48 protein-coding genes and 1 tRNA gene (1 of these 49 running past the window's edge) are annotated in these 57,671 nt (G+C 60.5%); 15 read left to right on the top strand and 34 right to left on the bottom strand.

Annotated elements, in window-relative coordinates; all coding sequences use genetic code 11:
- The 4 genes from JJD66_RS18950 to JJD66_RS18940 form a co-directional block, all read right to left on the bottom strand.
- On the bottom strand, positions 1 to 139 hold the 5' end (the start) of the coding sequence (locus tag JJD66_RS18950; protein WP_200648751.1) for a dermonecrotic toxin domain-containing protein. It extends 5,033 nt beyond the left edge of the window; 139 of the gene's 5,172 nt are visible here — the first part of the coding sequence; it begins with the start codon at positions 137 to 139; the stop codon falls past the left edge of the window.
- A gap of 84 nt (positions 140 to 223) precedes the next feature.
- A complete protein-coding gene (locus tag JJD66_RS18945) occupies positions 224 to 1,162 on the bottom strand; it encodes a DnaJ C-terminal domain-containing protein (RefSeq protein WP_034126393.1) in 939 nt (312 codons plus the stop codon).
- A 230-nt stretch (positions 1,163 to 1,392) separates the two neighbouring features.
- Positions 1,393 to 1,644, bottom strand: a complete 252-nt coding sequence (locus tag JJD66_RS28125) for a hypothetical protein (protein WP_198721684.1) — start codon at positions 1,642 to 1,644, stop codon at positions 1,393 to 1,395.
- Positions 1,619 to 7,783 (bottom strand): dermonecrotic toxin domain-containing protein, encoded by a 6,165-nt coding sequence (locus JJD66_RS18940; RefSeq protein WP_234452272.1) that lies wholly within the window; start codon positions 7,781 to 7,783, stop codon positions 1,619 to 1,621. The genes JJD66_RS28125 and JJD66_RS18940 overlap by 26 nt, the downstream gene beginning before the upstream one ends.
- Positions 7,784 to 7,941: 158 nt before the next feature.
- Between JJD66_RS18940 and JJD66_RS18935 the strand changes: the two genes are divergently transcribed.
- On the top strand, positions 7,942 to 9,210 hold the full coding sequence (locus tag JJD66_RS18935) for an Hsp70 family protein (protein ID WP_034126391.1): 1,269 nt from the start codon (positions 7,942 to 7,944) through the stop codon (positions 9,208 to 9,210).
- A 184-nt stretch (positions 9,211 to 9,394) separates the two neighbouring features.
- Here the strand turns inward: JJD66_RS18935 and JJD66_RS18930 are convergent, their stop codons facing one another.
- From JJD66_RS18930 to JJD66_RS18920, 3 genes are all read right to left on the bottom strand, one after another.
- Positions 9,395 to 10,408 carry an AI-2E family transporter gene (locus JJD66_RS18930; protein WP_200648750.1) on the bottom strand — a complete coding sequence of 338 codons (1,014 nt, stop codon included), beginning with the start codon at positions 10,406 to 10,408 and terminating at the stop codon, positions 9,395 to 9,397.
- Between the two features lie 205 nt (positions 10,409 to 10,613).
- Positions 10,614 to 10,913, bottom strand: coding sequence for a PsiF family protein (locus JJD66_RS18925; protein WP_014716700.1), 300 nt, complete (start codon positions 10,911 to 10,913; stop codon positions 10,614 to 10,616).
- A gap of 71 nt (positions 10,914 to 10,984) precedes the next feature.
- The gene (locus JJD66_RS18920) at positions 10,985 to 11,773 is read right to left on the bottom strand and encodes an AraC family transcriptional regulator (protein ID WP_034125676.1); all 789 of its coding nucleotides are present in this window, start codon (positions 11,771 to 11,773) and stop codon (positions 10,985 to 10,987) included.
- Positions 11,774 to 11,871: 98 nt separating this feature from the next.
- Between JJD66_RS18920 and JJD66_RS18915 the strand changes: the two genes are divergently transcribed.
- Together JJD66_RS18915 and JJD66_RS18910 are read left to right on the top strand one after the other, a co-directional pair.
- Entirely contained in the window at positions 11,872 to 12,762 is an 891-nt protein-coding gene (locus JJD66_RS18915; RefSeq protein ID WP_034125675.1) for a DMT family transporter, read from the top strand.
- 97 nt (positions 12,763 to 12,859) lie between these two features.
- Positions 12,860 to 13,390, top strand: a complete 531-nt coding sequence (locus JJD66_RS18910; RefSeq protein WP_034125674.1) for a ferritin-like domain-containing protein — start codon at positions 12,860 to 12,862, stop codon at positions 13,388 to 13,390.
- Between the two features lie 113 nt (positions 13,391 to 13,503).
- Here the strand turns inward: JJD66_RS18910 and JJD66_RS18905 are convergent, their stop codons facing one another.
- The gene (locus JJD66_RS18905) at positions 13,504 to 15,570 is read right to left on the bottom strand and encodes an AsmA family protein (RefSeq protein ID WP_200648749.1); all 2,067 of its coding nucleotides are present in this window, start codon (positions 15,568 to 15,570) and stop codon (positions 13,504 to 13,506) included.
- Between the two features lie 357 nt (positions 15,571 to 15,927).
- On the opposite strand from JJD66_RS18905, the gene JJD66_RS18900 reads away from it, so the two are divergent.
- Together JJD66_RS18900 and JJD66_RS18895 are read left to right on the top strand one after the other, a co-directional pair.
- Complete coding sequence (locus tag JJD66_RS18900) at positions 15,928 to 16,248, top strand: hypothetical protein (protein ID WP_003188116.1); 321 nt, start codon at positions 15,928 to 15,930, stop codon at positions 16,246 to 16,248.
- Between the two features lie 151 nt (positions 16,249 to 16,399).
- Positions 16,400 to 17,032 (top strand): TetR family transcriptional regulator, encoded by a 633-nt coding sequence (locus JJD66_RS18895; RefSeq protein WP_003188114.1) that lies wholly within the window; start codon positions 16,400 to 16,402, stop codon positions 17,030 to 17,032.
- Positions 17,033 to 17,037: 5 nt separating this feature from the next.
- Here the strand turns inward: JJD66_RS18895 and JJD66_RS18890 are convergent, their stop codons facing one another.
- A complete protein-coding gene (locus JJD66_RS18890; protein WP_198714705.1) occupies positions 17,038 to 17,544 on the bottom strand; it encodes a C40 family peptidase in 507 nt (168 codons plus the stop codon).
- 340 nt (positions 17,545 to 17,884) lie between these two features.
- Between JJD66_RS18890 and ureE the strand changes: the two genes are divergently transcribed.
- From ureE to JJD66_RS18865, 5 genes are all read left to right on the top strand, one after another.
- Positions 17,885 to 18,385 (top strand): urease accessory protein UreE, encoded by a 501-nt coding sequence (gene ureE, locus JJD66_RS18885; protein WP_054896372.1) that lies wholly within the window; start codon positions 17,885 to 17,887, stop codon positions 18,383 to 18,385.
- Positions 18,382 to 19,056, top strand: a complete 675-nt coding sequence (locus JJD66_RS18880; RefSeq protein ID WP_105225574.1) for an urease accessory protein UreF — start codon at positions 18,382 to 18,384, stop codon at positions 19,054 to 19,056. The genes ureE and JJD66_RS18880 overlap by 4 nt, the downstream gene beginning before the upstream one ends.
- A gap of 14 nt (positions 19,057 to 19,070) precedes the next feature.
- A complete protein-coding gene (gene ureG / locus JJD66_RS18875; RefSeq protein WP_105225573.1) occupies positions 19,071 to 19,685 on the top strand; it encodes an urease accessory protein UreG in 615 nt (204 codons plus the stop codon).
- A gap of 22 nt (positions 19,686 to 19,707) precedes the next feature.
- Entirely contained in the window at positions 19,708 to 20,280 is a 573-nt protein-coding gene (locus JJD66_RS18870; protein WP_200648748.1) for a HupE/UreJ family protein, read from the top strand.
- 173 nt (positions 20,281 to 20,453) lie between these two features.
- Positions 20,454 to 21,563 carry an AGE family epimerase/isomerase gene (locus JJD66_RS18865; protein ID WP_200648747.1) on the top strand — a complete coding sequence of 370 codons (1,110 nt, stop codon included), beginning with the start codon at positions 20,454 to 20,456 and terminating at the stop codon, positions 21,561 to 21,563.
- 109 nt (positions 21,564 to 21,672) lie between these two features.
- Here JJD66_RS18865 and JJD66_RS18860 read toward each other — a convergent pair whose 3' ends face one another.
- The 9 genes from JJD66_RS18860 to amaB form a co-directional block, all read right to left on the bottom strand.
- Entirely contained in the window at positions 21,673 to 22,578 is a 906-nt protein-coding gene (locus JJD66_RS18860; protein WP_003188105.1) for a cation diffusion facilitator family transporter, read from the bottom strand.
- A gap of 214 nt (positions 22,579 to 22,792) precedes the next feature.
- On the bottom strand, positions 22,793 to 23,560 hold the full coding sequence (locus JJD66_RS18855) for an SDR family oxidoreductase (RefSeq protein ID WP_034125868.1): 768 nt from the start codon (positions 23,558 to 23,560) through the stop codon (positions 22,793 to 22,795).
- An 822-nt stretch (positions 23,561 to 24,382) separates the two neighbouring features.
- Positions 24,383 to 25,099, bottom strand: a complete 717-nt coding sequence (locus tag JJD66_RS18850) for an ABC transporter ATP-binding protein (RefSeq protein ID WP_005784287.1) — start codon at positions 25,097 to 25,099, stop codon at positions 24,383 to 24,385.
- Positions 25,096 to 25,971: an ABC transporter ATP-binding protein gene (locus tag JJD66_RS18845; protein ID WP_005784285.1), complete on the bottom strand. Its 876-nt coding sequence runs from the start codon at positions 25,969 to 25,971 to the stop codon at positions 25,096 to 25,098. Before JJD66_RS18845 ends, JJD66_RS18850 begins: the two co-directional genes overlap by 4 nt.
- Positions 25,968 to 27,245 carry a high-affinity branched-chain amino acid ABC transporter permease LivM gene (gene livM / locus JJD66_RS18840; protein WP_003188100.1) on the bottom strand — a complete coding sequence of 426 codons (1,278 nt, stop codon included), beginning with the start codon at positions 27,243 to 27,245 and terminating at the stop codon, positions 25,968 to 25,970. Before livM ends, JJD66_RS18845 begins: the two co-directional genes overlap by 4 nt.
- Before the next feature lie 2 nt (positions 27,246 to 27,247).
- Entirely contained in the window at positions 27,248 to 28,162 is a 915-nt protein-coding gene (locus JJD66_RS18835; RefSeq protein ID WP_198714708.1) for an ABC transporter permease subunit, read from the bottom strand.
- Between the two features lie 284 nt (positions 28,163 to 28,446).
- A complete protein-coding gene (locus JJD66_RS18830) occupies positions 28,447 to 29,583 on the bottom strand; it encodes a branched-chain amino acid ABC transporter substrate-binding protein (protein ID WP_105225570.1) in 1,137 nt (378 codons plus the stop codon).
- Positions 29,584 to 29,957: 374 nt separating this feature from the next.
- Positions 29,958 to 31,241, bottom strand: coding sequence for an L-pipecolate oxidase (amaA, locus tag JJD66_RS18825; protein WP_105225569.1), 1,284 nt, complete (start codon positions 31,239 to 31,241; stop codon positions 29,958 to 29,960).
- 164 nt (positions 31,242 to 31,405) lie between these two features.
- A complete protein-coding gene (amaB, locus tag JJD66_RS18820) occupies positions 31,406 to 32,896 on the bottom strand; it encodes an L-piperidine-6-carboxylate dehydrogenase (protein ID WP_200648746.1) in 1,491 nt (496 codons plus the stop codon).
- A gap of 153 nt (positions 32,897 to 33,049) precedes the next feature.
- On the opposite strand from amaB, the gene JJD66_RS18815 reads away from it, so the two are divergent.
- The 3 genes from JJD66_RS18815 (at position 33,050) to nadE (ending at position 36,193) form a co-directional block, all read left to right on the top strand.
- Entirely contained in the window at positions 33,050 to 33,940 is an 891-nt protein-coding gene (locus tag JJD66_RS18815; protein WP_014716686.1) for a LysR family transcriptional regulator, read from the top strand.
- Positions 33,941 to 34,147: 207 nt separating this feature from the next.
- Positions 34,148 to 35,362 carry a nicotinate phosphoribosyltransferase gene (gene pncB / locus JJD66_RS18810; RefSeq protein ID WP_003188094.1) on the top strand — a complete coding sequence of 405 codons (1,215 nt, stop codon included), beginning with the start codon at positions 34,148 to 34,150 and terminating at the stop codon, positions 35,360 to 35,362.
- A gap of 3 nt (positions 35,363 to 35,365) precedes the next feature.
- Complete coding sequence (gene nadE, locus JJD66_RS18805) at positions 35,366 to 36,193, top strand: ammonia-dependent NAD(+) synthetase (RefSeq protein ID WP_198714710.1); 828 nt, start codon at positions 35,366 to 35,368, stop codon at positions 36,191 to 36,193.
- Positions 36,194 to 36,314: 121 nt separating this feature from the next.
- Here the strand turns inward: nadE and azu are convergent, their stop codons facing one another.
- Positions 36,315 to 36,761: an azurin gene (azu, locus tag JJD66_RS18800; protein WP_200648745.1), complete on the bottom strand. Its 447-nt coding sequence runs from the start codon at positions 36,759 to 36,761 to the stop codon at positions 36,315 to 36,317.
- 333 nt (positions 36,762 to 37,094) lie between these two features.
- On the opposite strand from azu, the gene JJD66_RS18795 reads away from it, so the two are divergent.
- Positions 37,095 to 37,280: a hypothetical protein gene (locus JJD66_RS18795; protein ID WP_105225566.1), complete on the top strand. Its 186-nt coding sequence runs from the start codon at positions 37,095 to 37,097 to the stop codon at positions 37,278 to 37,280.
- Positions 37,281 to 37,407: 127 nt separating this feature from the next.
- Here the strand turns inward: JJD66_RS18795 and JJD66_RS18790 are convergent, their stop codons facing one another.
- From JJD66_RS18790 to rnr, 15 genes are all read right to left on the bottom strand, one after another.
- Positions 37,408 to 38,298 carry a transglutaminase family protein gene (locus JJD66_RS18790; RefSeq protein ID WP_020301622.1) on the bottom strand — a complete coding sequence of 297 codons (891 nt, stop codon included), beginning with the start codon at positions 38,296 to 38,298 and terminating at the stop codon, positions 37,408 to 37,410.
- Complete coding sequence (locus JJD66_RS18785) at positions 38,298 to 40,784, bottom strand: circularly permuted type 2 ATP-grasp protein (RefSeq protein WP_200648744.1); 2,487 nt, start codon at positions 40,782 to 40,784, stop codon at positions 38,298 to 38,300. Before JJD66_RS18785 ends, JJD66_RS18790 begins: the two co-directional genes overlap by 1 nt.
- A 193-nt stretch (positions 40,785 to 40,977) precedes the next feature.
- A complete protein-coding gene (locus tag JJD66_RS18780; RefSeq protein ID WP_200648743.1) occupies positions 40,978 to 44,268 on the bottom strand; it encodes a transglutaminase family protein in 3,291 nt (1,096 codons plus the stop codon).
- Positions 44,269 to 44,455: 187 nt separating this feature from the next.
- Complete coding sequence (locus tag JJD66_RS18775) at positions 44,456 to 44,905, bottom strand: hypothetical protein (protein ID WP_105225563.1); 450 nt, start codon at positions 44,903 to 44,905, stop codon at positions 44,456 to 44,458.
- Positions 44,902 to 45,822 (bottom strand): hypothetical protein, encoded by a 921-nt coding sequence (locus JJD66_RS18770; protein WP_034125657.1) that lies wholly within the window; start codon positions 45,820 to 45,822, stop codon positions 44,902 to 44,904. The genes JJD66_RS18775 and JJD66_RS18770 overlap by 4 nt, the downstream gene beginning before the upstream one ends.
- A 166-nt stretch (positions 45,823 to 45,988) precedes the next feature.
- The gene (locus JJD66_RS18765) at positions 45,989 to 46,438 is read right to left on the bottom strand and encodes a hypothetical protein (protein ID WP_200648742.1); all 450 of its coding nucleotides are present in this window, start codon (positions 46,436 to 46,438) and stop codon (positions 45,989 to 45,991) included.
- Positions 46,435 to 47,367, bottom strand: coding sequence for a hypothetical protein (locus JJD66_RS18760; protein WP_014716676.1), 933 nt, complete (start codon positions 47,365 to 47,367; stop codon positions 46,435 to 46,437). The genes JJD66_RS18765 and JJD66_RS18760 overlap by 4 nt, the downstream gene beginning before the upstream one ends.
- A 201-nt stretch (positions 47,368 to 47,568) precedes the next feature.
- Positions 47,569 to 49,872, bottom strand: coding sequence for a YgiQ family radical SAM protein (locus tag JJD66_RS18755; RefSeq protein ID WP_200648741.1), 2,304 nt, complete (start codon positions 49,870 to 49,872; stop codon positions 47,569 to 47,571).
- 184 nt (positions 49,873 to 50,056) lie between these two features.
- A complete protein-coding gene (gene dnaB, locus JJD66_RS18750; RefSeq protein ID WP_003188079.1) occupies positions 50,057 to 51,454 on the bottom strand; it encodes a replicative DNA helicase in 1,398 nt (465 codons plus the stop codon).
- A gap of 110 nt (positions 51,455 to 51,564) precedes the next feature.
- On the bottom strand, positions 51,565 to 52,011 hold the full coding sequence (gene rplI, locus JJD66_RS18745) for a 50S ribosomal protein L9 (RefSeq protein WP_003171376.1): 447 nt from the start codon (positions 52,009 to 52,011) through the stop codon (positions 51,565 to 51,567).
- 18 nt (positions 52,012 to 52,029) lie between these two features.
- Positions 52,030 to 52,923 carry a hypothetical protein gene (locus JJD66_RS18740; protein WP_200648740.1) on the bottom strand — a complete coding sequence of 298 codons (894 nt, stop codon included), beginning with the start codon at positions 52,921 to 52,923 and terminating at the stop codon, positions 52,030 to 52,032.
- 36 nt (positions 52,924 to 52,959) lie between these two features.
- Complete coding sequence (rpsR, locus tag JJD66_RS18735) at positions 52,960 to 53,190, bottom strand: 30S ribosomal protein S18 (RefSeq protein WP_002551829.1); 231 nt, start codon at positions 53,188 to 53,190, stop codon at positions 52,960 to 52,962.
- A 28-nt stretch (positions 53,191 to 53,218) separates the two neighbouring features.
- Positions 53,219 to 53,641: a 30S ribosomal protein S6 gene (rpsF, locus tag JJD66_RS18730; protein ID WP_003236224.1), complete on the bottom strand. Its 423-nt coding sequence runs from the start codon at positions 53,639 to 53,641 to the stop codon at positions 53,219 to 53,221.
- 294 nt (positions 53,642 to 53,935) lie between these two features.
- The gene (rlmB, locus tag JJD66_RS18725; protein WP_003188074.1) at positions 53,936 to 54,697 is read right to left on the bottom strand and encodes a 23S rRNA (guanosine(2251)-2'-O)-methyltransferase RlmB; all 762 of its coding nucleotides are present in this window, start codon (positions 54,695 to 54,697) and stop codon (positions 53,936 to 53,938) included.
- Positions 54,694 to 57,321 (bottom strand): ribonuclease R, encoded by a 2,628-nt coding sequence (gene rnr, locus JJD66_RS18720; protein WP_105225558.1) that lies wholly within the window; start codon positions 57,319 to 57,321, stop codon positions 54,694 to 54,696. The genes rlmB and rnr overlap by 4 nt, the downstream gene beginning before the upstream one ends.
- A gap of 224 nt (positions 57,322 to 57,545) precedes the next feature.
- On the opposite strand from rnr, the gene JJD66_RS18715 reads away from it, so the two are divergent.
- Positions 57,546 to 57,632 (top strand) — tRNA-Leu (locus JJD66_RS18715).
- Positions 57,633 to 57,671 lie beyond the last annotated feature (39 nt).

The following is a 57,671-nucleotide window of genomic DNA, read 5'->3' as shown; positions in this document are numbered from 1 at the left end:
GCGTGTCTTTGAGGGCCTTGCGACGGGAGGGCGAACTGTTGACCAGGCAAGTGGGGATCGCCTGTTTGATCAGCTCGTAATGTTGGCCCTGCTCACCGGGAAGCGGAGTGGCGGGGTCGGTGACCTGAAAGTCCGGCATGGGATGACAACCTTTTTCTTGGAAGAGGTTGTCATCCTAGGCACGCCGTTTTTGCGGCTGGCGCTAACTAAATCAATGACCCGTTCAGAACTGCTCGCGCGGGTTGAACGCAGCCTTTTGCGCCAGGGCCTCCCACAATGCCTTGACCTCATCATCCGCCGCCTTGGGCATGACGGCCTTGAGCTGGATGAACAGATAGCCGCGTTGCCCGGCCTTGTTCAGCAAACCATGGCCCTTGGCACGCATGCGCTGGCCGTTCTGGCTACCGGCAGGCACCTTGAGGTTGATCTTGCCGGTGAGGGTCGGCACGGCCACTTCCGTGCCCAGTGCCAACTCCCAGGGTGCCAGCGGCAGGTTGATGATCAGGTTTTCGCCGTCCACCTCGAACCTGGGGTGGGGCGCAAACTTGATGATCAGGTACAAATCACCATTGGCCCCGCCGCCAATGCCCGGCGCGCCCTGGGCCTTGAGGCGAATGCGCTCGCCATCGGCCACACCGGCCGGGATCTTCACGTTCAGGCTTTTGGTGGTGTTGCTCACATGCCGACCGGAGGCATCGTATTGCGGCACCTGGAAGCTGATCTGCTTGGACTCGGTGGACAGGGTTTCCTCCAGGGAGACCGTGAGCTGCATCTCCACATCCTGGCCCTTGCGCCCGGTAGGACGGCGCTGGCCGCCACCGAAAGCATCACCACGCGAGCCGAAGATCGAACTGAAAAAGTCCGAAAAGTCGCCCGCGTCCTGGCCACCACCAAAGCCGCCACGGCTCTGCCAGCCCGGCGGGCCCTGGAACGGCTGACCATGCTGGCCGTACTTGCGCAGTTCGTCGTATTCGGCGCGCTTGTCGGCGCTTTTCAGCGCTTCATAGGCCTCGGACGCATCCTTGAACTTGGCTTCGGCGTCCTTTTCCTTGCTGACGTCCGGGTGATATTTGCGCGCCAGCTTGCGATAAGCCGACTTGATCTCTTTGTCATCAGCCGTGGGCTCGACACCGAGAATCTTGTAGTAGTCTTTGAAGTCCATGGGGGCATCACCATCCGTTATCGATATCGCGCGGCCCGCCACACGGCACGCCATGGCTGGCAGCCTGGGAATTGATGTCAGGGCGCGTCATAAGTTAATCGGCGGCACACAGGGTCAGTGCAATCACTGTGTACCGCCTGGATATGCCCACAAGATTGGGGCAAAACCCGCCCTTTCAAGATGGGATATGGCTATTTACGACGACAGACCCGTTACTTACTCGGGTAGGATCAAGCGAACAGGTTTTTTATTGCTCCCTCAGTGTACTGATAATCCATGCGCAGCTCGGCGCCCACGGCAATGTCTTCAGTGGCAAATACCGCCGTCAGTATCAAATTCTCGCGTTTGGTTCGCGCACCTTCCCCTACCCCCATCCAACTGTCTGCCTCGACGTTGAAGCCCACCGCTTCAACGTTGTAGCCACTCGGGGCCTGGCGCAAAGGTTTGCCCTGGGCGTCATACTCGAAGGTCGAAAAACTCATCGTCGGAGCCCTGCGGCTTCATCCCACCCGCCAACCCCCTGCGCTTCCAGACCCCATGGATATCGGGCTTGGCTACCACCCCGCTGCTGACCAGCGCCAACGGGTTCTGGGGTGCCTGCACCCGCAAAATGTAATGCTCGCCATCGCCCGCATCCGGCATGCTCGCGACAAAATACTGTTTGCCGTTGAATTCGATGGTTTGAGCCTCGGAGAGTTGCAGCTCCTGACCTACAGCCTCCACCAACACTTCAAGGTTTGCGGTCGGCATCAACGCCTGCGCCACTTCATCGCGGGACAGGGTTTGAATCAGCTGTGCTTCTTCGATTGCAAACTGCCCCTGCAGTGCTTCGGCCTCACTGTCGAACACCGCCCTGGAGATTGCACCGGACTCGAAATCGCGCAACAACGCATTCATTTGTTCGTGATGGGGTTGGTTCTGCGCCTCGAATCGCGAGCGGTATTTGTTCGCTATGTAGTCTTGCCAGAATTCCCTGGCGAGCATGGCTTGAAACTCATGCACCGAATTATTCAGGCCGATCACCTTATCGTACGCAGCATCCAGCATCGCCTGGCTGACGTTGCCGAAATGGATGAACCTGGTCTGCTGCGCCTGGCCCGGCAAGTCAAGCCGCTCTTTAAGGCCGTAACGATAGGCCAGCCTGATTTCCACTTCTTCCAGAGCCCTTAGAGCGTCGGCCTTCTGCGTCGCCGTCAGATCTTCGCGGCTATTGATCGCAGTCCGGCGCTGGTCGATATCCGTAAGGGCGATCTTTTCCACTTCCTCCAGGCGGAACAAGCCCCTGGACAGCTTCACCAGCGCGGCGCCCTGAGTCGAATCCAACGCCTGGGCCTTGGCATTGCTGGTCATCAGCAGGATTTCCAGGTTACCGAAGGTCAGGGCGGCACGGTCGCAACACGTCGCCTGGCCCGCCCACTCGAACATTTCCTTGCGCAGTTGCTCCGACTCGGCGCTGTGGCTGGCAATCGCGTCGATCACCTCCCACACCCGCCGCTGCACATCTTCATATTCAGCAGACGCCACTTTCAGATCTCTGAGCATGTCGAAAAAACCGTCCGCGCCTGGCAGTGCACGCAGGGTGGACCATTGGCTTCGGCGTTGGGCAAGCAGCTGCGTTGACAACCCTCTGGCCCAGCGCTGAAACGGCGCTGAGTCGCCAGTAACGGCCTGCGGCACAGCCACCTCCAGAGTGCTGCGCACCAACCTGTTGGCCGCTCGCTCCGGGTCGGTAAGCCGACGGTTGTAATCGGCGATTCGCGCCTGAGTTTCGGCGGACAAGGGGTTCAGGCCCAGGTCAGTGACGCTGGTTACCCGCAGGGATTGCGCCAACGCCTCGTCCGAGGGGGCAATCAGCGCATCGGGCAGCGTTGAAATCCGACTGCCCCTCAGGTACACCGCATCCAGGCTGGGTTGCGCCCCCAGCCCAGTGGGAAAGGTTTCAATATGGGTATTGCCCATCCCCAGCGAACGCAAATCCGTCATCTGGCTGAAATCCGGCGCGATATCAAGGGGGTTTGAATTGAGGATCAAGGCTCTGAGGGTGCTGCGTGACGCCAGCATCGCAGCCGACTCCGGGTTCAGGCGAATCTGGTTATTTTGCAACGACAGCCGGGTCAGGCCATGCATCTGCCCCAGCGCCGGCGGCAACTCGCGCAACTGGTTGCGCGACATGTCCAGCCAGCGTACGCCCTGATGGCGAGCGAGGAACCCCTCAGGCGAAGTACTGAGGTTCATGTTGCTCAGCTTGAGTGAGCCTACGTGGCTGAAGTCCGCATCCAGGTCGGGCAGGCTTGGCAGCGTCAGGCCGCTGAGGTCCAGCTCCAGGCCGAAGGGCTCGCCGTCGTTGGTGAGCTGTTGCGGGGTTTCACGGCGCCAGCAGCGCATGATGCGGTTGTGCGCCAGGTTGCGATCACGCAGTGACGCAGCATCGGTGGCGCGCGCCCCCACGCGCACATAGCGCTGGCGCTCGCCGCCGCCTGAAAATGCCCACGCGTTCAACTGCCTGAGCAGCACAGAAAACTCCTGCCAGCGCCGGTCCAGCTCGGTATCGGCGCCTTCGCCCCAGCTCCAGACAAGCTCCCGGGCCTTTTGCAGGGAATACTCGGGGTACATGTGCTGCACCATTTCCAGGCGTGGGTTTCTGCTGTCAAAGGCTCCATCGAGAGCGCCTGACACAAGGTCGGGGCGTGACTGGTTCACGTCCTGCCAATACTTATCGAATGTTTCCCAGTAATCGTGCGGGAAGCGATTGCCATCAAGCAAGGTGACGTTATTGATCCGCACGATCGTTTCCAGTTGATCGGCCGGCGGAACAAGATTGTCCTGCGGTACCTGTTGCAGTCGATTGTGACGTAAGTCGACGCGCTCCAGCCCAGTCTGCGTCCTCAACCCCGAAGGCCAACGCTCGATTCGGGTGAACGATAGATTCAGCTCTCTTAAATGCGGCATACCGCCGAAATCAGGCAATGTACCCAGCGGATTTTCCGAAAGATCCAGCACTTGCAAGGCATCCAGAGCGCTCAAGCTTGCCGCGCTACGCTCGCTCAGTTTCAGTTCATTGGAGGGCAGTTTCAACGACGTGAGCTGCTTCATATCGCCGATCACCGCCGGCAGTTCGGTCAACCCGGCGTCAGTCATGCTCAGGCTCTTGATATGCGTGAAATTTTCGAGAAACAACGAGCTGGAATGCCCTTTCCATGTGAGCCCCGATAACGCCACGTCCTGGACATGACTGAAGTCGGCCTTTAGCGGCGGCAAATCCACCCAACGAATTTCGTCTTTTGAACGACGGATATTCAACTGGCTTCCGGTCTCGCGACGCCAGCAGCGTTTGATTGCATCACTCACACGCCATTCGGCGCTGTAGTACGCCAGGGCATGTGGCCCTCTGGAGCGAGCCCACGCTTTCAAGGATTTTTTCAGGTGGTGGTATTCCAGCTCACGACTGGCCAACCCGCCTGGGACATCTTCGCCCAGCGACTGAATAAACGCCGTGACTTGCTCCTCAGTGAACGATGGATACAACCGGCGTACCCGCTCTGCCGGAGAGCGAAGCACGTTAGCCGCCACCCTTGCCATATGCCGAAAGCCCGGAGCGCCGCCCATCAAGCGGACCATCGGATCGTACTCGGGCTTGCGCAGCGGTTGGTCCTCCAGCACCGTGCGCAACGCCTGGCGCGAAAGAGGGCTGCGTTGAATCGCCTGCTTCAATTCGACCGCGCTGCCCAACCCGAGACGCTGACGCTCATCGGGCGCGAGTTGCTCCCAAATGGCGCTATAGAAATCGCCGGGCATGGCTGCCTGGAACTCACCGCTGTCCAGCAGTATCAGGCTGCGCTTGTGCGGGAAGTCGGGGGAGCCGATGGCGTCCATCAGCGTGCCCTCGGCCGAATACTGACGCAACTCCACCCGCGAGCCACGGTGCCAGCCCGGCAGGGTTTCCAGGGTGCGCAAGGCCAGGCGCTGACTGTCGAGGTGGGTCTGAGTGTCCAGGTGCAGCCCTTCGTAGGCGCGCGCCACGCGGGTTTCCTGCGCGCACCATTGAGCCTGCGTGGCCAACCGGTCAGGCAGGCGCCCGCTGCTGCGAAAAGCGGTCAGTTCATCTACTGCGGCGCCTTGCAGCAAGCGCTCGGCGGCCAGCGTCGGCAAGGCCGGGTAGGTATCCAGCACGCGTTGCACATCGGCGTCTGGCGTTGGGTTCAACGCACGGTAACGCTCCTCCAGCAGCGGTCCTTTGAGGCTATCAACGGCATCGCCAAGGTACTGGCGCAGCTTGGCGGCGCGAACGTCCAGTGACTCTTCGGGGCTGCCGGGGAATTCCTTGAGCTGCGGGTCGACGCCTTGCAAGGTGTACAGCAACTCCCTGAGTAAACGGCCCTGGGCCATGGCGGCCTCGGTCAACACCATCACGCGCTTGGGCAATAAGTTCGACGAATCGGCGCTTTCCCACACGACCTCGCCCGTTGGGCCGATGACTTTCAGCGCTACGCCATCAGGCAGCAGGCCGCGGCGTTGAAGCAGGTCAAACTGCAGTGCCGGTTCGGCCTTCTGGTAGACCAGCGGGTCACTGCTTTTGATTTGCTCGACAAAGGTAGTCAGTTGCTGATGCAGCTCGAAGCGCTTGATGGTGTCGTCAAGCAACAGCGGCAAGGGTTCATGATCGACCGCAACCTGGCGCAGAGCGTCAGTTTCGACGCCGCTGATACGCAACGGATCCGCCTGCTCGACCAGCCCGAGGCGCTTGATCAAGGTGGGCTCGTCCCAGGTCAGCGGTTCTTCCAGCTCATGGGTCCACACCCCGTTATGGTTGTGTTCCAACTCCGGCGCATAGGCGTCGGGGCGAGTCGGGTGCTGAATACGGTACTGGCCGCTCGGGTCTTGCTTGACCTGGTAATGCGTATCCTCGAACGACACCCATTGCTGACCGGCATGATCGTACAGGCCCAACGCATTGGGCTTGACCTCTGGTGCCGGCTTGACGGCAGATGCATAGGGCCTGAGGTCGGGGTTCCACAGCACCTGCTTGCCCGTGGGCAGCGTCACCGGTTTGAGGTGATCCACTGCGCTTTGCCATTTGACGGCGGGCAGCACCTTGGACCCCGTGGCAATGAACGCTACGTTCAGGGCTACCGATGCAAAATGCGCCCACATCTGCCGGGGCTCGCCTTGATCGTAGGCCTCGATGCCTTCAAACACTTCGTAGCACATCTGCGATGCGCCCACGGCCAACATGATCGGGCCGAGCCCCGGCACCACGAACGCGGCGAGATTGAATACGCTGACGGCCGCCTCGAAAAAGCCTTCCAGGCGTTCGAGCCGGGCCTTGCGGTCCTCGTCCTCGGTGGGCACGGCCACTGCGCGTGCATCGCTCAAGATCTTGCTGATATGCGCTTGGCGACTGCGCTGCCACAGCTCACCGGCAAGGGCGAACTCTTGCATAGGCAAGCGCGCCAACGGCGTGCGCAATGGGTAGTCCGCACCGCCATTGCCGTTATTGGCAGGCTGGTACAGACGGTTGAACCGGGTGAAGAACCCGCCTTGTTCGCGCACCGGCACAAAGCGGCTGAAGAAGCGCCGGTACGATGCGCTGTGCAGACGGGTACGCAAGTCGGCCATGAATTCGCCACTGGACGCATACTCCTTGAGGGGCTGTTGCGGGTCACCGGGGATGTACACCACCAAAGGCTCGGGGCGGTTGGTGTTTTGCCGATCAGGCCCGATCAGCAGCGGCCCCACCAATACGCAGTCGAACACGTTGAGCGCGGTGTATGTCACAGGCTTCCCGGCCAGTTTCGGCGTGGCGGAGCCCGTGACCACATTCTGGAGCATCTGGCAGGCGTCGGCACTGAGCGGTCCGGTGCTTTGCAACCGGGCAATATCGATGCACAGTGCCAACTGCTGGCGTTGATGCTCTTCCAACAGCTGTTCAAGGGCCTGGCGTTCATCCGTGTCCTGGGGTTCTACAATGGCCTTGATATGCGCCTGATAAAGCGCGCCAAGGTCCAATGTGCGGCAAAGCCTGGCGAAAGCATGGGGCGTGATCGCCACGGCCTGTGCATGGACGGCCGCGAAGGTCGCAATGATGTGGGGGTTTTCTAGGTTGAAGGTGGTGATCAGTTGGCAATCGGTGCACGACGACGGCTGCTCTTCATCGGCCTCGAAATTGGCCAAGGCCGCTTCCAACAGGGAAATGCCGCGATACCTGTAGCTCAGTGACGGGTCGTTTTGCTGCTCGAAAACAAAGGCACCGTAGAAGTCATCGCGAGCACCTTTTGAGCCGTATTTGCGCACGAAAAACACATTGCGCACATCCAGTTCCAGGTTGAACTCTTTCTTGATCGCCTCTTTGAGCGGCTGTTCGGCGAAGGCCAGGACGTCTTCGATCTGGCCCAGGTGCTCTTCAATCGCATTGAGCGTTTCGCGAAAGCGCGTGTGCCGGGCAGCCAGAGTGGTTTTGTCTTGGTGAGTGGCGGCCAGGTACCAGGCAGGAATATCCATCTCGTGCGTGCCTAGCTCTTGCTGGCGTTGCGGCGAGCCTTCCATGAACCAGTTCGGCACGCGTTGTTTGAGAAAGTCGTAATGCACGCCGCGCAGGTCGGCGTTGAAGGTTGCATCAGGCATAGCGATTCGTCCGTGAGGGTAGTAAAACCCGAGCCTAACCAAGCCCCTGCCGGTTCAAGACGTAGCTATATAGCGCGAATTTACGGATCGCCGGTCTACGCATCCGCTCGCGAGTGACATACACTGCGCGGCCGTTTTTTGCCCGGAACCTGTAAGACATGAAAAACGAATCTCCAGCCCGTGCCTGCGGCATCGACTTCGGCACGTCCAACTCCACCGTCGGCTGGATCCGCCCCGGCGAGGAGACGCTGATCGCGCTGGAGGACGACAAGATCACCCTGCCGTCAGTGGTGTTCTTCAACTTCGAGGAGCGCCGCCCGGTATATGGTCGCCTGGCGCTGCACGAATACCTGGAGAACTACGAAGGCCGCCTGATGCGCTCGCTCAAGAGCCTGCTGGGTTCCAAGCTGATCAAGCACGACACCAGCGTGCTCGGCACTGCCATGCCCTTCACCGATCTGCTGGCACTGTTTATCGGCCAACTCAAGAGCCGTGCCGAAGCCAACGCCGGTCGTGAATTCGAAGAAGTGGTACTGGGCCGCCCGGTATTCTTCGTCGATGACGACCCAATGGCCGACCAGGAAGCGGAAAACACCCTGGTGGATGTGGCGCGCAAGATCGGCTTCAAGGACATCTCGTTCCAGTACGAACCGATTGCAGCGGCGTTCGACTACGAGTCGACCATCGAGAAAGAAGAGCTGGTGCTGATCGTCGACATCGGCGGTGGTACCTCCGACTTCTCCCTGGTGCGCCTGTCGCCGGATCGTCGTCACAACGACAATCGCCAGAGCGACATCCTCGCCACCGGCGGCGTGCACATCGGCGGTACCGACTTCGACAAACAGCTCAGCCTGCAAGGCATGATGCCGCTGTTCGGCTACGGCAGCCGCATGAAGAGCGGCGCCTACATGCCCACCAGCCACCACATGAACCTGGCCACCTGGCACACCATCAACTCGGTGTACTCGCAAAAATCCCAGCTGGCCCTGGGCAGCATGCGCTACGACATCGAAGACACTGGCGGCATCGACCGCCTGTTCAAGCTGATCGAACAGCGTGCCGGGCACTGGCTGGCCATGGAAGTGGAAGAAACCAAGATCCAGCTCACCCATCAAGACAGCCGCCACGTGCCGCTGGACCGCATCGAAGCGGGCCTGAGCGTAGACCTGAGCCGCGCACTGTTCGAGTCGTCCATCGACAGCTTGCTGGAACGTGTACGCGGCAGCGTCACGCAGTTGCTCAACGACGCCTCGGTGAGCGTGGCGCAGGTGGACACGGTGTTCTTTACCGGCGGCTCCAGCGGCATCCCGGCGCTGCGCCACAGCATCTCGGCAATGCTGCCGAATGCGCGGCATGTGGAAGGCAATATCTTCGGCAGTATTGGCAGTGGTTTGGCGATTGAGGCGAGCAAGCGCTACGGCAGCTGAGTTTCAGTTGAAACCGTGGCGCGCCCTTCGCGAGCAAGCCCACACAGTTGGATCGTTGGGGTTTCAGGTAGATAGGCTTCGGCTGGCAGGCCGTCATCGCAGGCAAGCCAGCTCCCACAGGTGATCGCATTTCAATGTGGGAGCGGGCTTGCCCGCGATGGCGTCAGCCCAGGCGACACAAGGCTTAAACCATCCCACCCAGCTTCAGCTCGCTTTTCAGATAGGCATAGTAAATCGGCCCCGCCACCACCCCCGGCAGGCCGAACGCTGCCTCAAACACCAGCATCGCCAACAACAACTCCCATGACTTGGCACTGATCTGCCCGCCGACGATTCGCGCGTTGAGGAAGTACTCGACCTTGTGGATCACGATCAAATACCCCAGCGCCGCCACCGCCACCCAGATCGACAGCGACAGCGCCACGATGGTGATCAGCGTGTTGGAGATCAGGTTGCCGATCACTGGCAGCAGGCCGAGCAGGAAGGTCAGCACGATCAGGGTCTTGGTCAACGGCAGGTGAATGCCACATAACGGCAGCACCACTGCCAGGAACACCGCAGTGAAGGCGGTGTTGAGCGCGGCGATCTTGATCTGGGCGAACACGATATTGCGAAACGCCTGGACCAGCAGGTGCAGGCGGTCGAACAGCGCGGCGGCCAAGGGTCTGCGCTTGGTCAGGTCGGGCACGCGCTGCAAGGCGATGATCGCACCCAGCACCATGCCGATCAGCAAGGTGACGAACATGTGGGCGGCGTCTTTGCCGACCAGTTGCAGTTCGCTCAGGTGCTTGCTCAGCCAATCGCCAATGGCCACGCGAAACTCCGCGGCGCTGGCGGGCAAATAGGCGTCGATGAACGGCGGCAACTGGCCGCGCGCGCGGTCGACCACGCCCATGAATTTGTCCAGGGAAGCCCCGGGGTTTTCCGCTTCGTGGAGCAGGAAGCTGATGGCGCCGGCGAAGATCAAGGCCAACACGCTGACGATCAGGGTGCCCAGCAAGGCCACCGCCAGCCAACGCGCGCGCCGGCCTTCGATCAGGCGTTGCAGTTGAGGGGTGAGCATGTTGACCAGTTCATAGACCAACAGGCCGGCCAGCAGGCTGGGCAGCAATTTCAGCGGCAGTACCAGCAGCAACCCGCCGAAAATGATGATGTAGCTGGACAGCAACAACACATGACGCTGAGAAAACGTTGGCATACAGCCTCAAAACAAACGGCGTTGAAGGATGGGCAGTCTGCCAGCCTTGGAAGAATCAAGCGAGAGCGGGTGTTGTGAATACGATCAAGTGTGGGAGCTGGCTTGCCTGCGATGCGGGCACCTCGGTGTATCCGTCATACCGAGGCGACGCAATCGCAGGCAAGCCAGCTCCCACAGGGGTTCTGCAGCATTCGTGAACTCGCGATCAGCCCTTGAGGCAGGTGCTCATGAATGTCTTACGCGCATCACCGGTCAACGCCTTGGTTTTCGCCGACGCATTGCAGTCTTTCATCTTCTGCTGCTGCGGGGTCAGGGTCTTGGCGTCATTGGCGGCAGGTGCCGACAGGCAGGTCTTCATGAAGGCCTTACGGTCATCGCCCTTGAGCGTCTTGGTGGTGGCCTCGGCATTGCAGGTGGTCATTTTGTTCTGCTGGGCAGTGGCGGCAAAACCCTGGGCACACATCAGCAGGCCCATCATCAACAACGGAATACGCAGCATCTTCATGGAGTTTTCTCCCTGTTACCGTGCCGACGGGCACGACCTACAGCGCAGTGTAGTCAAAACCTGTTACAACTTCACCGGCCACGAATATTCGCCCGCCGGTATTGCTCCGGCGTGCAGCCGGCGTGGCGTTGGAACATGGCGATAAACGCCGAGGCGGTGCTGTAGCCCAGATCAAACGCCACGTGTTGCACACTGCGGTCGCTGTCCAGTGCCTCGATGGCCGCCAGGTAGCGCAGGCGCTGGCGCCATTCGCCAAAGCTCATGCCCAGCTCGCGCACAAACTGGCGCGCCAGGGTGCGCTCGCTCACATGCACCTGCTCGGCCCATTGCGCCAGAGGCCGGTTGTCTCCCGGCTCTGCCTGCATGCCCTCCAAGACCCCAAGCAATCCCGGGTGGCGGGCGTAGGGCAGGAAGCAGTCGTGGACCGGCGCCTGCCTGAGCTGGTCCACCAGCACCTGGGCCAGGCGGATGTCGGCGTCGGTGCGCGGTGCATTGACATCGCGCAGAGCGAAATCCTTGAGGATCGCCTTGAGAATGTCGCTGATCGCCAGGGTGCAAGGCTGCTGCGGCAACTGCTCGCACAGCTGCGGCGCCAGCCCTACGGAGTGGTAGACAATCGCCTCGGCATTGTAGGAGCTGTGCTCGGTATGCGGCGGCACCCACACCGCGTATTGCGGTGGCGACATGAAGCGATTGCCAGCCACTTCCATGCGCATCACACCGCTGGCCGAGTAATCCAGCGAGCCCCAGGTGTGCTGGTGCGGGGTGCATTCGGTGTCCGGGGCAAAATCGGAATACCGAAAGTACACCGGGCTTGGCAGGCGGGCGAAATCGGGCAGGCGTACGGTGTGTCGGGACATATTGTCTGGATTCAACGCTCAGTTGTCTGGATCGCAGTATAAGCTTCGATCCAGACAGAGGATAATCCCGCCTCGTCAACACACTGGGTTTCTTTTCAATGCAATACGCGTATCCGCTGCTGGCTATCTTTATCTGGGCCGGCAACACCGTGGTCAACAAATTGGCCGTGGGCTCTATCTTCCCGGCTGAAATCGGCTTTTACCGCTGGCTGTTCGCTGCGTTGCTGTTCACGCCGTTCATGCTCAAGCCGGTGATCGCCCACTGGCCGCAGATCCGCCCCAACCTGGGCAAGATCTTTATCCTCGGCGTACTCGGCATGGCGGTGTATCAAAGCCTGGCCTACTACGCCGCAACGCTGACCAGTGCCACCAACATGGGCATCATCCTCTCGCTGATGCCACTGATGGCGTTGACCGCCGCGATTATCAGCCTCGGCCAACGCCTGACCTTTGGCGCGCTGACCGGCGCGGTGCTGTCGTTCGCAGGCGTGGTAGTGGTCGTGTCGGCCGGCAGCCTGGGCGCGTTGCTGCAACATGGAGTCAACCTGGGCGACGGCATGATGCTGGTGGCGACCCTGGCTTATGCGGTCTACAGCACCCTGCTGAAAAAATGGCAACTGCGCCTGCCGCCGTTGGTGCTGCTGTATTTGCAGGTGCTGGTCGCGGTGGTGGTGCTGCTGCCGCTGTATCTGTTCTCGGCCAAGGCCGGTTTGGGCTGGGCGAATATTCCGCTGGTGCTATATGCCTGCCTGCTGGCTTCGATGCTGGCACCGCTGGCGTGGATGCACTCGGTCAAGACCCTGGGGCCAAGCCGTACCACACTGTTTTTCAACCTGCTGCCGTTGATTACCGCGCTGATTGCAGCCGTGGTGCTGAAGGAAGAGTTGGCGCTGTATCACCTGGTGGGGGGCTTGCTGACCCTGGGTGGAGTAATTCTGTCAGAGCGTTGGACCACACCGGTCAGACGCCCTCAGGACACATCCTGTTAAATCCGATAAAACTTTTCGCCTGGCCCGGGACTCACAACCAATAGCGATCACGCCGGCAGAGCGTGGCGTACAACCGGATTAGCCCCAGGAGATTGAAATGACTGAAGCACGATTGACTGACGTTGCAACCCTGCGCAGCCGCGCCCGCCAGAACGTCGAAAACGGCGCCGTGACCGAAGGGTATGACGCCGACCGCGAAGAAATCATCCGCCTGCTCAACGAGTCGCTGGCCACCGAACTGGTCTGCGTGTTGCGCTACAAGCGTCACTACTTCATGGCCAACGGCCTCAAGGCCAGCGTGGCCGCCGATGAGTTCCTGGAACATGCGACCCAGGAAGCCGAGCACGCTGACAAACTGGCCGAGCGTATCGTGCAACTGGGCGGCGAGCCGGAGTTCAACCCCGACCTGCTGTCGAAAAACTCCCATGCGCAATACGTGGCGGGCAACACCTTGAAGGAAATGGTCTACGAAGACCTGGTGGCCGAGCGGATCGCGGTAGACAGCTACCGCGAGATCATCCAGTACATCGGTGACAAAGACCCGACTACCCGTCGTATCTTCGAAGACATCCTGGCTCAGGAAGAAGAACACGCCGACGATATGGCGGATATTCTGCAGGATCTGTAATAACTAACACCGCAACATACCCCTGTGGGAGCGGGCTTGCCCGCGATAGCGTTGAATCAGTTGATAAATCATTGACTGATACTCCGCTATCGTGGGCAAGCCCGCTCCCACAGTTACTTCACGGTCTTGGGCGCCTTGCCTTCCTTCATCTGTTGCAGCAACGGTGCGCACTCATTGGGCTCGCCACCGCTTGGGGCAACCAAGGCGAGCAAGCCAGCGGCAGGCCCGGCGATCACGCCGAGGGCGACCATGCCCGCACCGCGCAGCGCCAACGGAATGGCTTTCACGCCAGCATTGGGCTTGATGAAAGGCCCATTGACGTAGAGCGGTGAACGCAGGGAGAACAGGCGAAAGCCCTTGGATTCCGGCGTGATGGTCAGGTCCAACTGCTCGGTGGCCATATTCGCGGTGCCGTCGATGTAGATGATCGCGTTCTCGGTATCGAACACAAATAGCCGCGTGGTCGCCAGGCCCGTCTTGATGCCGAAGTCCGCCGCTGCGCAGTTGATCTTCACTTCCTCGTCGCCGAACAGGCGGCCGACCACGTAGTTGCCCACGTTGAGCCCGGCGATTTCCATCAGGCTTCGGCTGATGGCGCCATCGTTGATGAGCATCTTCAGGTCACCGTTGGACGTGCCCAACAGTGCCGCCACCGAGTTGCCGCGCCCGGAAATATCGGCATCGCCGTTGAGTTCACCGAAGCTGGTTTTCATCGGTTCGAACGTGGGGAACAGCTGCTTGAGCTTGAAGTTGCGCGCCGTCAGCTTGGCGCGGCCCTCCATCGGCGTAGTGCGGCCGTTCAAGCGAATCTGCGCATCGAGCTTCCCACCGGCCACGCCAAAGCGCAGGGGTTCAAGGCTCAGTTGGCCGTCGTCGAGCACCAGGTGGGTGTAGAGGTCGGTAAAGGGCAAGTCGGCACTGTGCACGATACGCTTGCCGGTGAACTCCACATCGGCATCCATCTCGCGCCAGCGTTCGGTGCGGAACTCTTCAACCGGCAGCACTTTGGTCGCCGGTTGCTTGCTTTCACCGCCACGGGCTTTTTGCTCGGCATTGGAATCTGCGCCAATCAGCGGCGCCAGGTCATCCATCAGCAGTTGGTTGGACACTAGCGCGCCGCTGAGCTTGGGCCGTGGCTGGCTGGCAACATAGGCCAGGTCGCCGTGGATGTCGCTGTTGCCGATCTTGCCGTTGAAGTTCTCGTAGCGAAAGGAGGCGCCGCTGGCCTCATGCAGTTTGGCGATCAGGTGGCCGTCGGTGGAATAGGCCGGCGAATCCGGCAGGGTCACGCCGGTCAGCGGATACAGGTTGCCCAGGCTGCTGCCCGACAGTTTCAGGCGCAGGTCCAGGGCACCGAGGTTCAGCGGGTCGGTCAGGGTGCCGGCCAGGGCGATGCTGGTGTCGGCGATCTTGACTTGGGCTTGCAGCGGGAACGGCTTAGCCGCGTCCTGCAAGGCCAGCAAGCCACCGATCTTGCCCGTGCCTGCGAGTTTCTGGCCATGGTACTGGCCTTTGACCTTGAGGCCGAACGCGTAGTCCTGGGGCGCCGAGCCTTTTTCCAGGGCTTTTTTGGCATCGGCATCACCGACGATTTCACCGAAGGGAATCGGCTTGCCCAGCGGGTCGATGATCACATCCAACTGAGTCTTGAGGCTTTGATCGTCAAGGGTCACATGGCCTTTGTCGAAGCCGATGGCGCCAATATCCACCACCCAATTGGACGGTTCGGCGTTGGGGTCCTTGGGGTCGAACTTGAACGTCCAGTTGGCGCGGCCATCAGCCAGGCGCTGCAACTGGGCACTGGGTTCGGTGAGGTCGATGCGCGGGATCACCACACGCTGCACCAGCAAGGCCAGGGGCGAAATGCGCAGCTCAACCTTCTTGAGCGTGACCATTTGCGGTTGTTTCGACCAATCGGGGTTACCCAGGGTCAGGTCTTCGGCAATCACATGGGGCCACGGCACCCAGGCACGCCAGCCACCTTCATCGGGCTCACGCTGCCACACCACGGCGAGGTTGCCGTTGATGGCGAACGGACGATGCAGTTCTTCGGAGACCTTGGCATTGAGGGGCGGCTTGATGCGGTTCCAGTCGAAGAACACCAACACCAGTACCACGATGGCAATCAACAGAACGAAGCTGGCGCAGCTCCAAGCGAGAATTTTACGAGTGCGCGTCATTGCACAGGACTCCTGAATACGACTGGCTGGGCAACAGCCTTTTAAACAGCTTATAGGACTACGACTGGCAAAGTGCCTGGGGGTTTAACGCAACCGCGGATTTAACCGAAAAAAGCGATTTTCCTGATCAACCAGACAATTTTCCCCAACGGCGACGCACCATTGTTACCCGGGTTCGTGTCGAAAATACCCACATCGGTGCAAAGCCGTGGGCTTGAGAGGCTCGATCTAGAGCCTCCGGCGAGAACAATCAATTCTGTTGATTATTACCATTGTGTTTATGAACTTTTATATCGACTTATCAAGGGTAACATTAGCCCTGTACCCACTTTATCGCCCTCCCTAGGAGCAACCATCATGAAACGCCAATTACTCGCTACCGTCCTGTTATCTGTCCTGGCTTCCAGCGCTTTTGCCCTGCCAGCTGCCGAACAGGCCACCCCACAGAACAAAGCCCAAGCCGTGCAAACCAGCCAAACCGTGGCTCGCAGCGGTTCGCAAGAAGACGAAAACCGTGATTACGCCAAAGGCGCCGTAGCTGAAAATGGCTACAACCGCCTGCAAGAGAAAGGTCTGGTCGAAGGCGGTGCTGAACAAGCCAACAAACGCGCCTACACCGAAGGCGTTGCTGAAGGCGGTGCCGACCGTCTGCAAGAACTGCATCAAGCACAGAGCTAAGCCTGTGGTGGCCCAGAAAAAAGCCCGATCTGCCGATCGGGCTTTTGCTTTTATATAGAACGCGTCACGCCCCGCCCCTGCCAAGTTCGACGCCGGCAAAGCGCTTTTGCTAGAGTGCGTCGCTGTACTTGCCGACAAAGCTCATCCGCTCATGCTGCCCCGCGCCGAACAGAAGCAACAAACCCGCCTCGCCCTGATGGACGCAGCCCGCCATCTGATGGAGTGTGGCCGTGGGTTTGGCAGCCTGAGTTTGCGCGAAGTGGCCAAGACCGCGGGTATCGTGCCCACCGGCTTCTATCGCCATTTCGCCGACATGGACCAACTTGGGCTGGTATTGGTCAGCGAGGTCGGCCAGACCTTTCGCGCCACGATCCGCCTGGTGCGCCACAACGAATTCGTGATGGGCGGCATCATTGATGCCTCGGTGCGCATCTTTCTCGATGTGGTTTCGGCTAACCGCTCTCAGTTCCTGTTCCTGGCTCGCGAACAGTACGGCGGCTGCCTGGCCGTGCGCCAAGCCATCGCCGCCCTGCGCGAAGACATCACTCGTGACCTGGCCGCCGACCTGACACTGATGCCCAAACTTCAGCACTTGGATGCCGAAGGTTTGCATGTGATGGCCGACCTGATCGTCAAGAGTGTGTTCGCCACCCTGCCCGATATCATCGACCCACCGGCCCACGCCTTGCCGGCCCACCTTACGCCCCAGGCGAAAATCACCCAGCAACTGCGCTTTATCTTTATCGGCCTTAAACATTGGCAAGGGCTGGGCAGCACCGAGTAAGTCAATCAACCCGCCGTGTGGAACCGTTTGGCGGTGGTGTAGTGCTTGTTCCAGTAGCTATTGCTCAATGAATCGATACGGATGGTTTTGCCGGTACGCGGCGAATGGATGAATTTGCCCTGGCCGATATAAAGGCCGACATGGCTGACCTGGCCCCGCCCGTTGCCTTTGAAAAACACTGCATCCCCTGGCTTTAAAGCACTGCGTTTGATGGTTGTCGCCGATGAACGGTGCATGGCGGCAGTGGTGCGGGGTAGCTGGATATTGGCTTGGGTCTTGAACAAGTACACCAGGAAGCTACTGCAATCGAAGCCCTGCTCTGCCGATGTGCCGCCCCACTTATAGGGCGTACCCAGCAACTCATGGGCGCGGTCAATGACATCGTCGATAGAGGCCGGCTTGATGCTTTGCAGCGAAGAGCTGAAGGTGGCGCGGGGTTGGAAATTGGCCTTTGCCGATGAAATAAAGCAGGTCAGGCCGACAAGGCATACACAAAAAATTGATCGAAGCATGATGAACGTCGCGGTGGAATTAAACAGACCGCATAGCCTAAAGAACCCGCAGGTAATCTCATGAGCTCCAAATCCTGATGACTCGTAGGAAAAATCCCAAAAAACATCTACAAAGAAAAAGATGAAAGAAACTTCATCAAACTGAGCGGCGCTATCAACGCAGAATGCCCTTCCCCGGTGCTATAAACCTCGGCACGCACCAAATTGATACACGCACGGAAATCATCCGACGCCCTATTGAGCAGCATGCCTGCCTGACTACAGGGAATTCCTACTCAATTCCGTGATTGGCAAGCCCCTTGCTCTAGGTCTTTCATCGCTCACAGTTGGAAGCTCTCTGATGCTGGTGATACACCGCCGAATCGCCCCCCAAGCCCTCTGGGCCGCCGAGTTGCTGCTCAACTTCGAAGCCCGCAGCAAAAGCCGCCTGCGCTGTTTCAGTGCCGACGGTGAAGACGTCGGCCTGTTTTTGGAGCGGGGCCAGCCGCCCTTGCACGATGGTGAATTCCTGCAGGCAGAAGACGGACGCGTCGTACGGGTATGCGCCCGCCCTGAACAACTGCTGCACGTCACCTGCCGCAACGCTTTCGAGCTCACCCGTGCCGCCTATCACCTGGGCAACCGCCATGTGGCCCTGCAAGTCGGTGACGGCTGGCTGCGCCTGCTCGATGACTACGTGCTCAAGGCCATGCTCGAGCAACTGGGTGCCGATGCGCAGACCCTCGAGGCGCCGTTTCAACCCGAGCACGGCGCCTATGGCGGCGGCCATCATCATTCACGGCATGGTGATGAAGACTTCAACTACGCGCCCAAGCTGCATCAGTTCGGCGTGCGTCTATGAACCCAGCCTGGGCGCTGCTGCGCCTGGCCAGTCCGCAACTGCCGATTGGCGGCTACAGCTATTCCCAAGGCCTGGAAATGGCGGTGGACAACGGCCGCGTGCAGGATGCCGCGAGCGCCCGGCGCTGGATCAGTGACCAGTTGCTGCTCAACCTGGCGCGTTTCGAAGCCCCGCTGCTGCTCGCCCACTGCCGCGCAGCCGCCGAACAGGACTGGGCCCAATTGGCGCGGTGGTGCGACGAGCATCGCGCCAGCCGTGAGACCCGGGAGCTGTATCAGGAGAGTCGCCAGATGGGCTATTCCCTGCAACAACTGCTCAACGGCTTGCCGGAACTGGACGACAGCGCCCGTGATTTTCTTGCACAACGCGACGAACCGCACCTGGCCCTTGGCTGGGCCTTGGCCGCGCGCGCCTGGCACATCAACCCCGGCGATGCGCTTGCCGCCTGGCTATGGAGCTGGCTGGAAAACCAACTGGCGGTACTGATGAAAACCCTGCCATTGGGCCAGCAAGCGGCCCAGCGGTTGACCAGCGAACTGCTGCCGCTGCTGCAACAAGCACAGCAGGATGCCGAACGCATTAACCCTAACCATTTGGGCAGCGCCGCTTTTGGCCTGTCCCTGGCGTGCATGGCCCACGAGCGCCAGTACAGCCGCCTGTTCCGTTCCTGATTCTGGAGAAGCACATGAACACACAACCCCTGCGCGTCGGTATCGGCGGCCCGGTAGGCTCGGGCAAGACCGCCCTGACCCTGGCCCTGTGCCTGGCGCTGCGTGATCGCTACAACCTGGCGGTGGTGACCAACGACATCTACACCCGTGAAGACGCCGACTTCCTGGTGCGTAACCAGGCCCTGGCGCCGGAGCGCATCATCGGCGTGGAAACCGGTGGCTGCCCACACACGGCGATTCGCGAAGATGCCTCGATCAACCTGGAGGCCGTGGACCAACTCAACCGCCGCTTTCCCGGCCTGGACCTGATTCTGGTGGAGTCCGGCGGCGACAACCTGTCGGCCACCTTCAGCCCGGAGCTGTCGGACCTGACCATCTATGTGATCGACGTCTCCGCCGGCGACAAGCTGCCGCGCAAAGGCGGGCCCGGTATTTGCAAATCCGACCTGCTGGTGATCAACAAGATCGACCTGGCCCCGCTGGTCGGTGCCTCGCTGGAGCTAATGAACAGCGACACCCAGCGCATGCGCAACGGCAAACCCTTTGTGTTCAGCAACCAGAAAACCGGGGTCGGCCTGGACGACATCGTCGCCTTCATCGAACGCCAGGGCTTGCTGAGCGCCGCCTGATCAACCCATAAGGAACCTGTCCATGAGACTCAACAGACTTTTCGCCGCCGCCGCGCTGCTGCTCGCCCCTACCCTGGCCTTCGCCCATCCGGGCCACGGCGACAATGGCCTGGTGGCCGGTATCAGCCACCCCCTGGGCGGCCTCGATCACTTGCTGGCCATGCTTGCGGTGGGCCTCTGGGCTGCCCAGCAAAAAGGCGCCGCGCGCTGGGCGCTGCCGTGCACCTTTGTCGGCACCATGCTGATCGGCGGGGTGTTGGGTTTCGAAGCGCTGCAATTGCCGGCGCTGGAAAGCGGGATTGCTGCATCGGTGCTGGCCTTGGGCCTGGCGGTAGCGTTGGCGGTGCGGCCACCGCTGTTCGTGGCCGTGGGCGCCACGGCGTTGTTTGCGCTGTTTCACGGCGTGGCCCATGGCCTGGAACTGCCGGATATGACCAGTCCCTGGGCGTATGCGGCTGGGTTTGTGGGGGCGACCGCGGCGTTGCACGCTTCGGGCTATGCTGTGGTGCGCTTTTTGCCGGCAGCTGCGGCACCCTTGGTGCGCGTGGCCGGGGCCGCTTCGGCGGCGACTGGGGTGTGGTTGCTGGCAGGCTGATCGTCAGCGCCTGTAAAGGCCTCATCGCAGGCAAGCCAGCTCCCACATGTGAGACGGTTCACACTTCAAAAATGTGGGAGCGGGCTTGCCCGCGATAGCGCCAGTACAAACACCACCGATCCCAAGCCTGCTACCATGCGCGACAAACACCCCTGCCGTGACGACGCCAGCCAATGCCCATCGCTTCCCCCTCTTCCCTGACGCCTGTGCTCACGCACTTCCATGACCTGATCGTGCCCCTCTGGCAAGGCCCGGGCTGGAATGCCGGCCTGGCACTGCCCTTTGAGGCACTGGACGCCGATCACCAGCCACTGCCCCCACAGCGCTATCGCGCCATGGCCTGCGCCCGGCAGTTGTACCTGTTCGCCAGCCTGATCGGCGAACCCGGCGCGGCTTTCGCCGAAGAACGTGCGGCGGCGCTGTTTCGCTCCCTGCAACGGCACTTTCATGATGCCGAACACGGTGGCTGGTTCTACAGCATCGACCCCGCCGGCCAGCCGCTGGACGAGCGCAAAGACCTCTACACCCACGCCTTCATTATTTTTGCCTGCGCCCATTACTGGACCAAGGTGCGTGAGCCATTGGTAGAGTCGGTGCTCAACGCTGCCCTGGAAGTCGTCGCCCAACGCTTTGCCACCGGCGACGGTTTGTACGAGGCCATACTGGAACGCAATTGGGCCTCCCTCGACTCCGGCCCGTTGCAAAACCCGTTGATGCACCTGGCCGAAGGCTTCCTGGCCACCCTCGCGGTGCGTGAGGACGCCCAGGTGCAAGCGGCCCTGCTGGCACTGGCGACGGCCATGCAGCAACGCTTCATCGACCGCGAGCACGGTGTAATGATGGAGAAACCTTTGGGCGCTGTGGATAACTGGTTTGAGCCGGGGCACCAGTTCGAATGGTTCTTTTTGCTGGAATCTTCAGGTGTGCTGCGCGGCACTGCACTGCATGAGTCGCTGACACGGGCATTTGCCTATGCCGAGCAAAAGGGTGTGGATAAGTTAAGCGGTGCGGTCAGCGGCATGCTGGCGCTGGATGGCACGGTGCGCGACGGTACCCAACGGATCTGGGCCCAGGCGGAGTACCTGCGGGCGCTGACATTGCGGCCAGGTAGCGAAGCGGTGCTGCAGCGTCAGTTGCGGGCGCTGCAACAGCGCTTTTTGCATGCCAAGGGTTGGTATGAATGCCTGGATGCCGAGGGTAAGGTGAGCCGACGGGATATGCCTTCGACTACGCCCTATCATTTGGCGACTTGCTATCAGGGTTTGGTCCAGCATCTGGGCTGACCTGCAGGGCCCCATCGCAGGCAAGCCAGCTCCCACAGTTGATTGTGTTCGCACATTTAAATGTGGGAGCTGGCTTGCCTGCGATAGCCTCACCTCGCTCTAACAGACTTTAGGCAATCCACTTGCGGTCCCCGGTAAAACTGATCGTCAACCACCGCGCCGCATCCGCCGCCCCCAGCCCTGTGGATATCTCTTCACGCAGCCCATCGAGGGTGGCGACGTTATCCACCGGGTAATCCGCTGGCAGCACCACATGAATCTCGATAAACCGCGCCCGCCCGTGCTTCTGCACATAGGACACGTAGTCGTCGAAACCATGCTTGGCCTGCGCCGCGTCCATCACTTCGCGGACCTTGTCGTCCAAGTGATCCGGCGCGATCCCCAACACTTCGCGCAGCGCCGGGCGCAGGATCTTGAATGCTGGCGCCAGCATGCTCAGGGCCAGCAGGATCAGGATCAACGGGTCCACGTAGACCGCCCACTCGCCATAGCCCTGGGACTTGAGCAACAGCGCCGCCAGGAAGCTGATCAGCAAGCCCACCGACAGCATCGCGTCCACCAGCCAGCTGATGTTGTCGAACTGGATCAATGACGATTTGAGTGTGCGATTGCGGTAGCGCACATAGAAGAAGTACGCGAACTCCACGACGGTGAACACCGCCGCATAAATGATCACCAGCCCCAACTCGATTTCGCGCCCGCCATTGATAATGCCGAACACGCCGTTGAGGAACGCATAAATGGCGATCAACAGCAGGAAACTGCCTTCTATCAGCAGCACCATCGGCTCCAGGTGCCAATAGCCGAATTGGAAACGCTCGTTGCTTTTCTTGGCGATCAGCTTGGCCGTGATCAGCATCAGCACCTTGATGGCGGTGGCGATCAGCGAGAAAAAGCCGTCGAACAGAATGGATTGGGCGCCGGATATCACACCCGTGACAATCCCTGCGATCGCGACTGCGAACATCAGGATAGTCGATTGTTTGAGCAGTGCCTGCTCACCTCGGTTACTCACATTGCCTCCTGTCAAAACCTTTAAACCGCTGGGTGCGGTGGGGTTTTCAGGCGGGCAGTGTACCTTATGCCGCATTTTGGCCGATTTGACGCCATTTACTGTAGGAGCGAGCTTGCTCGCGAAAAACCTGAGAGCGCCGCGCATTCAGGATACCCGCGTCATCGTTAACGTTTTTCGCGAGCAAGCTCGCTCCTACAGTGTGTGGCGCAGGCGCTTAGCCCTTGGCCCCACGCTCAATCGCAAACCCAGCCCAGGTCTGGCTCACCGGCATCAGCTCCAGGCGGTTGATGTTCACGTGCGCCGGAGTGTTCATCACCCAGAAAATCGTATCGGCAATGTCCTGCGGCTGGATCGGCTCGGCACCTGCGTAGGTGGCGTCATAACGCGCCTGGTCACCGCCGAAGCGCACCAGGGAGAACTCGCTTTCACACAAGCCCGGCTCGATATTGGTCACGCGCACGCCGGTGCCTTGCAAGTCGCAGCGCAGGTTCAACGAGAACTGCTTCACGAACGCCTTGGAACCGCCGTATACATGGCTGCCCGGGTACGGGTAGTTACCGGCGATGGAACCCAGGTTGATGATCCCGGCACCGCGGCCATGGGCAATCAGGCGCGGCAACAGCAGGTTAGTGGTGGTCAGCAAGCCCTTGATGTTGGTATCGACCATGGTTTCCCAATCGTCGAGGTCGCACTTGGGCGCAGGGTCGGTGCCCACGGCCAGGCCGGCGTTGTTGATCAGGCCGCGCAGCGTGGCGAACGACGCCGGCAGGTTGGCGATGGCCTCCTCCATGCCTTTGCGGTCGCGCACATCCACCACCAGGCCATGCACTTCGGTCTGCTTGGAAAGCTCTTCGACCAAGGCGTTCAAGCGCTCGGCACGGCGACCAGTGAGCACCAGTTTCCAACCGGCCTCGGCAAAGCGACGGGCACAGGCTTCGCCGAAACCTGAAGTAGCGCCAGTGATAAACAGCGTGTCGGACATGGGGTTCTCCTTGCGGGCATCGGGAAAAAAACAGCCAGCAGAATGCCCTTACGCCGCGTTTGCGGCAACCGCTGTGCACACGCACGCATGCTTGCCTGATCATTTTTTAATCAATCTTCGAAAAGCCTTATAAACCGTAGCTTGTAGCCATATGCGCGCAGGTTATCCACAACTGCGCCCACAGTCTTTGGGGGCAAGTGCAAACGGCTCAAAGCCGCTGTGTACAAGGGTTGCAGGCGGTTTTATAAAGTTTTTTGCTTGACCTGGGCGAGCGCCTATGTAGCCGCTGACAAATGCAGAAAAACACAACGATGGCTCCAGGCCAGTCATTCCGGCCCCTGCGCAAGTCTTTCCAGAGTTTAGTCACAGACTTATCCACAGGCTGGAAGGACTTATTTCGTTCATATACCTGTGTCTTTAAACAGGTTGACAAACCCTTGAGACGGTCGTGAAAAACACCCTGATCGAAAAATAACCAACACGCTACAAGCCACGTGGTTAAAGGCTTTCAGCCAGCTACTCCCACGTTACCCACAGCCGGTTCCACAGTGGATGGGGACAAGTCAAAACTGTGACAAAACAGGGATTTGCGGCGGCTATATGTCGCGCTTTTGAGGTGGGCTGGATTTGTTTTCCACAATTTGGTGGAGGGCTTGTTGACACCGCAAAAACAAATGTGGGAACCGGCTTTGGGTGGGAGCTGGCTTGCCTGCGATGCGGCCACCTCGGTATGTCAGCTAAACCGAGGTGATGCTATCGCGGACAAGCCCGGCTCCCACATAAGGCCCGGTTCCCACAGGGTTGACGCGCCTGGATCTTAGGTCAGTGACCGCCCAGGTAGGCGTTGCGCACTTCCTCGTTCACCAGCAACTCCTTGCCGGTGCCTGTCAGGCGAATCTCACCATTGACCATCACATACGCCCGGTCCGACAGGCGCAGCGCATGGTTGGCGTTCTGTTCGACCAAGAAGATCGTCATCCCGGTGGACGCCAGCTCGCGCAGGGTGGAAAAGATCTGCTTCACCACAATCGGTGCCAACCCCAGGCTTGGCTCATCGAGCAGCAACAGCTTGGGCCGGCTCATCAGCGCACGGGCGATGGCGAGCATTTGTTGCTCACCACCGGACATGGTCATCGCCCGCTGGTTGCGCCGCTCCTTGAGCCTGGGGAACAGCTCGAACATGCGTTGCATGTCCTCACTGGCGAACTTGTCGCCAATGGGGATGGTGCCCATCAGCAGGTTTTCCTCGACGGTCATGTCGGGGAACACTCGCCGCCCTTCCGGCGACTGCGCAATGCCGTTGGAAGCGATGTAGTGGGACGACTTGTGAGTAATGTCGACGCCGTTGTACAGAATCTGCCCCGACTCGGCCCGAGGCTGACCGAAGATCGACATCAGCAACGTGGACTTACCCGCGCCATTGGAGCCGATCAGGCTGACGGTTTCGCCTTCGTTGATGTGCAGCGAGACTTTTTTCAGGGCCTGGATCGGGCCGTAGAACACGTCCAGGTCCTTCATTTCGAGGATAGGTGCACTCATACCAGCTCCTCTTCGTCCGCGCCCAGGTAGGCGGCGATCACTTTCGGGTCGTTGCGGATCGCATCCGGGCCGCCTTCGGCGATCACGTTGCCGTGGTCCAGCACCACAATGTGGTCGGAAATACTCATCACCATGCCCATGTCGTGTTCGATCAGCACCACCGTAAGGTCGTGTTCGTCGCGCAGCAGGCGAATCATCGCGCTGAGGGCTTCGGTTTCCTGTGGGTTGAGGCCCGCTGCCGGTTCGTCCAGGCAGATGATCTGCGGCCGCGTGCACATGGCGCGGGCGATCTCCAGGCGGCGCTGCTGGCCGTAGGAGAGCTCGCCGGCCAGACGGTTGGCGCAGTCCACCAGGTCGACCACTTCCAGCCAGTAGAACGCGCAGTCCAGCGCATCGCTTTCGGCCTTGCGGTAGCCCTTGGTGTTGAGGATGCCGGCAAGCATGTTGCGGTTGACCCACATGTGCTGGGCCACCAGCAGGTTTTCCAGCACCGACATTTCCTTGAACAGGCGAATGTTCTGGAAGGTGCGCGCCAGGCCGGCACGGTTCACCAGGTGGGTGCCGCCGAACATCTTGTAGTACACGCGGCTGAGGAAGCTTTTGGGCGAGACAAAGTCGGTGGCCTCAAAGCGCTCGCCGAGCAGTTGGATCACGTTGGTTTGTTTGCCCCGCACGTTGAGCTCGATCTTGCCGCCACTGGCTTTGTAGAAGCCGGTGAGGCAGTTGAACACCGTGGTCTTGCCGGCGCCGTTGGGGCCGATCAGGGCGAAGATCGAGTTGCGTTCAACCTTGAGGCTTACATCGCTCAAGGCCTTGATACCACCGAAGTGCATCATCAGGTGTTCGACGGACAGCACGACTTCCTTGCTCATGGCGCTACCCCCTTGCGTGGCGTCACACCGGTACGGCTGATGCGAATCAAGCCACGCGGTCGCCAGATCATCATCACCACCATCAACACGCCAAACAGCAGCACACGGTATTCAGAGAAGCTGCGCAGCAATTCAGGCGCCACGGTCAGCACAAACGCTGCGATCACCACGCCAACCGTCGAGCCCATGCCGCCCAACACCACAATGGCGAGGATCAACGCCGACTCGAAGAAGGTAAACGACGACGGGTTGACGAAGCCCTGGTAGCTGGCAAAGAACACCCCGGCCAAACCGGCGGTGGACGCGCCGATGGTGAAGGCTGAGAGTTTGACCAGCACATGGTTCAGGCCCATGGAGCGGCAGGCGATTTCATCTTCGCGCAGGGCTTCCCAGGCGCGGCCGACCGGCATGCGCGTCAGGCGATGCTTGATGTACAGCACGGCCAGTACCACCAGAAACAACACGATGTAGATGAACATGAACTTGATGTTGGGGTTGTAATCGATGCCGAAAAACTCGTGAAACGGAATGCCGCCATCCTTCGCACGCTTGCCGAACTCCAGGCCCAGGAAGGTCGGTGACGGCACGGGCATACCGTTGGGGCCACCGGTGAACGACAGCCAGTTGTTGAGCACCAGGCGAATGATTTCACCAAAACCCAGGGTCACGATGGCCAGGTAGTCACCGTGCATTCGCAGCACCGGGAAGCCGAGTATGCACCCCGCCAACGCCGCCGCGATGGCCGCCAGTGGCAGGACCGTCCAGAAGCCCAGGCCCAGGTATTGATAACCCAGCGCCAGGCCGTAGGCACCGATGGCGTAGAAGGCCACGTAACCCAGGTCGAGCAGGCCCGCCAGGCCCACCACGATGTTCAACCCCAGGCCGAGCAACACGTAGATCAGCCCCAGGATCACCACGGTGAGCAGGTACTTGTTGGCAAAGATCGGGAACACGATGGCGATCACGATCAGCGCCGGGATGATCCAGCGCAGCCGCGACTTGTAGTCCGGTGGCAGCACGTGCACACCTGAGCCGCTGCTCTCGAACCCCTGCAGGATCTTCACGCCCTTGGGAGTTTGCAGGAACAGGCTGAGAGCAAAGCGCCCGGCCATGACGATGGCGACCAGCACGGCCACCCGCGCAGGTTCCAGGTTGAAGCTGTAGCCGTCGAGCACCACGCCGACAATCGGGCCGAATACGATCAACGAAATCAGCCCCGCGAGTACCGTATCGACCACACTTTTCTTGATATCAATGGATTTGGCAGCAGACATGTTTACACCTTCGCCACGAGTGGGCGACCAAGCAGGCCCTGGGGACGGAAAATCAGAATCACCACCAGCAGGGAGAAACTGAACACGTCTTTGTAGTCAGAGTTGACCAACCCCGCGAACAGCGACTCGGAGATACCGAGGATGATCCCGCCCAGCATCGCCCCAGGCAGGGAACCGATGCCGCCGAGTACCGCTGCGGTAAACGCCTTGATGCCGATGATGAAGCCGGCATAGAAGTCGAAGGTGCCGTAATTGAGGGTGATGAGCACGCCGGCCAGGGCGGCCATGGCGGCACCGATGACAAACACGTAGGAGATCACGCGGTCGGTGTTGATGCCCAGGATCGAGGCCATCTTGCGGTCTTGCTGAGTAGCACGGCACATGCGGCCGAGCTTGGTGTATTTGATGATGTAGGTGAGCAAGGCCATGCCGGCAAAAGCGGCGACCAGGATGAACACTTTGGTGTAGGTCAGTTGCACGAACCCGGTGCCGATATCGACACGCCAGGCGCCGGCCAGCAGGGTGGGAATGCCTTGTTGCTTGGCGCCCTGGGCGATCTGCGCGTAGTTCTGCAGGATCAGGGAGATACCGATGGCGCTGATCAGCGGTGCCAGGCGGGTGGAGTTACGCAGGGGTTTGTAGGCGACACGCTCAATCACCCAACCGTACACGCCGGTGACGACCACGGTGAAGATCAAGGTACCGAGAATGAGCAGCGGGAAGGATTCGATGCCGAAGTAAGCCAGCAGTGCCAGACTGATCGCCGCGAGGTAAGCGGAAATCATATAAACCTCGCCGTGGGCGAAGTTGATCATGCCAATGATGCCATAAACCATTGTGTAGCCGATGGCGATCAGGCCATAGACCGACCCGAGGGTCAGGCCGTTGACCAGTTGCTGCAGGAAAATACCATCCATAACGCAATCTCACGCGGTGAGCACCTGCACACCGGTGGGTGTGCGGCGCTTCTGGAGGAAAAGACAGGTTTGTTGCAATGGAGCAGGCAACCACGCCCTCTGTGGGAGCTGGCTTATGTGGCGAGGGAGCTTGCTCCCGCTGGGCTGCGAAGCAGCCCCAAACTGGGCAATCGAGATACATCAGATGTATTTCGGTAAGCGGTTGGGAGTGCTACGCACTCCAGCGGGAGCAAGCTCCCTCGCCACAGCAAGCCCCCCTAACCTTAGGCCCGTGGTGCTTGTACTTACTTCTGCTTTTCCAACTGATGGTATTTGCCGTCTTTGTCCCACTGGTAAACCACGTAGTCAGAGACTTTCAGGTCTCCCTTGGCATCCCAGGCTTTTTCGCCCATGACGGTTTTAACCGGGTTGGCCTTGAGCCACTTGGCAGCGTCTTCGCCCTTGTTGGACTTGGCACCGTTGAAGCCGGCGGCCAGGGCCTGGATCGAGGCGTAGGCGTACAGCGTGTAGCCTTCAGGCTCGGTGCCGTTCTTGCGGAACTCTTCCACGACTGTCTTGCTGTCTGGCAGCAGGCGCGGGTCGGCGCCGAAGGTCATGTACACGCCATCGACGTACTGCGCGCCGCCGGCGGTGGCTACCAGTTCGTCGGTGACCACGCCGTCATCGGACATGAACTTGACGTCTTTGAGGCCCGCTTCGCGGATCTGGCGCACCAGTGGGCCGGCTTCCGGATGCAAGCCGCCGAAGTACACGACGTCGGCGCCCAGGGAACGGATCTTGGTGACCAGGGCGCTGAAGTCTTTCTCGCCCCGGGTCAGGCCCTCTTCCAGCACCGGCTTGACGCCGCGCTTGGTCAACTGCGCAGCGGTGGCGTCGGCCAGGCCTTTGCCGTAGGTGTCCTTGTCGTTGATCACCGCGACTTTCTTGCCCTTGAGCACGTCGACGATGTAGTCGCCGGCGACGATGCCTTGCTGGTCGTCACGCCCGCACATACGGAACATGGCGGCCAGGCCGCGTTCGGTGACCTGTGGGTTGGTGGAGCCTGGGGTGATGGCGATGATGCCTGCTTCGTCGTAAACCTCAGACGCCGGGATGGTGTTGGATGAGCAGAAGTGCCCGACCACGCCGATCACTTTGTCCTGGTCGGCCAGGCGGTTGGCCACGGCCACGGCTTGTTTGGGTTCGCAGGCGTCATCGCCCGCCACCAGCTTGATCTGCTCGCCGTTGATGCCGCCGGCCTTGTTGATAACGTCGGCAGCCGCCTGGGCACCCTTCATGTACTGCTCACCGAAAGCGGCGTTGGCACCCGTCATCGGGCCCGCCACACCAATTTTCACATCAGCTTGAACAAACGTAGAAACACCCAGCGCCGCAGCAACGGCGAGGGCCAGAAAACCTTTCTTGTAAAACGTCTGGGACATGAGTGGTGCTCCGATATTTTTGATTTTTGGCACGACAACTTGCATTCAAACCTTTCACTGAAAGCTCAGAGCAAGCCGCGTGCCATTACTTTTTTATTCTTCAAAAAGACACGGTGTCATTGTTATTACAGGCGTTTCGACGCCTTTTGCCAGGACGTGCAACCGTCTAGCGTCTATAGGTGCAACCAACACTTCAAAAAAGTACAACCCTGGCAGGTCGCACCTGCAACCACAGGCATAAACGACAGTTCCTACAGCTGTAACAATGTGCGTAACGGAACTGCACATTTACAGTGCGTGATTGCTACGACTTGCACCAATACAGATGGGTAGCCTGCTAAGAAAACGCAGGCTTCTGAGGGGTATTTCGCTGATCAGATCACGATCCTCAAGCATTGCCCGGCGTGATAGAGCGAGAAGCCGGCTTCATACAGGCAACTGCGCAGGCCCACGGCGGCCAGAGGTTGCATAGGGGCAAAAGGGATCGGCAAGGCTTGGGGGTCCTGGTGACACAGGTAGTCGGCAAACGCCTTGCCCACCACGCTGCCGGTGGTCACGCCGCGCCCGTTATAACCGGTAACCGCCACCAGGCCGGGGGCCGGTTCGAACAGGCGCATCAAGTGGTCGGGGGTGAACGCGATGCAGCCGGTCCAGGTGAATTCCCATTGCACCGGTTTGAGGTACGGGAAGTAGTGTTGCTGCACCCGATCGGCCCACGCTTTGAGGAACCAAGCCGGTTTCTGATTGCCGTTACCCAGGCTGCCCAGCAACAGGCGCCCATCGGCATCGCGGCGAATACTGCTCAGGACCTGGCGCGTGTCCCACGAACCCTGGCCGCCGGGGAGGATCTGCTTGGCCGCGTCATCGGTCAGCGGCGCCGAGGCCACCTGATAGTAATAGCCGGGGAAGAAGTTACGCCGCAGTTCAGTCCATTCGCCTTCGGTGTAAGCGTTGGAGGCGATCACCACCTGGGCGGCCTGCACCGCACCCTCGGCGGTCTGCACCGACCAATCGGCGCCCTGGCGCTCAAGCTGGGTGACCGGCGAATGATCGAACAATTGCCCGCCCAGCCCCACGGCGGCATTCGCCAACCCAGTGGTGTAGGCCATGGGGTTCAAGGTGCCGGCGCGTCGATCGAGCAACGCGGCGGCGATTTTCCGGGTACCGGTGGCCTGCTCGCAGGCCTGGCCGGTGAGTAACTCAACCGGCGCGCCACGGCGCTTCCACTGCTCCTCACGGCTGCGCAAGTCCGCCTCGCCACGGGCGTTGTGCGCCATGTGCAAGGTGCCTTCACGGCGCAATTGGCAGTCGATGTTGTACTTGTCGATCAGGCTGAACACCAGGGACGGCGCCGCACCCAACATGCGGTTGAGCTGGCTGCCCACCGCCGTGCCGAAACCGGCCTCGATCTCGTCCGGTGGAATCCACAGGCCGGCGTTGACCAGCCCGACGTTGCGCCCCGAACCACCGTGGCCGGTGCGATGGGCCTCGAGTACGGCGACGCTTTTACCCTGTTCCAGCAAATGAATGGCCGCCGACAAACCGGTAATGCCGGCACCGATCACGCACACATCCACCTTGACCGCACCCTTGAGCGCGGCTCGGTCCGGGCGGCCTGGAGTGAGGTGTTCCCATAAACATGTTTCGCGCAGTGCCATTGCCAGACTCCGATGAGACCTAACAAACAAATACTCTTTTGAATGGGAAACCCAATCACCTGTGGGAGCTGGCTTGCCTGCGATAGCGGTGTATCAGTCACCGAAACTATCGACTGAACCACCGCTATCGCAGGCAAGCCAGCTCCCACATTGACCGTGCCAGATCAGTCGAAGGTAATGCCTTGTGCCAACGGCAGTTCCAGCGAGTAGTTCACGGTATTGGTCTGCCTGCGCATATACCCACGCCACGCATCCGAGCCCGATTCACGCCCGCCGCCGGTTTCTTTTTCACCCCCGAACGCACCACCGATCTCCGCGCCGCTCGGGCCGATGTTGACGTTGGCAATACCACAGTCGCTGCCCACCGCCGACATGAACTGCTCGGCTTCACGCACGTCAGTGGTGAAGATGCAGGATGACAAGCCTTGTGGCACGGCGTTGTTCAGGCGCAGGGCTTCGGCGAAGTCGGTGTAGCCGACCACGTAAAGAATCGGCGCGAAGGTTTCGCTGCACACCACGTCGCTTTGCTCGGGCATTTCCACGATGGCCGGCGATACGTAGTAGGCGTTGGGGAATTTGTCTTGCAGTTGGCGCTTGCCGCCGAACACCTTGCCGCCTTCGCTCAAGGCTTGCTCAAGGGCGTCCTGCATGTTGTCGAAACTGTGCTTGTCGATCAGCGGGCCGATCAGGTTGCCTTCCAGTGGGTGGCCGATGCGCACTTTGGAATAGGCGGCCTTGAGGCGGGTGACGATTTCTTCCTTGACCGACTCATGGGCGATCAGCCGGCGCAGGGTGGTGCAGCGTTGGCCGGCGGTGCCCACCGCGCTGAAGAGGATGGCGCGCACGGCCATGTCCAGGTCGGCGCTTGGGCCGAGGATCATCGCGTTGTTGCCGCCCAGCTCAAGGATGCTGCGGGCGAAACGCGCGGCGACTTTGGGTGCCACTTCACGGCCCATACGCGTGCTGCCGGTGGCGCTGATCAGCGCGACGCGCGGGTCATCCACCAGCGCAGCGCCGGCGTCGCGGCCACCGATGATCACTTGGCTGAGGTACTCGGGGGCGCCGTCGAATTTTTTCAGTATGCGCTCGAACAAGGCCTGGCAGGCCAGTGCAGTGAGCGGGGTCTTTTCCGACGGTTTCCAGATCACCGCGTTGCCGCACACCAAGGCCAGCGCGGTGTTCCACGCCCACACGGCCACGGGGAAGTTGAAGGCGCTGATCACGCCGACCACGCCCAGCGGGTGCCAGGTTTCACGCATATGGTGGCCGGGGCGCTCGGAGGCGATGGTCAAGCCGTACAACTGGCGCGACAGGCCGACGGCGAAGTCGCAGATGTCGATCATTTCCTGCACTTCACCCAAACCTTCCTGGGTGATCTTGCCGGCTTCCCAGGAAACGAGTTCGCCCAGGTCGGCCTTGTACTCGCGCAATACGTCGCCGAACTGGCGCACCAGCTCGCCACGTCGCGGCGCCGGCACTTTGCGCCAGGCTTCGAATGCATGCTCGGCGCGACTGACCTGTTGCTCCACCTCGGCGGCACCTTCCCAATGGACACTGCCGATACGGCTGCCATCAATCGGTGAATGCACAGGTTGTTTCCCAGCCTGGTACAGCGCCGGGTTTACCCCGAGACGATCAAGCAATGCGGCAACCATGGGTCACTCCTTCAAATCTGCGTAGAAAAATCGCGCCGCTGCTTGCACGGCGATCCTGAGCCTATTTGTAGCTGGCCCAAGACTTGCCAACAAACGACGATTAGGCGAGATATCATTCCCTTTATTCATGCAAAGAATAAAAAGAGGCATGCCGTGCTGAACAAAAGACATTTGCCCTCGATCACCGCCCTGCAGTGTTTCGAAGCGGCCACCCGCCACCTGAGCTTCACCCGCGCCGCCGAGGAACTGAACCTCACCCAAAGCGCGGTGAGCAAACAAGTAGCGCAGCTGGAAGAGCTGTTACAACACTTGCTGTTTCGCCGCGTGCGCCGCCGCTTGCAGATGACCCCGGCGGGCGACCTGTACCTGGTGGAAGTGCGCAAGATCCTCACCCAAGTGGAAATGTCCACCCACTACCTGCGCTCCTACGGCGGCGAAACCGAAGTGCTGCGCGTGTCCACGCCCTACACTTTTGGCGCACGCTGGCTGGTGCCGCGCCTCAAGGGTTGGCGTTTGCGCCACCCGCAGATCCACCTGGACCTGTGCAACGAACAGGACCCGGACGAGTTACTGCAGGGCAAGGCCGACATGGCGTTCTATTTCGGCCAGGGCGCACGCCCCGGCACCGAGAGCCTGAAATTGTTCAGTGAAGAGCTGGTACCGGTGTGTTCGCCCGACAGCCTGCCCGCCCAGCCTTTCACCGACCCCACACAACTGAGCGACCTGGTGCTACTGCAAAACGCTTCGAGGCCCCAGGGCTGGCATGACTGGTTTGCCAGCCAGGGTTTCCATACCGAGCACAGCTACCATGGGCCGCGGTTCGACACGTTTTATATGTGTATTCGTGCGGCGCAGGTGGGATGCGGCGTGGCGCTGTTGCCGCGTTTTCTGGTGGAGGAGGAATTGGCCGAGGGCAAGTTGGTGATCCCCTGGCAACATGCGATGCCGAGCCAGGATGCTTACTACCTGGCGTATCCTGAGCATTCGGCGGAGGTGCCCAAGGTGCGCGAGTTTGTGAAGTGGATGATGGAGCAGGTGCTTTAGCGCCTGGAGAATCGCCATCGCAGACAAGCCAGCTCCCACCGTTTGGAATGCACTTCAAATGTGGGAGCTGGCTTGCCTGCGATGGCGCCAGTGGCCTTACTGAAAAAATCACTGGCAAAACCCCACAAGTCTATGCGCCACTAACCCCCTTCCTCAATTGTGCGTAAAGGCCGGCCTCCATCGCCGACCCGTCTGGAGATTCCCGTTATGAGCGAGAGTGTGTTTGCCGATCGCATCGTGCAGAACCTGCTCGACACCGACTTCTACAAGCTGACCATGATGCAGGCGGTGCTGCACAACTATCCGAACGTGGAAGTTGAATGGGAGTTTCGTTGCCGTAACAGTGAAGACCTGCGCCCTTACCTGGCGGAGATTCGTTACCAGATCGAGCGCCTCGCCGAGCTGAGCCTGAGCCCCGATCAACTGGGGTTCCTGGAACGCATCAGCTTTATGAAGCCGGATTTTCTGCGCTTCCTCGGGCTGTTTCGCTTCAACCTGCGGTATGTGCAAACCGGCATCGAAAACGGCGAGTTGTTTATCCGCCTGCGCGGACCGTGGCTGCATGTGATCCTGTTTGAAGTGCCAATGCTGGCCATCGTCAGCGAGGTGCGTAACCGCTACCGCTACCAGACCGTGATCCTTGAACAGGCCCGCGAGCAGCTGTATCGCAAGTTCGACTGGTTGACCGCCAACGCCAGCAGCGATGAGCTGTCGGAGCTGCAAGTGGCAGACTTCGGCACGCGCCGGCGTTTTTCCTACCGGGTGCAAGAGGAAGTGGTCAGCGTGCTCAAGCACGATTTCCCTGGGCGCTTTGTCGGCACCAGCAACGTGCACCTGGCGCGCGAATTCGATATGAAGCCGCTGGGCACCATGGCCCATGAGTGGATCATGGCCCACCAGCAACTCGGCCCGCGTCTGATCGACAGCCAGATCGCCGCCCTTGATTGCTGGGTGCGCGAGTACCGTGGCCTGCTGGGTATCGCCCTCACCGATTGCATCACTACCGACGCGTTCCTCGGCGACTTCGACTTGTACTTCGCCAAGCTGTTCGACGGCCTGCGCCATGACTCCGGTGATCCGATCCAGTGGGCAGAAAAAGCCATCGCTCACTACCACAAGCTGGGCATCGAACCGATGAGCAAGACCCTGGTGTTCTCCGACAGCCTGACATTGCCCAAAGCCTTGGAAATATTCCGGGCGTTGCGCGGTCGCATTAATGTGAGCTTTGGCATCGGCACCAACCTGACCTGTGATATTCCAGGAGTGGAACCGATGAGCATCGTGCTTAAAATGACCGCCTGCAATGGCCAGCCCGTCGCGAAGATCTCCGATGAAGCGGGCAAGACCCATTGCACCGACCCGAATTTTGTCGCCTATTTGCGTCACGTTTTCAAAGTACCTGCCCTATCCAGCAAGGAGTGAATCATGCAAGCCGTACAGCGCGAGATTGCACAACAGCTCAAGGTGCAAGCCCCGTTCAAGGACCAGGCCGCACTCGAAGCCGAGGTTGCCCGGCGCGTGGCCTTTATCCAGGACTGCCTGCGCAATTCCGGGCTCAAGACCCTGGTGCTCGGCATCAGTGGTGGTGTCGACTCCCTGACCGCAGGCCTCTTGGCCCAACGTGCGGTGCAGGAACTGCGCGCCAGCACCGGCGATGAGGCGTACCGCTTTATCGCCGTGCGCCTGCCCTACGAAACCCAGTTCGACGAACACGACGCCCAGGCCTCGGTGGACTTTATCGAGCCGGACGAGCGCCACACCGTGAACATCGGCCCGGCAGTGAAGGCCCTGGCTAATGAAGTGGCGGCGTTTGAAGGCAAGGCGGCGGTGTCCCGCGATTTCGTGCTGGGCAACACCAAGGCGCGTATGCGCATGGTGGCGCAGTACACCATTGCCGGCGCGGCCGGTGGCCTGGTGATCGGCACCGACCATGCGGCAGAAGCGGTGATGGGCTTTTTCACCAAGTTCGGTGACGGGGCTTGCGACCTGGCGCCCTTGAGCGGACTGGTGAAGCATCAGGTGCGTGCCATTGCCCGCCACTTTGGCGCGCCGGAATCGCTGGTGGAGAAGGTGCCGACCGCCGACCTCGAAGACCTGTCGCCGGGCAAGCCGGACGAGGCGTCACATGGGGTGACCTATGCCGAGATCGATGCGTTCCTGCAGGGAGAGCCGGTGCGTGAGGAGGCGTTCAGGATTATCTGCGAGACCTATCGCAAGACTGAGCACAAGCGGGTGATGCCGTTTGCGCCTTGAAGTGAAACCGATGGTTTTGCATTGATTGTCAGATCGCCATCGCAGGCAAGCCAGCTCCCACATTTGGAATGCATTCCAACCTGTGGGAGCTGGCTTGCCTGCGATGAACGGTAACGCGGTGTTACTTCAGAACCACAGCACCTTTCATCATCGAGATGTGGCCTGGGAACGAGCAGAAGAAGCCGTATTTCTCATCGGCCTTCAGCTTGGAGACGTCGAAGGTCACCGAGTCTTTCTCGCCGGAACCGATGATCTTGGTGTGGGCGATGATGCGCTCATCACCGGCTTTCAGGTAATCCTTTTCGATCCCCGCAGCCATGCCGTCGGTTGCCACCGGTTGCATATTGGCTTCGGTAGTCAGCACCCAGTTATGGCCCATCACGTTCTTGGGCAGGTTACCCGAGTGAGTCAGCTCAACAGTGAACTGCTTGCAGCTCTTGTCGATGGTGATTTCTTTGGTGTTGAAAGACATTTGATCGGTGGAGTCGACAGTGACCTTGCACTCTGCAGCAAGCAACTGGCCGCTCGCCAGAGTCAGCAGGGAAACAGCAACGAGTTTGGCAAACATGTGAATCTCCAAGGCAGGGTTTTAAAAACGCGGATTGCGGTAAGGGTGCCTCAATCAGGCTTGAGTTCTTATGATCTGAATCAACAGATTGTATACAACTTTAGGCTATCAGCTTCATCAACACAATCAACCAGCCAAACTGCCGCCCCCTGATTATGATCGGCCCATCACTCACGGGAGTTCATGCCATGCACCTTAATCACCTGTTCAACGGCCTCCTGGCTGCCTACGCCTGCGGTAAGTGAAAGCAAAGGCCCCCCCGAAGCTGCTACCATGACGACCCGAGGCAGCTACGCGCCGCCCACCCTCACCTTCGACCCTAGAGGATCGCCCATGGCCAAACCTAATTACTCCTTCGCCAAACGTCAGAGAGACTTGGCCAAGGAACAGAAGAAAGAGGAAAAGCTGCAACGCAAGAAAGCCGCTGCAGAGGAAGAAGCCAGCGCGCTGAACCCGGATGCCGAAGGTGAAGAAGGTGAAGTAGCGACTGACGAAACTGAAACTGCGCCTCAGGCCTGAACAACCGTAACTGCGTTACCCGGCTTAATGTGGGAGCCGGGCTTGCCCGCGATGCAGGCGAATCGGCGTATCAGCCAGACCGAGTTGCAGCCATCGCAGGCAAGCCAGCTCCCACACAAGCTCGCGTCTACTCCAGCGGCATCACCGTCACCCGCACCTCCGGGTCGTGGCTGCCTCCCCCCAGAATCACCCCACGCAACGGCGACACATCAGAGAAATCCCGGCCCCAGGCCAGGGTGATGTGCTCCAGCGCCGGCTGTACATTGTTGGTCGGGTCAAAATCCACCCAGCCTGATACCGGGCAAAACACCGAGACCCACGCATGGGACGCATCCGCGCCAATCAGCCGTGGCTGGCCGGGCGGTGGCTGGGTCAGCAGGTAGCCGCTGATATAGCGCGCCGCCAGGCCCCGCGAGCGCAGGCAGGCAAGCATCAGGTGAGCGAAGTCCTGGCACACGCCGCGACGGCGCTCCAGCACCTCAACCAGCGGCGTGGCGACCTGGGTGGCTTCGGCATCGAAGGTAAATTCGCTGAAGATCTTCTCCATCAATGCCTGCGTGCCCAGCAGTAAAGGCTCGCCGGGCGGGAAGCAGCTTTCGGAGAACTCGACGAAGGTTTTCTTCAGATGGACATAGGGCGACTCGAAGCGATAACGACAGGCTTCGATCAGTTCGGCGCTCAATGCCTGGCTGCTGTAAGTCAGGCTGTCGCGGGTGTGGTCCCAGGGCGGCGACCGCTGGAAGTCCAGAGCGGGTCGCGCCAGCACTTCCACGGTAAGCCCGGCGTTCACCAGCAATTCATCATGGGGCCGTTCGAACGCCAGGCGAGTGATCGGGTTGCCGAATACGTCCAGTTCGTCGCGGCGCGAGGTGGGTTCCGGGCTGATATCCAACTGCTGCCAGGTGCACTTCTGCCAGGCGCACGGCCTTGGCCAGAGGTGCGCCAGTTGCTGGGCCAGGGACACCGGGCTGTCGTAGTGGTAATGGGTATCGTGGAAAATCTGGTAGCGCGCGCTCATTACACCGACACCGTTTGCTGGCTGACATCATCCACGTGGGCAAAATGGCGCAACGCCAGGCGATCCGACACTTGCCCGCTTTCATCGGCCACCGCTTGCAGCAAGTCGGCCAGGCCGTCCAGCGCGGCACGCACGCTGGTTTCGCCAAACAGGCCGTTCTCCAGGCAGCCCAGGTCAAAACGCGCCAGGCGCTCGACCAAAGGCGCCAGCCCGGTTTCACGGGGCACGCCAAAGTCATCATTGAGACGGCGCAGGGTGCGGCTCACCAACTTGAGCTGGAACAGCACCGCATGCGGGTTCTGCTCGTCGAGCAGCAGCAAGTCGAGCACCGGGATCAACTGCGGCACCGCCAGGTAGCGCGAGCGGTAGGTGATGCTGCTGTTGCCCAGCTCCAGCAACCATTCCAACCCGGCCTGATCAAACACCGCCACGCCACGCAGGAACGCCGCAAGGCTGCTGCTCAGAAATTGCAGACGCTCGATGCGCCGGCCCATCATCAAGAAGCGCCAGCCTTCATCGCGGGTCATGTCGTCGAGGGCAAAACCGGACAGTGCCGCCAGGGACATCACCAGGCGGTTGAGAAAGTCGAGCAGCTCGCCAAAGTCTGCAGTGTCGCTTTCCAGTTCCATGGCTTCACGTTGCAGCTCCACCAGGGCCTGCCAGTTTTCCCTGGACAACTTGCCGCGCACCTGGGACGCCGCCCACTGCAGACGCTGCAGGTTGGCGCGCAGACTTGAAGGCCAGTCATCACCCAGCAAAGCGGCGAGCAGGCGCTCAGGCAGCTCGCCCTCCTCCGGCAACAGGCGCAGGCTTTCGCCCAGTTCGACGGCGGCCTGCAACGCCAGCGGATCGTCGCCATCGACATACCGCGCCAGCACAATGCGCAGCCAGCGCGCACTGTCGTCGCAGCGCTCGCAGTAACGACCAAACCAGAACAGGTTTTCCACCACGCGCGAGGGCAGATAGGGATCGCGGCGCACCAGGTCATAGGCGCCAATGGTGCGTTGGGCGCGCCACTGCTCGCCACCCGGCACACGTTCGCCGAGTACCCAGGTGTCCTTGCTCGCCCCGCCGCGCTGCATCGACACCACCTCGGCATCGGCGTCGGCCGCCACGCGAGTCAGGCCGCCGGGCAGTACCCGATAACCGTCTTCACTGGCCACGGCGTACACACGCATACCAATGGCACGGTGTTGCAGGTGGTCATCCACGGTGTGCCATACCGGCGCCTGAGACAGTTGCGCCAGCTCTTGGGCGACATAGGCATAGGGCCGCGCACGCATGCGTTCGGCCAGGGCCTGGCGCTGTTCGTCGTCAAGGTCGCGACCAAACACCGGGGCGAAACTTTGTGAGGGAAATGCCGGCTTGATCAGCAGCTCCGGGAGTTTTTCCAAGGCTTCGGCAAGCACCGGCGCTTCGCCGCACCACCAGGTGGCAATCGACGGCAGGATCAAGGCTTCACCGAACAAAAACTCGTTGATCTTGGGCAAAAAGCCCAGCAACCCCGGGGACTCCAGCACGCCGCTGCCCAAGGCATTGGCCACCAGCACATTGCCTTGGCGTACGGCGTCGAGCAGGCCCGGCACGCCGAGCGCGGAGTCGGTGCGCAGCTCCAGCGGGTCGCAGAAATCATCATCAAGGCGACGCATGATCGCGTGCACCCGGCGCAGGCCGCTAAGGGTTTTCAGGAACACGGTGCTGTCGCGCACGGTGAGGTCGCCGCCCTCTACCAAGGGGTACCCGAGCTGGCGCGCCAGGTACAGGTGTTCGAAATAGCTTTCGTTGAAACGCCCCGGCGTGAGCAGCACGATCAGCGGCGGCTGATCATCGCCAGGGGCCTGGCGCGCCAGGGTTTCCTGCAGCGTGCGAAAGAAACCGGTGAGGTGCTGCACCTGCATATCCCGGTACAGGTCCGGGAAGGCGCGGGACACGATGGTGCGGTTTTCCAGGGCGTAGCCGGCGCCCGACGGGGCTTGGGTACGGTCGGCGGTGACCCACCAGCGGCCATCCGGCGTGCGCGCCAGGTCGACCGCGTACAGATGCAGGAACGCACCGTCGGGCGGCTGGATACCCTGGCACGGCCACAGAAAATTGTTATGCCCGAACACCAGTTCGGCCGGCAGCAAGCCTTCCTTGATCAGGCGCTGCGGGCCATACAGGTCGGCCAGCACTGCATTGAGCAAGCGCGCACGCTGGGCGATGCCGGCCGACAGTTGCTGCCACTCCTCGGCCGCCAGCACATGAGGCAGCAGGTCCAGTTCCCAGGGGCGGTCGGCACCCTTGGGGTCGGCGTAGACGTTATAGGTGACGCCGTTTTCCTGGATCTGGCGCGTCAACAACGCCTGGCGCTGGGCCAGTTGTGCGGGGGTGCTGCGTTGCAGGTGATCGAACAAGCGTCGCCAATGGGCACGCACCGCGCCGCTGGCGTCCAGCAGTTCGTGATAGGTGCCCGCGGTGAGCGGGTAACGGTCGAGCAAGTCGGACATGGAACGCTCGGCAGAGGCAAGGGAAGTCAGGTTAACTCAAATTCACTGCGATCCAATGTGGGAGCTGGCTTGTTGTGGCGAGGGAGCTTGCTCCCGCTCGACTGCGCAGCAGTCGCCTGCTATTGGGGGCGCTTCGCACCCCAGCGGGAGCAAGCTCCCTCGCCACAAAAGCCCTCACACACTTGGATCATGTTCATTCCTTATTTTTTGTGAAACGCCGCAAATCCAGGGTCATTGGCAACTCATCGTTTACCGTTACAGTCGGCACCGGCAGCTTGCCCGGGCTGTGCCCCAAGCGGAAAAACCGCGCCATGCGCCGGCTCTCCGCCTCATTGGCATTCACCGGCAGGCTGTCGTAATTGCGCCCGCCCGGGTGCGCCACATGGTATTGGCAGCCACCCAACGAACGCTGCATCCAGGTGTCGAGCAGGTCAAATACCAGCGGCGCATGCACGGGGATGGTCGGTTGCAGGCAGTTAGCCGGTTGCCAGGCGCGGTAACGCACGCCCGCCACGAACTCGCCGACGCGGCCGGTTGGTTGCAGCGGCACCGGCACGCCATTGCAGGTCAGCAGGTAGCGTTGCGGTGGCAACCCGCTCAACTTCACTTGCAGGCGCTCCAGGGACGAATCCACATACCGCACCGTGCCACCCACTGCGCCCTCCTCGCCCAGCACATGCCAAGGCTCCAAGGCCTGGCGCAGTTCCAGTTCGATACCGCTGACGGCGTAGTCGCCCACCTTGGGGAAACGAAACTCCAGATGCGCCGCGAACCATTCGGCACGCAGCGGGTAGCCGGCCGCGTTCAGCTCGACGATCACGTCGGCAAAGTCCTGCTCGATAAAGTGCGGCAACAGGAAACGGTCATGCAGTTCAGTGCCCCAGCGCGCCAGCTTCGGCGGCGCATAGGGCTCGCGCCAGAACCGCGCGACCAGCGCCCGCAGCAACAACTGCTGGGTCAGGCTCATGCGCGCATGGGGGGGCATTTCAAAGGCGCGCAGTTCCAGCAGCCCCAGGCGGCCAGTGGCGCCGTCGGGTGAGTAAAGTTTGTCGATACAGAATTCGGCGCGATGGGTATTACCCGTCACGTCGATCAGCAGGTTGCGCAACAGGCGATCCACTAACCACGGCGGGCACTCCTCGCCCGGTGCAGGCATCTGCGCGAAGGCGATTTCCAGTTCATACAGCGCATCGTTGCGCGCCTCATCCACCCGGGGTGCCTGGGAGGTGGGGCCGATAAACAGGCCGGAGAACAAATAGGACAACGACGGGTGGTTATGCCAGTAGCTGATCAGGCTGCGCAGCAGGTCCGGTCGGCGCAGGAAGGGCGAATCCTTGGGCGTCGCACCGCCCAGTACGAAGTGGTTACCGCCACCGGTGCCGGTATGGCGCCCATCGATCATGAACTTCTCGGTGGTCAGGCGGGTTTGCCGGGCCTCTTCGTAGAGGAATTCGGTGCGTTCTACCAACTCGTCCCAGGTGGCAGACGGCTGTACGTTGACCTCGATGACACCGGGGTCTGGCGTGACCCGGAAATTGCTCAGGCGCGTATCCACTGGCGGCTCGTAGCCCTCCAGCAGTACCGGGCAATGCAGCTCTTCGGCGGTGGCCTCAATGGCAGTCACCAGCTCCAGGTAATCCTCGACGCGCTCCAGCGGCGGCATAAACAGGTACAGGCGACCTTCCCGTGCTTCGGCGCACAGCGCGGTACGGGTCAGCCAGTCGGCGGACTCGTCGACCTTGGGCACACGCTCGTCGTCCGGGGCCGGCTCGCCATGGCTGCGCAATTGCGCCGCCGTGGGAAGCTCGGGCTGGTCCTGGTTCGGGTCGGTGGGGTGTATGAACGGATACTCAGCCGCCGTCACCCAGGGCTGGGAAGCCAAGGGCAGCCGGTAACCCAGCGGCGAATCACCCGGCACCAGCCGGCAATGGTTATCACGCAGGTACCAACGCCCACTCTGCCAGCGGTCATTGGCAGCAGTCCGTGCCAGCGGCAGCACCTGGCCGATGACTTTATCCAGGCCCTGGCTGAAGACTTTACGCAGGCGTTCACGCTCCAGGTCGTCGCTCAGGCGCGGGTCTTGGGCAGTGACGTTCTGGGGCAGCGCACCTTCGCGCCACAGGTAGTAGAAATTGTCTTCGAACGCCGGGAACACAAAGCGCGCCGGCAGTTTCAGGCGCTCGGCGACGCTGGCCAGGAAACGCCCGGCCATCACCCCATCGGCGCCGTAGTCTTCTTGCTCATCGGCGATCAGTGCGCTGTTGCGCCAGATCGGCACGCCGTCGCGGCGCCAGTAGCAATTGAGCGACCAGCGCGGCAGTTGCTCGCCGGGGTACCACTTGCCTTGGCCGAAATGCACCAGACCCTTGGGCGCATAGTGCTGGCGCAGGCGCTGGAACAGCTCGGCCGACAGGCGACGCTTGTCCGGGCCCAGGGCTGCGGTGTTCCATTCGGCGCCGTCTGGGTCGTCAATAGAGACGAAGGTCGGCTCGCCGCCCATGGTCAGGCGTACGTCGTCCTTGAGCAGGTCGCCGTCGATCTGCCGACCAAGGGCCTGGATCGCCAACCATTGTTCTTCGGTGTAGGGCTTGGTCACCCGTGGCGCTTCCCAGATGCGCTCCACCGACATCTCATGGGTGAACTCGCATTCGCACGGCTCAACCAACCCACTGATGGGCGCGGCAGACGATGGATCGGGGCTGCAGGCCAAGGGGATATGCCCTTCACCGGCGAACAACCCGGACGTGGCATCCAGGCCAATCCAGCCAGCGCCGGGAAGATACACTTCGCACCAGGCGTGCAGGTCAGTGAAGTCCACCTCGGTACCGGACGGGCCGTCGAGGGCTTTGACGTCGGCGGTCAGTTGAATCAGATAACCAGAGACAAATCGCGCCGCCAACCCGAGGTTGCGCAGCAATTGCACCAACAACCAGGCCGAGTCGCGGCAGGAGCCGGACGCGTTTTCCAGGGTAAATTCCGGGGTTTGCACACCCGGCTCCATGCGAATCAGGTAACCGATATCGGCGGCCAGGCGCTGGTTGAGGCCGACCAGGAAATCCACAGCAGGCAGCGGCGTGCGGTCGATACCGGCCAGGTAGGCGGCAAGCCTTGGCGTCAGCGGCAAGGTTTCCAGGTACGGCGCCAGCTCGCGCTGCTCATCAGCGGCGTAGCTGAACGGGATATTTTCGGCGTAGGGTTCGAGGAAAAAATCGAACGGGTTGAACACCGCCATCTCGGCGACCAGGTCGACTTCAATGCGCAACTCGTCAGTCTTTTCCGGGAACACCAGGCGCGCCAGATAATTGCCCTGGGGGTCTTGCTGCCAGTTGATGAAATGCTGCTCCGGCAGCACTTTCAGCGCGTAGGACAAAATCCGCGTACGGCTATGGGCCGCCGGGCGTAGCCGAACGATCTGTGGGCCGAGTTCAACAGCACGGTCGTAGCGGTAATGCGTAACGTGGTGCAACGCGACATGAATCGACACGGCGGCCTCCTGCGAGCCAGGGCATAAGCACAACGCGCGCAAGACTTATGCCACAGCAGCAGTCATTGCACTAAAACGTCAGGCCCGGTGCAGTACAGCACCAAAACGGCGCCAACGTTGTGGCTATGGTGCAGGCGCTGCACACATTTGTAGCGCCGGGCTGAGGGCAGGTGGTGAATCTACCCAATCAATGGTGTTTGTGTTGGGCAATCATGGCCTGGCGCAGGCAGCGGACTTCGACCAGTTTCTGGCGCATTTCACGGTGGCGTTTGCTGTTGAACAGCAATAACCCAATTAATGGAAACACCAGGCTCAAGGCATATACCACCCCGTTCGGTTGATCATTGAGTGTTGGCAATACACCCAGAAAGCATACCCCCAGCAGCAACACTAGCGGCCACATCCATTGGGGACGCCCGCGTGCGATCATGAAATTGCAGTGCACAATGACTAGCGTGAGTGCGATACCCGCCAGGAAGGAGTATTTGGCATTATCTGCCATGGACAGGCTTGGCATATAGCTATCGAAGAACACCGGAACCGCAAACACGAGGGTGAAAATGCAGACGAATATCGCCCCCATAAAGACGGGGAAATACGTCGACAGAAAACTGCGAATGCTAGGCAGCTCGTTCATTGTTCGGCCTCCTCATACAGACCTATGGCAATTGTGCGTACGTTCCCTGACACCGCACTACCGGTAAAACCGATGGCTGCGCCCAACGCGTCCTTGATCTGCGTGACCGTTGCATGCTTGACCTCGGTGGGCGTGAACCGCTTAGGCAACTCGCCCGACAACTGCTTTAACTTGATCATCTTGGACGTCAAGCGTGGGTCGTTGATGCTCAGCAGCTCTTTGGTCAACTTGGCGCGCTCCTGTCGATTCAGGCCCCTGAGCACCTCTCTCACACTTTTCCCGGTAGAGGCCTTATTCAGCCGCACCAGCTTGACCGTTGCCAATGCCGATGAACCCACCCCAACCAACGACGCCGCATCCAGGGCAATCATGGTGTATTGGTACCACTCCTCACTGTCGAGCTGATCATTGCGCGCGGGGTTGCGGATCTCATTGACGGTGCGATAGCCGCTGGCAAAGCACTGCACAGAACTGGCTGCCGCGGCCGTATAGCCGAGCGCCACGACCACCGAACTGGCCCCCGCCGAAAACGGAACTGCGACGGAACCACTGAGCACCACGATCCAACCGATGACCGCGCCGGCACACGATAGCGTGGTATTGACCGCTTCGCCCACCAATCGGGACTCACGCGGATTGTCTTGCACCTGCTGAGCGAATTGCGTTGGCGCGATGTACTTCTGCGCCTCACGCAGGATCAAACGCTTGGGTGCGATGCTGCAGATGGGCTGAAATTCGCGCAGGGTGACAACGTTGAAATCGGCATCGATATACACAACACCTGCACCGACAATGGCGGGGTCGGCATCGATGGCGGCGAACAGCCGTGGCAGGTTGATCAGGCTCTCGATACGCTGGCGCGCCATAAATTGAGAGCGGTTGGAATCCATGCCGATGTTGAACAAGGAACTGCCCATAAGTGTTCTTCCTTGAAATTGAGAGTGCCGCGACCGGCCTCATCGCAGGCAAGCCAGCTCCCACACTTGAAATGCATTCCCCTGTGGGTGCTGGCTTGCCTGCGATAGCAATCTAATGGGCGCCACCCTAACAAACAGGCCACCCACCGCCAATAAATCTACAGAATCAACGGGCTTTGCGTTGCGCAATAGCCGCTTGGCGCAGATGGCGGATTTCGAGCAGCCGCTGGCGCATTTCACGATGGCGCTTGCTGTTGAGCAGCAGCAAACCCAGCAGCGGAAACAGCACCGCCGAGCCGTACACCAGGGTATTGAGGCCGTATTGAATCATCGGCAACACGAACAGCAGGCAGCACACCAAGTAGCTCGCCACCAGCCGGGTCGCCCAGGGGAATCCGCGTGCAATCATCACATTGCCAAACACCAGCACCGCTACCAGCATCAGGATTGCCGCCCCGGAGTAGTTGGCCTTGAGCGCCGGTTCAACCCCGCGCAAATAGGTTACGCCCGCCGTGGACACAGCCACCGAACCAGAGAAAATCGCCATGAAGATGGTGCCCATGAACACCGGAAAATAACGCGCAAGGAAACTGCGCCTATCGGGAAACCCCTTCATTCCGTCAATTCCTCATACAGGCCAATGGCAAGCGTCGAAGCCGAGCCGACGTGGCCGGTTCGATAGCTGCCCCAGATACCCAACATGCCGCCCAAGGCGTCCTTGAGCTGTGTGAGCGTGGCATGACGAATTTCCGTGGAGCTGTAGCGCTTGGGCAACGTGCCGGCGCGCTGCTGCAACTTGAGCAACTTGGGGGTCAGGCTCGGGTCTTTGAGACTGAGCAATTCCTGGGTCAACTTCTTGCGCTCCTGGCGATTCAAGCCCTTGAGCAATTCATACCAGCTCTTGCCCAACGCAGCGGCTTTTTTGGCCTTGAGCAGCCTTAACGTGGTGAAGGCTCCCGTTCCGATCCCTACCAATGACGCGGCATCGAGAATCGGTGACACCGCGCCATACCACTGGGCGTCGTCCATGCGGTCGTTGGCATCTGGGTCAAGGATCTCGTTATAGGTCCGGGCCACGCCAAACCCGCACTGAGCGCTGCTGGCCAGCGCCGCCGTGACACCGATACCCACCACAAAAGCACTGGCACCGGCGGTGAACGGTACGGCGACGCTGCCACTGAACACCACGATCCAGCCGATCACCGCCGCCCCACAGGAAAGCCCCATGTCAAAGGCCTCCTTCTGGAGGCGCCCTTCACGGGGGTCGGTCTTCACCTGCTCGACAAACTGCGCCGGCGAGATGTACTTCTGCGCCTCGCGCAAAATGACGCGCTTGGGTTTGATGCTGCAGATGGGCTTGAATTCGCGCAGGGTGATCACGTTGAAGTCGGCGTCGATGTACACCACGCCAGCGCCGACGATGCTGGGGTCGGCGTCAATGACGGCGAACAGCCGCGGCAGGTTGATCTGGCTCTCAATGCGCTGGCGCGCCATGAATTGGGAGCGGTTGGAGTCCATGCCGATGTTGAGCAAGGGGTTGCCCATAAGTGTTCTTCCTTGAAATCGAGAGTGCCCAGACCGGCCTCATCGCAGGCAAGCCAGCTTCCGCACTTGAATACATTCCCCTGTGGGAGCTGGCTTGCCTGCGATAGCAATCTAATGGGCGCCACCTTACCAAACAGACTCACCAGCGACCAGAAAGCAAAACGCCAGCACGAGGCTGGCGTTTTGCATTTCAGGCGTCGATCAACGCGGCACCACCGGCTTGCGCGTAGGCTTGCTGCCCTTGCCCTTGGCCGCATCGCTGCGCTCTTTGGCCGCCTGCTTATTGCGCGCCTGGGCCGCAGCCTTGGCTTGCTCGCGCTTGTCCCACGGGTTGCTGCCGTCGCTGCCACGGGGTGGCAGGCCGGTGTGCTGGGTGAGGATCCTGGTGGTGGTTTCCTTGGCGACCTTATGGCTGCCGGCCGGCGTCGAGTTCTTGCGCCGGGCGCTCTGGTAGCTGTCGGTGGACGGCTGGTGCAGCGGGATCAACTGGTCCTTGCCCGACCCGATCAGGTCGGCACGGCCCATGCGGGTCAATGCTTCACGCAGCATCGGCCAGCCCTTCGGGTCGTGGTACCGCAGGAACGCCTTGTGCAGGCGGCGCTGCTCCTCGCTCTTGACGATGGTCACCGCGTCACTCTTGTAGGTGACCTTGCGCAGCGGGTTCTTGCCCGAGTGATACATCGCAGTGGCGGTGGCCATCGGCGACGGGTAGAACGCCTGCACCTGGTCGGCACGGAAGCCATTGCCCTTGAGCCACAGGGCCAGGTTCATCATGTCTTCATCGGTGGTGCCCGGGTGGGCGGCGATGAAGTACGGGATCAGGTACTGCTCCTTGCCCGCTTCCTTGGTGTACTTCTCGAACATGCGCTTGAACTTGTCATAGCTGCCAATGCCCGGCTTCATCATCTGGTTGAGCGGACCTTCCTCGGTGTGTTCCGGGGCGATCTTGAGGTAACCACCGACGTGGTGGGTGACCAGCTCTTTGACGTATTCCGGCGACTCGACGGCCAGGTCGTAGCGCAGGCCGGAAGCGATCAGGATCTTCTTCACACCCGGCAACGCACGGGCGCTGCGGTACAGCTGGATCAACGACGAGTGATCGGTGTTCAGGTTCGGGCAGATGCCAGGGAACACGCACGACGGTTTGCGGCACGCGGATTCGATTTCCGGGCTTTTGCAGGCGATGCGGTACATGTTCGCCGTCGGGCCGCCGAGGTCGGAGATCACGCCGGTGAAACCCGGCACTTTGTCGCGGATCTCTTCGATCTCGCGAATGATCGACTCTTCGGAACGGTTCTGGATGATGCGGCCTTCGTGCTCGGTGATCGAGCAGAAGGTGCAGCCGCCGAAGCAGCCACGCATGATATTCACCGAGAAACGGATCATGTCGTAGGCCGGGATCTTCTCCTTGCCATACGCCGGGTGCGGTACGCGGGCGTACGGCATGCCGAACACGTAGTCCATTTCTTCGGTAGTCATGGGAATGGGCGGCGGGTTGAACCATACGTCCACTTCACCGTGCTTCTGCACCAGGGCGCGGGCGTTGCCTGGGTTGGTTTCCAGGTGCAACACGCGGTTGGCGTGGGCATAGAGCACCGCGTCGCCGCGGACTTTTTCCACCGATGGCAGGCGAATCACGGTCTTGTCACGGGTCATGCGCGGGCTGGCCAGGATCTGCACAACCTTGGCTTCTTCCGGATCATCCACCGGCCCCTTTTCCTGCTCGATGGCGCAGGCCTGGGTGTCCTGGGTGTTGACGTACGGGTTGATGATCTTGTCGATCTTGCCCGGACGGTCGATGCGCGTGGAATCCACTTCGTACCAACCGACCGGCGTATCACGGCGGATGAACGCGGTACCGCGCACATCGGTGATGTCTTCGATCTTGTGGCCCCACGACAAGCGCTGGGCAACTTCGACGATGGCCCGCTCGGCGTTGCCGTACAGCAGGATGTCGGCAGTGGCGTCGATCAGGATCGAGTTGCGCACACGGTCCTGCCAGTAGTCGTAGTGAGCAATCCGACGCAGGGAAGCTTCGATACCGCCGAGTACGATCGGCACGTTCTTGTAGGCTTCCTTGCAACGCTGGCTGTACACCAGGCTCGCACGGTCGGGACGTTTGCCGGCCATGCCGCCAGGGGTATAGGCGTCGTCGGAGCGGATTTTCTTGTCGGCGGTGTAGCGGTTGATCATCGAGTCCATGTTGCCGGCCGCGACGCCGAAGAACAGGTTCGGCTCGCCGAGCTTCATGAAGTCGTCTTTGGACTGCCAGTTCGGTTGCGCGATGATCCCGACGCGAAAGCCCTGGGACTCCAGCAGCCGGCCGATGATCGCCATGCCGAACGATGGGTGGTCAACATAGGCATCACCGGTGACGATGATGATGTCGCACGAATCCCAGCCAAGCTGATCCATCTCCTCCCTGCTCATCGGCAGGAATGGCGCAGGACCGAAACATTCGGCCCAGTACTTGGGATAGTCAAATAACGGCTTGGCTGTTTGCATGACGGTGACCGGTGTGAAGATGAAAAATCGCGGGCGCGGAATATAGCACAAATTTTGACCAATTCCGACGGTAGTAGTCGGAATTGTGGTGGCCCCATCGCAGGCAAGCCAGCTCCCACAGGGGAATGCATTCCAAATGTGGGAGCTGGCTTGCCTGCGATGAGGCCCTTACAGGCGCTTGAAACTACTCGTCGTCGTCGAAGTTGTAGCTACCCGGCGCCAGGTTCTCGAAACGCGTGTACTTGCCGATGAACGCCAACCGGATAAACCCGATCGGGCCGTTCCGCTGTTTGCCGATGATGATTTCGGCAATGCCCTTGTGTTCCGTCTCGGGGTGGTACACCTCGTCGCGGTACACGAACATGATCACGTCGGCGTCCTGCTCGATCGCTCCGGATTCCCGCAAGTCGGAGTTCACCGGACGCTTGTTGGGACGTTGTTCCAGGGAACGGTTGAGCTGGGACAACGCCACCACCGGGCAGTTGAATTCCTTGGCCAGCGCCTTCAAGGAACGAGAGATTTCAGAAATCTCGTTGGTACGGTTGTCGCCACTGGAACCGGGGATCTGCATCAACTGCAGGTAGTCGATCATGATCAGGGCGATATCGCCATGCTCGCGCACCAGGCGCCGGGTACGCGCGCGCATTTCGGACGGGCTGATACCGGCGGTGTCATCGATGAACAGCTTGCGGTCGTTGAGCAGGTTGACCGCCGAGGTCAGGCGCGGCCAGTCGTCGTCTTCAAGCTGGCCGGAACGCACCTTGGTCTGGTCGATACGCCCCAGCGACGAGAGCATACGCATGATCAACGATTCGCCTGGCATCTCGAGGGAGTACACCAGCACCGCCTTGTCGCTGCGTAACACGGCGTTTTCCACCAGGTTCATCGCGAAGGTGGTCTTACCCATGGACGGACGACCGGCGACGATGATCAAGTCGGACGGCTGCAGGCCGCTGGTCTTTTCGTCGAGGTCGGTGTAACCGGTGGAAATACCGGTAATCGCGGCATCGGTGTTGAACAGGGTGTCGATGCGGTCGATGGCTTTGGTCAGCAGGTCGTTGACGCTGACCGGGCCGCCGGTTTTCGGGCGGGCCTCGGCGATCTGGAAGATCTGGCGCTCGGCTTCGTCAAGGATCTCGGCAGCGGTGCGGCCTTCGGGGTTGAAGGCGCTGTCGGCGATTTCGGTGCTGATGCCGATCAACTGGCGCAACGTGGCGCGCTCGCGGACGATCTGGGCATAGGCCTTGATGTTGGCGACGGACGGCGTGTTTTTTGCCAGCTCACCGAGGTAGCCCAGGCCACCCACTTGGGAGGTCTGGCCTTCCTTGTCCAACTGCTCGGCCAGGGTTACCACGTCGATCGGTGAGTTCTGGTCGGCCAGCTTGGCGATGGCGCGGAAGATCAGGCGGTGGTCATGACGATAGAAGTCACCGTCCGAGACTTGATCCAGCACGCGTTCCCAGGCGTTGTTGTCCAGCATCAAGCCACCGAGCACGGCCTGTTCGGCCTCGATGGAATGCGGCGGCACCTTCAGGGCAGCGGTTTGCAGATCGTATTGCTCAGGAGCGGAGATTTCGTTCATGGCCACTTGGAATTTGGGGTGTGTAGAAAAACAAAAGGCACGACCTGTAAACAGGATCGTGCCCGATGTTAACCGGCTGGCACGCGAGGTGCCAGTCAGTTAGGTGCGACTTAAGCTGCTACCACGACAACGCGTACGGTGGCTTCAACTTCGGCGTGCAGGTGCACGGCTACGTCGAATTCGCCTACGTTGCGGATGGTGCCGTTCGGCAGACGAACTTCGCTCTTCTGCACTTCAACGCCGGAGGCGGTCAGTGCATCAGCGATGTCGTGGGTGCCGATCGAACCGAACAGCTTGCCTTCGTCACCAGCGGTGGCAGTGATAGTCACTTCCAGCTCAGCCAGTTGGGCAGCGCGAGTTTCGGCCGACGCTTTTTTGTCTGCTGCGGCTTTTTCCAGCTCAGCACGACGCTCTTCAAACGCAGCCAGGTTGGCAGCGGTTGCAGCGGTGGCTTTGCCGTATGGCAGCAGGTAGTTACGACCGTAGCCGGCCTTAACGTTCACTTTGTCGCCCAGGTTGCCCAGGTTGGCGACTTTTTCCAGAAGGATCAGTTGCATGTGAAAATCCTCTAACTTTTAACCTTCACCGTTCGCGTTATCGGCGTCTTTCGACGCCAGACGACCGCGAAAATCAATCAGGCTGTCAACAATGGCCAAGACCACGAGTAACGGATAGATCAGCTGCATGAACAGCAACAGCGTGACGTACAACCCCACCAGCCAAAACCTGGCCAGTCGCTTTTGCGCGGCAAGCCCATGAATCAGGGCCAGCCCGGCAAACACCAGCGGTACGCTGCAAATCGGCGCCAGCAAGGCCATCTGTGGGCCGAAGTTCGGCCCGACAACCATGCACGCCAGCAGCAACATCGCCGGCCCCGCTGGGATTCTGATACTGCGAAACTCGCGACCAAAACCACCCGGGTTGTACAACAACGCCTGCCAATAACGCCCAAGAATCAGGCTCAGCACGCTGACGACCTGCAACAAAGCCGCAATCAGGCCGGTCAGGACCGGGGCAATCAGTGACGCAAACCGCGCTCGCTCATCTACCGACAAACGCTGGTAGAGATCCCCGAGGGCCAACGGCAGGATCTTGACGATCTCCTGCGCCAGCGCCTCGATCTGCGGGCGGAAAGCCGCGCCAAGCATCACTGAGTACACCAACCCCAATGCCACGCTGACCAGCAGCGTACGGACCCAGGACTCACTTGCGCGCAAAACCAACGCAAGGCTCGATGACCCCAGCAGTACCAGAAGTACCCGCGGATCACCCATTTGCAGCCACCAGATCAAGGCCGGCAACAAACCCAGGGCAAGAACGCCAAGGGCGTCCTTCAAACCGCGCCGCAGTAGCACAAGGCAACCTGCGGCAGCACCCAACCAATAGAGCAACGGCAATGCCGCACATCCAGCCACTACCAGAGTGGCCTGCACGCGACCGCGCATGATGAACTCAGCTAAGGCGCGCATGCATTCAATCCCTTACTACTTGTCGACTGCCCGGTCTCAGCGGCCGTGGCTGTCGGTGTAGGCCAGCAGGGCCAGGAAGCGGGCGCGCTTGATAGCGGTGGCCAGCTGACGCTGATAACGTGCTTTGGTACCGGTGATACGGCTTGGAACGATTTTGCCGGTCTCGGATACGTAGGCTTTCAGAGTGTTGAGATCTTTGTAATCGATCTCTTTCACGTCTTCAGCGGTGAAGCGGCAGAATTTACGACGACGGAAGAAACGTGCCATTTGATAGGCTCCTTAAAAGGTCCGTGGATTACTCGTCAGCGTTATCGCTGTTGTCGCTGTCATCACTATCAGCGCTATCAGCGCCTTCGTGCTCAGGACGGTCGCGACGCTCACGGCGCTCACTGCGGTTTTCTTCAGCCTTGAGCATCTCGGATTGGCCAGTAACGGCTTCTTCGCGACGGATGACCAGGTTACGGATCACAGCATCGTTGTAGCGGAAGTTGTCTTCCAGCTCGGCCAGGGCCTTGCCAGTGCACTCAACGTTCAGCATCACGTAGTGAGCCTTGTGAACATTGTTGATTGCGTAGGCCAGTTGACGACGGCCCCAATCTTCCAGACGGTGGATTTTGCCGCCGTCTTCTTCGATCAGCTTGGTGTAACGCTCAACCATGCCGCCGACTTGCTCGCTTTGATCCGGGTGGACCAAAAAGATGATTTCGTAATGACGCATGAATGCTCCTTACGGGTTGTAGCCTGCCGCTCAAAAACGGTCAGACAAGGAGTGAATGACACTTATGGATCTTGCCGCAGGGGAGGCACATCGGTGCCTGCCAGGAAGGCAAGGGGCGCAATTGTAGAGAAGGGGGAGAAGCGGCGCAAGGCAATTGGTGATTATTTGAACAATCCTGAATAAACACCACAAAACCAATGTGGGAGCTGGCTTGCCTGCGATGACCCTGGCACCGGCAACATCTCTGCCACCTGACACTCCGTCATCGCGGGCAAGCCCGCTCCCACATTTTGATCACTTCTTGGGTTTGGCCTTGGCTTTCGCACCACGCTGACGCTGGGCTTCAAACAGGCAAACACCCGTCGCCACCGACACATTGAGGCTGCTGACACTACCGGCCATCGGCAGGTGCACCAGGTAATCGCAATGCTCACGGGTCAGGCGGCGCATGCCTTTGCCTTCGGCGCCCATGATCAGGATGGTAGGGCCGGTAAGGTCCTGGTCATAAATGCTGACCTCAGCCTCCCCTGCCGTACCCACTACCCACAGGCCGCGCTGCTGGAGCTTCTCCAGGGTACGCGCAAGGTTGGTCACGGCCACCAGCGGAATCACTTCCGCCGCACCGCAGGCGACCTTACGCACCACCGGCGTCAGGGTCGCGGACTTGTCCTTGGGCACGATCACTGCCAGCGCACCGGCAGCATCCGCCGAACGCAGGCAGGCGCCGAGGTTGTGCGGGTCGGTCACGCCGTCCAGCACCAAGAGCAACGGTGCACCTTCGGTACGGTCTAGCAGCTCGTCGAGCATCGCCTCGCCCCACACCTGGCTCGGGCTGACGTCAGCCACCACGCCTTGGTGAACGCCTTCGACCCACACGTCCATTTCACGACGCTCGGCCTGGCCGATGGCAACCTTATTCTGCGTAGCCAACTCGACCAGCGCCTGTACGCGCGGCTCGCTGCGACCTTCGGCCAACCACACCTGCTTGACGCGCTTGGGATGGTGACGCAGCAGTGCTTCTACGGCGTGCACGCCGTAGATTTTTTCCAGACTCATGACTTGGCCTTAGGTTTGCGCGACCCGCCGCTTTTTGCGGGAGCCGAACCCGCTTTTGGCGGGCCTTTACGGTGTTTACTTGGCTTGCTCGACGGCTTTTCCGCCCCGTGGGACTTTCCCCCAGACGCCGCTTTACCACCGCTTTTGGCTTCGTTGAGCAACTGCTGCTTCAACTCGCGGCTCTTGCGCAGCTCGGCGTTTTTTGCCGCCGCGTCGCTTGGGCGGTAGGCTTCAGGGGCCTTGTCCTTGGCGGAAGAACGACGACCAGCCTTGGCAGGTGCAGGCTCGGCCGTGGTTTTTGCGGTGGCCGCTTTGCCTTTGGACGCAGGCGCTGTGGTTTCACCACGCTTTTTACGACCCGCAGGCTCAGCCGGCTTGTCAGGCATGCCGAAGTCGATCTTGCGCTCGTCGAGATCGACACGCATGACCTGCACTTCAACGGTATCGCCCAAGCGGAAGCTGCGACCGGTGCGCTCGCCCGCCAGGCGGTGATGCACAGGATCGAAGTGGTAGTAATCACCCGGCAAGGCGGTGACGTGCACCAGGCCCTCGACGTAGATGTCGGTCAGCTCGACGAACAGGCCAAAGCCGGTCACGGCGGTGATCACACCCGGGAACGACTCGCCCACGCGATCCTTCATGAACTCGCACTTGAGCCAGTTCACCACGTCGCGGGTGGCTTCGTCGGCGCGGCGTTCGCTCATGGAGCACTGCTCGCCCAGTTGTTCCAGGGCCGCTTCGTCGTACGGGTAGATCCGTGCTTTCGGAATGGTCATGGCACCGGCGCGCTTGACGTGCGGGGTGTTCTGCTTGGAATGGATCACGCTGCGGATCGCACGGTGCGTGAGCAAGTCCGGGTAACGGCGAATTGGCGAAGTGAAGTGGGTGTACGCCTCGTAATTCAGGCCGAAGTGGCCCTGGTTATCGGCGCTGTACACCGCCTGGCTCAGCGAGCGCAGCATCACGGTCTGGATCACGTGGTAATCCGGACGGTCCTTGATGCTGGCCAGCAGGGCCTGGTAATCCTTCGGCGTCGGACCGTCCTTGCCTTTGTGCAGGGACAGGCCGAGTTCGCCGAGGAAGGCGCGAAGTTTTTCCAGGCGCTCCGGCGGCGGGCCGTCGTGCACACGGTACAACGCAGGAATTTCGTGCTTCTTGAGGAACTCGGCAGTGGCCACGTTGGCCGCCAGCATGCACTCCTCGATCAGCTTGTGCGCGTCGTTACGGGTGGTCGGGGTGATCGCCGCAATCTTGCGCTCGGAGCCGAAGACAATGCGGGTTTCCTGGGTTTCGAAATCGATCGCGCCACGGGTATGACGGGCACCCAGCAACACCTTGTACAGCGAGTACAACTGCTTGAGGTGCGGGACCACGCCAGCGTATTCGGTACGCAGAGCCTTGGCTTCGCTGGTCTTCGGCGTTTCCAGGATGGTGCTGACCTTGTTGTAGGTCAGGCGTGCCTGGGAGTGGATCACCGCTTCGTAGAACTGGTAGTCGGTCATTTCGCCGGTTTTGGAGATGGTCATCTCGCACACCATGGCCAAACGGTCGACTTTCGGGTTCAGGGAGCACAGGCCGTTGGACAGCTGCTCGGGCAGCATCGGGATCACGCGCTCTGGGAAGTACACGGAGTTGCCGCGCACCTGGGCTTCGTTATCCAGGGCCGAACCGATCTTCACGTAGCTGGACACGTCGGCAATCGCGACGTACAACTTCCAGCCGCCGGAGAACAGGCGCAGCTTGCCAGGCCTGGCTTCGCAGTAGACCGCATCGTCGAAGTCGCGGGCATCTTCGCCGTCAATGGTGACAAACGGCAGATGACGCAGGTCGATGCGTTTTTCTTTGTCTTTCTCTTCGACTTCCGGCTTGAGCTTGGCGGCTTCTTTGAGCACGGCCTCAGGCCAGACATGAGGGATATCGTAGGTGCGCAAGGCAACGTCGATTTCCATGCCCGGCGCCATGTAGTTGCCGACCACTTCAACGATATCGCCCTGGGGCTGGAAGCGCGCCGTTGGCCAGTGGGTGATTTTCACCTCGACGAACTGGCCGACCTTGGCGGCGCCATTACGGCCCGGGGTGATCAGCACTTCCTGCTGGACCTTCGGGTTATCCGGCACAACGAAGCCGATGCCGCCTTCTTCGAAGTAACGACCGACGATGGATTCGTGGGCACGGGACACCACTTCGACGATCACACCTTCACGACGGCCACGGCGGTCCAGGCCAGAAACCCGCGCCAGGGCACGGTCGCCATCGAACACCAGACGCATTTGCGCCGGGCTCATGAACAGGTCGTCGCTGCCATCGTCCGGGATCAGGAAGCCGAAGCCGTCACGGTGGCCGGCAATGCGACCCAGGATCAGGTCCAGCTTGTCGACCGGCGCGTAAGTGCCACGACGGGTGTAGATCAATTGAGCATCGCGCTCCATCGCACGCAGACGGCGGCGCAGGGCTTCAAGCTGGTCTTCGGTGGTCAGACCGAATTCTTCAACCAGTTGCTCACGGCTAGCAGGCGAACCACGATCGGCGAGGTGCGCCAGGATCAGTTCGCGGCTAGGAATAGGGTTTTCATATTTTTCCGCTTCACGAGCGGCCTCGGGATCGAGGGACTGCCAATCGGCCATTAGAGAGTTTTCACCTTGTCTATATGCGGGTTAGTTTGGCATACGCGTATTGAAACGGGAAATTTCAGGTATCAACAAGCGTTTAAAAGCCCTTTGCGACCCCCGGCGCGCACCTTGCACGACCACTGGCGAAATTTTCCAGGCTTTTTTCATGGCAGGGGTTTACAGCTCAAATATCGCTCCGTATAGTGCGCGCCATCGACGACGGCAACGTTGTTGATGCTGCCCAGGTGGTGAAATTGGTAGACACGCCAGCTTCAGGTGCTGGTGATCGCAAGGTCGTGGAAGTTCGAGTCTTCTCCTGGGCACCAAATTCAGATCAAACCCGCGAAAGCGGGTTTTTTCGTTTC

The organism is Pseudomonas sp. MF6751 (assembly GCF_016613265.1).
Classification (GTDB): domain Bacteria; phylum Pseudomonadota; class Gammaproteobacteria; order Pseudomonadales; family Pseudomonadaceae; genus Aquipseudomonas; species Aquipseudomonas fluorescens_BV.
Note: the sequence above shows the minus strand (reverse complement) of the source record. Positions and strands in the feature narration are given on the sequence as shown.

Coding starts and splice junctions, on each gene's coding strand:
- JJD66_RS18945 (WP_034126393.1), bottom strand. CDS start 1,162: ATGGACTTCAAAGACTACTACAAGATTCTCGGTGTCGAGCCCACGGCT.
- JJD66_RS28125 (WP_198721684.1), bottom strand. CDS start 1,644: ATGAGTTTTTCGACCTTCGAGTATGACGCCCAGGGCAAACCTTTGCGC.
- JJD66_RS18940 (WP_234452272.1), bottom strand. CDS start 7,783: ATGCCTGATGCAACCTTCAACGCCGACCTGCGCGGCGTGCATTACGAC.
- JJD66_RS18935 (WP_034126391.1), top strand. CDS start 7,942: ATGAAAAACGAATCTCCAGCCCGTGCCTGCGGCATCGACTTCGGCACG.
- JJD66_RS18930 (WP_200648750.1), bottom strand. CDS start 10,408: ATGCCAACGTTTTCTCAGCGTCATGTGTTGTTGCTGTCCAGCTACATC.
- JJD66_RS18925 (WP_014716700.1), bottom strand. CDS start 10,913: ATGAAGATGCTGCGTATTCCGTTGTTGATGATGGGCCTGCTGATGTGT.
- JJD66_RS18920 (WP_034125676.1), bottom strand. CDS start 11,773: ATGTCCCGACACACCGTACGCCTGCCCGATTTCGCCCGCCTGCCAAGC.
- JJD66_RS18915 (WP_034125675.1), top strand. CDS start 11,872: ATGCAATACGCGTATCCGCTGCTGGCTATCTTTATCTGGGCCGGCAAC.
- JJD66_RS18910 (WP_034125674.1), top strand. CDS start 12,860: ATGACTGAAGCACGATTGACTGACGTTGCAACCCTGCGCAGCCGCGCC.
- JJD66_RS18905 (WP_200648749.1), bottom strand. CDS start 15,570: ATGACGCGCACTCGTAAAATTCTCGCTTGGAGCTGCGCCAGCTTCGTT.
- JJD66_RS18900 (WP_003188116.1), top strand. CDS start 15,928: ATGAAACGCCAATTACTCGCTACCGTCCTGTTATCTGTCCTGGCTTCC.
- JJD66_RS18895 (WP_003188114.1), top strand. CDS start 16,400: ATGCTGCCCCGCGCCGAACAGAAGCAACAAACCCGCCTCGCCCTGATG.
- JJD66_RS18890 (WP_198714705.1), bottom strand. CDS start 17,544: ATGCTTCGATCAATTTTTTGTGTATGCCTTGTCGGCCTGACCTGCTTT.
- ureE (WP_054896372.1), top strand. CDS start 17,885: ATGCTGGTGATACACCGCCGAATCGCCCCCCAAGCCCTCTGGGCCGCC.
- JJD66_RS18880 (WP_105225574.1), top strand. CDS start 18,382: ATGAACCCAGCCTGGGCGCTGCTGCGCCTGGCCAGTCCGCAACTGCCG.
- ureG (WP_105225573.1), top strand. CDS start 19,071: ATGAACACACAACCCCTGCGCGTCGGTATCGGCGGCCCGGTAGGCTCG.
- JJD66_RS18870 (WP_200648748.1), top strand. CDS start 19,708: ATGAGACTCAACAGACTTTTCGCCGCCGCCGCGCTGCTGCTCGCCCCT.
- JJD66_RS18865 (WP_200648747.1), top strand. CDS start 20,454: ATGCCCATCGCTTCCCCCTCTTCCCTGACGCCTGTGCTCACGCACTTC.
- JJD66_RS18855 (WP_034125868.1), bottom strand. CDS start 23,560: ATGTCCGACACGCTGTTTATCACTGGCGCTACTTCAGGTTTCGGCGAA.
- JJD66_RS18850 (WP_005784287.1), bottom strand. CDS start 25,099: ATGAGTGCACCTATCCTCGAAATGAAGGACCTGGACGTGTTCTACGGC.
- JJD66_RS18845 (WP_005784285.1), bottom strand. CDS start 25,971: ATGAGCAAGGAAGTCGTGCTGTCCGTCGAACACCTGATGATGCACTTC.
- livM (WP_003188100.1), bottom strand. CDS start 27,245: ATGTCTGCTGCCAAATCCATTGATATCAAGAAAAGTGTGGTCGATACG.
- JJD66_RS18835 (WP_198714708.1), bottom strand. CDS start 28,162: ATGGATGGTATTTTCCTGCAGCAACTGGTCAACGGCCTGACCCTCGGG.
- JJD66_RS18830 (WP_105225570.1), bottom strand. CDS start 29,583: ATGTCCCAGACGTTTTACAAGAAAGGTTTTCTGGCCCTCGCCGTTGCT.
- amaA (WP_105225569.1), bottom strand. CDS start 31,241: ATGGCACTGCGCGAAACATGTTTATGGGAACACCTCACTCCAGGCCGC.
- amaB (WP_200648746.1), bottom strand. CDS start 32,896: ATGGTTGCCGCATTGCTTGATCGTCTCGGGGTAAACCCGGCGCTGTAC.
- pncB (WP_003188094.1), top strand. CDS start 34,148: ATGAGCGAGAGTGTGTTTGCCGATCGCATCGTGCAGAACCTGCTCGAC.
- nadE (WP_198714710.1), top strand. CDS start 35,366: ATGCAAGCCGTACAGCGCGAGATTGCACAACAGCTCAAGGTGCAAGCC.
- azu (WP_200648745.1), bottom strand. CDS start 36,761: ATGTTTGCCAAACTCGTTGCTGTTTCCCTGCTGACTCTGGCGAGCGGC.
- JJD66_RS18795 (WP_105225566.1), top strand. CDS start 37,095: ATGGCCAAACCTAATTACTCCTTCGCCAAACGTCAGAGAGACTTGGCC.
- JJD66_RS18790 (WP_020301622.1), bottom strand. CDS start 38,298: ATGAGCGCGCGCTACCAGATTTTCCACGATACCCATTACCACTACGAC.
- JJD66_RS18785 (WP_200648744.1), bottom strand. CDS start 40,784: ATGTCCGACTTGCTCGACCGTTACCCGCTCACCGCGGGCACCTATCAC.
- JJD66_RS18775 (WP_105225563.1), bottom strand. CDS start 44,905: ATGAACGAGCTGCCTAGCATTCGCAGTTTTCTGTCGACGTATTTCCCC.
- JJD66_RS18770 (WP_034125657.1), bottom strand. CDS start 45,822: ATGGGCAGTTCCTTGTTCAACATCGGCATGGATTCCAACCGCTCTCAA.
- JJD66_RS18765 (WP_200648742.1), bottom strand. CDS start 46,438: ATGAAGGGGTTTCCCGATAGGCGCAGTTTCCTTGCGCGTTATTTTCCG.
- JJD66_RS18760 (WP_014716676.1), bottom strand. CDS start 47,367: ATGGGCAACCCCTTGCTCAACATCGGCATGGACTCCAACCGCTCCCAA.
- JJD66_RS18755 (WP_200648741.1), bottom strand. CDS start 49,872: ATGCAAACAGCCAAGCCGTTATTTGACTATCCCAAGTACTGGGCCGAA.
- dnaB (WP_003188079.1), bottom strand. CDS start 51,454: ATGAACGAAATCTCCGCTCCTGAGCAATACGATCTGCAAACCGCTGCC.
- rplI (WP_003171376.1), bottom strand. CDS start 52,011: ATGCAACTGATCCTTCTGGAAAAAGTCGCCAACCTGGGCAACCTGGGC.
- JJD66_RS18740 (WP_200648740.1), bottom strand. CDS start 52,923: ATGCGCGCCTTAGCTGAGTTCATCATGCGCGGTCGCGTGCAGGCCACT.
- rpsR (WP_002551829.1), bottom strand. CDS start 53,190: ATGGCACGTTTCTTCCGTCGTCGTAAATTCTGCCGCTTCACCGCTGAA.
- rpsF (WP_003236224.1), bottom strand. CDS start 53,641: ATGCGTCATTACGAAATCATCTTTTTGGTCCACCCGGATCAAAGCGAG.
- rlmB (WP_003188074.1), bottom strand. CDS start 54,697: ATGAGTCTGGAAAAAATCTACGGCGTGCACGCCGTAGAAGCACTGCTG.
- rnr (WP_105225558.1), bottom strand. CDS start 57,321: ATGGCCGATTGGCAGTCCCTCGATCCCGAGGCCGCTCGTGAAGCGGAA.